The 56548-nt window shown below is 64.3% G+C and carries 53 protein-coding genes (1 of these 53 only partly in view); 20 read left to right on the top strand and 33 right to left on the bottom strand.

What is annotated here, in order from left to right:
* Positions 1 to 228 precede the first annotated feature (228 nt).
* The 5 genes from WN72_RS11770 to WN72_RS11750 form a co-directional block, all read right to left on the bottom strand.
* Positions 229 to 852: a flavin reductase family protein gene (locus WN72_RS11770; protein WP_027564298.1), complete on the bottom strand. Its 624-nt coding sequence runs from the start codon at positions 850 to 852 to the stop codon at positions 229 to 231.
* 120 nt (positions 853 to 972) lie between these two features.
* A complete protein-coding gene (locus WN72_RS11765) occupies positions 973 to 1572 on the bottom strand; it encodes a TetR/AcrR family transcriptional regulator (protein WP_092218136.1) in 600 nt (199 codons plus the stop codon).
* A 35-nt stretch (positions 1573 to 1607) separates the two neighbouring features.
* Positions 1608 to 4745 carry an efflux RND transporter permease subunit gene (locus WN72_RS11760; RefSeq protein WP_027564296.1) on the bottom strand — a complete coding sequence of 1046 codons (3138 nt, stop codon included), beginning with the start codon at positions 4743 to 4745 and terminating at the stop codon, positions 1608 to 1610.
* Positions 4746 to 4915: 170 nt separating this feature from the next.
* On the bottom strand, positions 4916 to 6022 hold the full coding sequence (locus WN72_RS11755; RefSeq protein WP_027564295.1) for an efflux RND transporter periplasmic adaptor subunit: 1107 nt from the start codon (positions 6020 to 6022) through the stop codon (positions 4916 to 4918).
* Between the two features lie 253 nt (positions 6023 to 6275).
* Positions 6276 to 7607 carry an MFS transporter gene (locus tag WN72_RS11750; protein WP_027564294.1) on the bottom strand — a complete coding sequence of 444 codons (1332 nt, stop codon included), beginning with the start codon at positions 7605 to 7607 and terminating at the stop codon, positions 6276 to 6278.
* A 170-nt stretch (positions 7608 to 7777) separates the two neighbouring features.
* Between WN72_RS11750 and WN72_RS11745 the strand changes: the two genes are divergently transcribed.
* Positions 7778 to 8224, top strand: coding sequence for a ribosomal maturation YjgA family protein (locus WN72_RS11745; protein ID WP_167381035.1), 447 nt, complete (start codon positions 7778 to 7780; stop codon positions 8222 to 8224).
* 95 nt (positions 8225 to 8319) lie between these two features.
* On the opposite strand, the gene WN72_RS11740 is transcribed toward WN72_RS11745, so the two are convergent.
* The 4 genes from WN72_RS11740 to WN72_RS11725 all read right to left on the bottom strand — a co-directional run bounded on the left by WN72_RS11740 (position 8320) and on the right by WN72_RS11725 (position 11909).
* On the bottom strand, positions 8320 to 9483 hold the full coding sequence (locus WN72_RS11740) for a winged helix-turn-helix domain-containing protein (protein ID WP_092218138.1): 1164 nt from the start codon (positions 9481 to 9483) through the stop codon (positions 8320 to 8322).
* Positions 9484 to 9611: 128 nt separating this feature from the next.
* Positions 9612 to 9866 carry a hypothetical protein gene (locus WN72_RS11735; RefSeq protein ID WP_027564289.1) on the bottom strand — a complete coding sequence of 85 codons (255 nt, stop codon included), beginning with the start codon at positions 9864 to 9866 and terminating at the stop codon, positions 9612 to 9614.
* 121 nt (positions 9867 to 9987) lie between these two features.
* On the bottom strand, positions 9988 to 10233 hold the full coding sequence (locus tag WN72_RS11730; protein WP_092218139.1) for a hypothetical protein: 246 nt from the start codon (positions 10231 to 10233) through the stop codon (positions 9988 to 9990).
* 260 nt (positions 10234 to 10493) lie between these two features.
* On the bottom strand, positions 10494 to 11909 hold the full coding sequence (locus tag WN72_RS11725) for a caspase family protein (RefSeq protein WP_167381036.1): 1416 nt from the start codon (positions 11907 to 11909) through the stop codon (positions 10494 to 10496).
* Positions 11910 to 12401: 492 nt separating this feature from the next.
* Here WN72_RS11725 and WN72_RS11720 point away from each other — a divergent pair, with 492 nt between their 5' ends.
* Entirely contained in the window at positions 12402 to 13043 is a 642-nt protein-coding gene (locus WN72_RS11720; RefSeq protein ID WP_092218141.1) for an OmpA family protein, read from the top strand.
* Between the two features lie 53 nt (positions 13044 to 13096).
* Here the strand turns inward: WN72_RS11720 and WN72_RS11715 are convergent, their stop codons facing one another.
* Positions 13097 to 14377, bottom strand: coding sequence for a phospholipid carrier-dependent glycosyltransferase (locus WN72_RS11715; protein WP_092218142.1), 1281 nt, complete (start codon positions 14375 to 14377; stop codon positions 13097 to 13099).
* Positions 14378 to 14577: 200 nt separating this feature from the next.
* On the opposite strand from WN72_RS11715, the gene WN72_RS11710 reads away from it, so the two are divergent.
* Both WN72_RS11710 and WN72_RS11705 read left to right on the top strand, forming a co-directional pair.
* Complete coding sequence (locus WN72_RS11710; RefSeq protein ID WP_027564284.1) at positions 14578 to 15279, top strand: FecR family protein; 702 nt, start codon at positions 14578 to 14580, stop codon at positions 15277 to 15279.
* Between the two features lie 2 nt (positions 15280 to 15281).
* Complete coding sequence (locus tag WN72_RS11705) at positions 15282 to 16427, top strand: hypothetical protein (protein WP_167381037.1); 1146 nt, start codon at positions 15282 to 15284, stop codon at positions 16425 to 16427.
* 124 nt (positions 16428 to 16551) lie between these two features.
* Here WN72_RS11705 and WN72_RS11700 read toward each other — a convergent pair whose 3' ends face one another.
* The 3 genes from WN72_RS11700 to WN72_RS11690 all read right to left on the bottom strand — a co-directional run bounded on the left by WN72_RS11700 (position 16552) and on the right by WN72_RS11690 (position 18146).
* The gene (locus WN72_RS11700) at positions 16552 to 17040 is read right to left on the bottom strand and encodes a VOC family protein (RefSeq protein ID WP_092218145.1); all 489 of its coding nucleotides are present in this window, start codon (positions 17038 to 17040) and stop codon (positions 16552 to 16554) included.
* 37 nt (positions 17041 to 17077) lie between these two features.
* On the bottom strand, positions 17078 to 17506 hold the full coding sequence (locus tag WN72_RS11695) for a VOC family protein (protein ID WP_027564281.1): 429 nt from the start codon (positions 17504 to 17506) through the stop codon (positions 17078 to 17080).
* A 127-nt stretch (positions 17507 to 17633) separates the two neighbouring features.
* The gene (locus WN72_RS11690) at positions 17634 to 18146 is read right to left on the bottom strand and encodes a cupin domain-containing protein (RefSeq protein ID WP_008568982.1); all 513 of its coding nucleotides are present in this window, start codon (positions 18144 to 18146) and stop codon (positions 17634 to 17636) included.
* Positions 18147 to 18273: 127 nt separating this feature from the next.
* Between WN72_RS11690 and WN72_RS11685 the strand changes: the two genes are divergently transcribed.
* Complete coding sequence (locus WN72_RS11685) at positions 18274 to 18492, top strand: CsbD family protein (protein WP_027564280.1); 219 nt, start codon at positions 18274 to 18276, stop codon at positions 18490 to 18492.
* 148 nt (positions 18493 to 18640) lie between these two features.
* Here the strand turns inward: WN72_RS11685 and WN72_RS11680 are convergent, their stop codons facing one another.
* The 5 genes from WN72_RS11680 to ggt form a co-directional block, all read right to left on the bottom strand.
* The gene (locus WN72_RS11680) at positions 18641 to 19105 is read right to left on the bottom strand and encodes an FKBP-type peptidyl-prolyl cis-trans isomerase (RefSeq protein ID WP_027564279.1); all 465 of its coding nucleotides are present in this window, start codon (positions 19103 to 19105) and stop codon (positions 18641 to 18643) included.
* A gap of 61 nt (positions 19106 to 19166) precedes the next feature.
* Positions 19167 to 21458: a xanthine dehydrogenase family protein molybdopterin-binding subunit gene (locus tag WN72_RS11675; protein WP_092218146.1), complete on the bottom strand. Its 2292-nt coding sequence runs from the start codon at positions 21456 to 21458 to the stop codon at positions 19167 to 19169.
* Positions 21459 to 21460: 2 nt separating this feature from the next.
* Positions 21461 to 22477: an FAD binding domain-containing protein gene (locus WN72_RS11670; protein ID WP_092218147.1), complete on the bottom strand. Its 1017-nt coding sequence runs from the start codon at positions 22475 to 22477 to the stop codon at positions 21461 to 21463.
* A gap of 4 nt (positions 22478 to 22481) precedes the next feature.
* A complete protein-coding gene (locus WN72_RS11665; RefSeq protein WP_430640382.1) occupies positions 22482 to 23042 on the bottom strand; it encodes a (2Fe-2S)-binding protein in 561 nt (186 codons plus the stop codon).
* Positions 23043 to 23258: 216 nt separating this feature from the next.
* Positions 23259 to 24845, bottom strand: coding sequence for a gamma-glutamyltransferase (gene ggt, locus WN72_RS11660; protein ID WP_092218149.1), 1587 nt, complete (start codon positions 24843 to 24845; stop codon positions 23259 to 23261).
* A 198-nt stretch (positions 24846 to 25043) separates the two neighbouring features.
* Here ggt and trhO point away from each other — a divergent pair, with 198 nt between their 5' ends.
* Both trhO and WN72_RS11650 read left to right on the top strand, forming a co-directional pair.
* Positions 25044 to 25811: an oxygen-dependent tRNA uridine(34) hydroxylase TrhO gene (gene trhO, locus WN72_RS11655; RefSeq protein ID WP_092218150.1), complete on the top strand. Its 768-nt coding sequence runs from the start codon at positions 25044 to 25046 to the stop codon at positions 25809 to 25811.
* A gap of 37 nt (positions 25812 to 25848) precedes the next feature.
* The gene (locus WN72_RS11650; RefSeq protein WP_231164371.1) at positions 25849 to 26019 is read left to right on the top strand and encodes a SlyX family protein; all 171 of its coding nucleotides are present in this window, start codon (positions 25849 to 25851) and stop codon (positions 26017 to 26019) included.
* A 6-nt stretch (positions 26020 to 26025) separates the two neighbouring features.
* Here WN72_RS11650 and WN72_RS11645 read toward each other — a convergent pair whose 3' ends face one another.
* A complete protein-coding gene (locus tag WN72_RS11645; protein ID WP_027564272.1) occupies positions 26026 to 27927 on the bottom strand; it encodes a sensor domain-containing diguanylate cyclase in 1902 nt (633 codons plus the stop codon).
* A 173-nt stretch (positions 27928 to 28100) separates the two neighbouring features.
* The gene (locus tag WN72_RS11640; protein ID WP_027564271.1) at positions 28101 to 28316 is read right to left on the bottom strand and encodes a hypothetical protein; all 216 of its coding nucleotides are present in this window, start codon (positions 28314 to 28316) and stop codon (positions 28101 to 28103) included.
* A 106-nt stretch (positions 28317 to 28422) separates the two neighbouring features.
* On the opposite strand from WN72_RS11640, the gene hemE reads away from it, so the two are divergent.
* The gene (gene hemE / locus WN72_RS11635; RefSeq protein WP_092218151.1) at positions 28423 to 29457 is read left to right on the top strand and encodes a uroporphyrinogen decarboxylase; all 1035 of its coding nucleotides are present in this window, start codon (positions 28423 to 28425) and stop codon (positions 29455 to 29457) included.
* Between the two features lie 276 nt (positions 29458 to 29733).
* Here the strand turns inward: hemE and hemC are convergent, their stop codons facing one another.
* From hemC to WN72_RS11620, 3 genes are read right to left on the bottom strand one after another with little or no spacing between them, the layout of a single operon-like run.
* On the bottom strand, positions 29734 to 30714 hold the full coding sequence (gene hemC / locus WN72_RS11630) for a hydroxymethylbilane synthase (RefSeq protein ID WP_027564269.1): 981 nt from the start codon (positions 30712 to 30714) through the stop codon (positions 29734 to 29736).
* A gap of 25 nt (positions 30715 to 30739) precedes the next feature.
* Positions 30740 to 32365, bottom strand: a complete 1626-nt coding sequence (locus WN72_RS11625; RefSeq protein WP_092218152.1) for a GMC family oxidoreductase — start codon at positions 32363 to 32365, stop codon at positions 30740 to 30742.
* A 53-nt stretch (positions 32366 to 32418) separates the two neighbouring features.
* The gene (locus WN72_RS11620) at positions 32419 to 33009 is read right to left on the bottom strand and encodes a TetR/AcrR family transcriptional regulator (protein WP_027564267.1); all 591 of its coding nucleotides are present in this window, start codon (positions 33007 to 33009) and stop codon (positions 32419 to 32421) included.
* A gap of 347 nt (positions 33010 to 33356) precedes the next feature.
* Here WN72_RS11620 and WN72_RS11615 point away from each other — a divergent pair, with 347 nt between their 5' ends.
* The 3 genes from WN72_RS11615 (at position 33357) to WN72_RS11600 (ending at position 37056) form a co-directional block, all read left to right on the top strand.
* The gene (locus tag WN72_RS11615) at positions 33357 to 33722 is read left to right on the top strand and encodes a nuclear transport factor 2 family protein (RefSeq protein ID WP_092218153.1); all 366 of its coding nucleotides are present in this window, start codon (positions 33357 to 33359) and stop codon (positions 33720 to 33722) included.
* Positions 33723 to 34185: 463 nt separating this feature from the next.
* Entirely contained in the window at positions 34186 to 36147 is a 1962-nt protein-coding gene (locus tag WN72_RS11605; RefSeq protein ID WP_092218154.1) for a putative bifunctional diguanylate cyclase/phosphodiesterase, read from the top strand.
* A gap of 168 nt (positions 36148 to 36315) precedes the next feature.
* Positions 36316 to 37056, top strand: a complete 741-nt coding sequence (locus WN72_RS11600; RefSeq protein ID WP_244553880.1) for a cupin domain-containing protein — start codon at positions 36316 to 36318, stop codon at positions 37054 to 37056.
* 64 nt (positions 37057 to 37120) lie between these two features.
* Here the strand turns inward: WN72_RS11600 and WN72_RS11595 are convergent, their stop codons facing one another.
* From WN72_RS11595 to pgm, 4 genes are all read right to left on the bottom strand, one after another.
* On the bottom strand, positions 37121 to 38101 hold the full coding sequence (locus WN72_RS11595; protein ID WP_092218156.1) for a PDR/VanB family oxidoreductase: 981 nt from the start codon (positions 38099 to 38101) through the stop codon (positions 37121 to 37123).
* A gap of 11 nt (positions 38102 to 38112) precedes the next feature.
* Complete coding sequence (locus tag WN72_RS11590; RefSeq protein WP_027564262.1) at positions 38113 to 38865, bottom strand: GntR family transcriptional regulator; 753 nt, start codon at positions 38863 to 38865, stop codon at positions 38113 to 38115.
* A 3-nt stretch (positions 38866 to 38868) separates the two neighbouring features.
* A complete protein-coding gene (locus tag WN72_RS11585) occupies positions 38869 to 39918 on the bottom strand; it encodes an aromatic ring-hydroxylating dioxygenase subunit alpha (RefSeq protein ID WP_027564261.1) in 1050 nt (349 codons plus the stop codon).
* 296 nt (positions 39919 to 40214) lie between these two features.
* Positions 40215 to 41861, bottom strand: a complete 1647-nt coding sequence (gene pgm / locus WN72_RS11580) for a phosphoglucomutase (alpha-D-glucose-1,6-bisphosphate-dependent) (protein ID WP_092218157.1) — start codon at positions 41859 to 41861, stop codon at positions 40215 to 40217.
* 306 nt (positions 41862 to 42167) lie between these two features.
* Between pgm and WN72_RS11575 the strand changes: the two genes are divergently transcribed.
* Positions 42168 to 43286: an alpha/beta hydrolase family protein gene (locus tag WN72_RS11575; RefSeq protein WP_092218158.1), complete on the top strand. Its 1119-nt coding sequence runs from the start codon at positions 42168 to 42170 to the stop codon at positions 43284 to 43286.
* Between the two features lie 53 nt (positions 43287 to 43339).
* A complete protein-coding gene (locus WN72_RS11570) occupies positions 43340 to 44152 on the top strand; it encodes a lytic transglycosylase domain-containing protein (protein ID WP_092218159.1) in 813 nt (270 codons plus the stop codon).
* Between the two features lie 83 nt (positions 44153 to 44235).
* On the opposite strand, the gene WN72_RS11565 is transcribed toward WN72_RS11570, so the two are convergent.
* A complete protein-coding gene (locus WN72_RS11565; RefSeq protein ID WP_027564257.1) occupies positions 44236 to 45051 on the bottom strand; it encodes a response regulator transcription factor in 816 nt (271 codons plus the stop codon).
* Between the two features lie 293 nt (positions 45052 to 45344).
* On the opposite strand from WN72_RS11565, the gene WN72_RS11560 reads away from it, so the two are divergent.
* Both WN72_RS11560 and WN72_RS11555 read left to right on the top strand, forming a co-directional pair.
* On the top strand, positions 45345 to 46505 hold the full coding sequence (locus WN72_RS11560) for an acyltransferase family protein (protein WP_027564256.1): 1161 nt from the start codon (positions 45345 to 45347) through the stop codon (positions 46503 to 46505).
* An 88-nt stretch (positions 46506 to 46593) separates the two neighbouring features.
* Entirely contained in the window at positions 46594 to 47442 is an 849-nt protein-coding gene (locus tag WN72_RS11555) for an MBL fold metallo-hydrolase (protein WP_092218160.1), read from the top strand.
* Between the two features lie 13 nt (positions 47443 to 47455).
* Here the strand turns inward: WN72_RS11555 and WN72_RS11550 are convergent, their stop codons facing one another.
* Positions 47456 to 48346, bottom strand: coding sequence for an aldose 1-epimerase family protein (locus WN72_RS11550; protein WP_092218161.1), 891 nt, complete (start codon positions 48344 to 48346; stop codon positions 47456 to 47458).
* Positions 48347 to 49346: 1000 nt separating this feature from the next.
* Here WN72_RS11550 and WN72_RS11545 point away from each other — a divergent pair.
* Positions 49347 to 49874, top strand: coding sequence for a transglutaminase-like cysteine peptidase (locus WN72_RS11545; protein ID WP_092218162.1), 528 nt, complete (start codon positions 49347 to 49349; stop codon positions 49872 to 49874).
* Positions 49875 to 50262: 388 nt separating this feature from the next.
* A complete protein-coding gene (locus WN72_RS11540; protein ID WP_143130736.1) occupies positions 50263 to 50457 on the top strand; it encodes a hypothetical protein in 195 nt (64 codons plus the stop codon).
* Between the two features lie 322 nt (positions 50458 to 50779).
* Here the strand turns inward: WN72_RS11540 and WN72_RS11535 are convergent, their stop codons facing one another.
* Both WN72_RS11535 and WN72_RS11530 read right to left on the bottom strand, forming a co-directional pair.
* The gene (locus WN72_RS11535) at positions 50780 to 51022 is read right to left on the bottom strand and encodes a hypothetical protein (protein WP_092218163.1); all 243 of its coding nucleotides are present in this window, start codon (positions 51020 to 51022) and stop codon (positions 50780 to 50782) included.
* 133 nt (positions 51023 to 51155) lie between these two features.
* Positions 51156 to 52466 carry a UDP-glucose dehydrogenase family protein gene (locus WN72_RS11530; protein WP_194483019.1) on the bottom strand — a complete coding sequence of 437 codons (1311 nt, stop codon included), beginning with the start codon at positions 52464 to 52466 and terminating at the stop codon, positions 51156 to 51158.
* A gap of 213 nt (positions 52467 to 52679) precedes the next feature.
* Between WN72_RS11530 and WN72_RS11525 the strand changes: the two genes are divergently transcribed.
* On the top strand, positions 52680 to 53390 hold the full coding sequence (locus WN72_RS11525; RefSeq protein WP_143130688.1) for a hypothetical protein: 711 nt from the start codon (positions 52680 to 52682) through the stop codon (positions 53388 to 53390).
* Positions 53391 to 54313: 923 nt separating this feature from the next.
* On the opposite strand, the gene WN72_RS11520 is transcribed toward WN72_RS11525, so the two are convergent.
* Positions 54314 to 54730: an Ig-like domain-containing protein gene (locus WN72_RS11520; protein ID WP_143130687.1), complete on the bottom strand. Its 417-nt coding sequence runs from the start codon at positions 54728 to 54730 to the stop codon at positions 54314 to 54316.
* 198 nt (positions 54731 to 54928) lie between these two features.
* Between WN72_RS11520 and WN72_RS11515 the strand changes: the two genes are divergently transcribed.
* Positions 54929 to 55174, top strand: coding sequence for a hypothetical protein (locus tag WN72_RS11515; protein WP_244553835.1), 246 nt, complete (start codon positions 54929 to 54931; stop codon positions 55172 to 55174).
* A 59-nt stretch (positions 55175 to 55233) separates the two neighbouring features.
* On the opposite strand, the gene WN72_RS11510 is transcribed toward WN72_RS11515, so the two are convergent.
* Positions 55234 to 55467 carry a hypothetical protein gene (locus WN72_RS11510; RefSeq protein ID WP_092217593.1) on the bottom strand — a complete coding sequence of 78 codons (234 nt, stop codon included), beginning with the start codon at positions 55465 to 55467 and terminating at the stop codon, positions 55234 to 55236.
* Between the two features lie 194 nt (positions 55468 to 55661).
* Between WN72_RS11510 and WN72_RS11505 the strand changes: the two genes are divergently transcribed.
* On the top strand, positions 55662 to 56548 hold the 5' portion of the coding sequence (locus WN72_RS11505; protein ID WP_092217583.1) for a hypothetical protein. It continues 265 nt past the right edge of the window; only the first 887 of its 1152 coding nucleotides appear in the window; its start codon is at positions 55662 to 55664; the stop codon falls past the right edge of the window.

Genomic DNA, 56548 nt, shown 5'->3' with positions numbered 1-56548 from the left:
GCGTGAACACTTCGCCTGCAAAAAGACGCGAATTGACGCGGCCGGGCGGCCGCCCCGGGGACCATAACGGCCGGAGCGTGGAGGCAGTTCCGGGAGGGGGTTGGGCTCAATGCCTCTCCGCGTCATTCCGGGGCGCGCCGTCAGGCGCGAGCCCGGAATCCATACTCACGATGGTGGTTATGGATTCCGGGCTCGACGCTACGCGTCGCCCCGGAATGACGGATTGGCCTAATCCGGCCGGATCATCTCGAACATGTTTTCCGGCTTGATCTCGAAATAATCGCCACGGCGGCCGGCGCGGACGATGGGGCGGGCGGCGGCGGTCTGGTAGACGCCGTCCTTGATCATGGCCTTGTCGATGTGGACGGCGACGACCTCGCCCAGCGTCAGCCAGGCGTCGGCCTCCTTGCCGTCGGCGCCCTTGAGGCGGACGATGTCGGATACCTTGCACTCGAAGGCGACCGGGCTCTCGCCGACGCGCGGCACGTTGACGAGCTTGCCGGGCACGGCGGTCAGCCCCGCGATCTCGAACTCGTCGACCTCAGGGGCGACATGCGCGGCGGTCGCATTCATGTGCTTGGCCAAATCCATCGTGGCGAGATTCCAGACGAACTCGCCGGTCTGCTGGATGTTCTCGACCGAGTCCTTCCAGTTGGTGGAGGAGAAGCCGATGATCGGCGGCACGTAACAGAAGGCGTTGAAGAAGCTGTAGGGCGCGAGGTTGACGTGGCCCTTGGTGTCGCGCGAGGAGATCCAGCCGATCGGCCGCGGCGCGATGATGGCATTGAAGGGATCGTGCTTGAGGCCGTGGCCCTTGGAGGGCTCGTAGAAGTAAAGGTCTTTATCGGTCACGCCGCTGTTTCTCCGTTTTCCGTCATTCCGGGGCGGTCCGCAGGACCGAACCCGGAATCTCGAGATTCCGGGTTCGATGCTTCGCATCGCCCCGGAATGACGGTCAACTCAAAACATTGGTCAGTGGCGCGGGGACAGACCCGCGATGACGAAATCGATCATCTGGTCGATGGTCGGGCCCGGCTTGGTGGCGCACTGGGCGATCATCTGGGGGTGGAAGAAACGCATCATCGCGGTGCAGGCGCACAGCGAGGCCAATGGCAGGTCCGGCGCCTCGAACTCGCCTGTGGCGGCGCCTTGGGCGATCATCTGGCCGATGACGCCGGCAATGCACTCCATATGGGCGACGCAGACGTCCCAGTCCTCCTCCATCGCGATCGCGACCATCTCGTGCAGCTTGTTATCGCCGACATAGCGCTCGGTGTTCATGCGGTGGATGGTGGTGAGCAGCTCGCGGAAGCGCGGCAGCACCGGACCGGGACGGGTCACGATCCGCTGCGCCTCCAGCTCGACCTCGCCCATCAGGCCCCGCGCCACCGCCTGGTGGATCGCCTTCTTCGATTCGAAGAAGCGATAGACGTTGGCGGGGCTCATCCTGAGCTCCTTGGCGATGTCGCCGACCGTGGTCTTCTGATAGCCGATCTGGCGGAACAGCCGCTCGGCCACCTCGAGGATACGATCCCGGGTGTCGCCTTCGATATGTTCCGCAACCAGTGTCATTTTGTCAGGACTCGTTCGTCAGTACTTCATCTCACTTATTCAGCCGCTTCAGCAAGCGGAATAGCGGGATGGTCATCGCTCCCATGCTGCGACGCGGTAGGCGGTTCGGCCGAACCGGCCTCGTCCAGGCTCTTCCTGAACCACAGGGCGTAGAGGCCCGGCAGGTACAGAAGCGTCAGGAAGGTCGCGACGAACAGGCCTCCCATGATCGTGATCGCCATCGGGCCCCAGAACGCCGAGCGCGACAGCGGGATCATGGCGAGGATGGCGGCCAGCGCCGTCAGCACCACCGGACGGGCACGACGGACGGTCGCCTCCACGATCGCCTCGCGCCGGGTCAGGCCGTGGCTGACGTCGGTCTCGATCTGGTCCACCAGGATGACGGCGTTGCGCATGATCATGCCGGCGAGCGCGATCAGGCCGAGCAGCGCCACGAAGCCGAACGGAGCGTTGGCGACGTTGAGGCCGAGGGAGGCGCCGACGATGCCGAGCGGCGCGGTCAGGAACACCAGGATCAGGCGCGAGAAGCTCTGCAGCTGGATCATCAGCAGCGTCAGCATCACCATGACCATCACCGGGAAGAGGATGAAGATCGAGGCATTGCCCTTGGCGGATTCCTCGAACGCGCCGCCCGCTTCGATGCGGTAGGCCGGCTCGAGGTGATCCTTGATCGCCTTCAGCTTCGGCGTGATCTGGTTGGTGATGTCGGGCGCCTGCACGCCGTCGACGACGTCGGAGCGCACGGTGATCGCCATGTCGCGGTTACGCCGCCACATGATCGGCTCCTCATGGGAGTACTCGATCTTGGCGATCTGCTGCAGCGGCACGGCAACGCCGTTGCGCGAGGTAATGGTGAGATCGCCGACACCGCCGAGGTCGAGCCGCTCGGACGGGATCGCGCGGGCGACCACGCCGACCTTCTCGATGCCGTCGCGCACGGTCGTGACCTGCGAGCCCGAGATCAGCATCGCGAGCGCCTGCGAGACCTCCTGCGGGGTCAGGCCCATGGCGCGCGCGCGATCCTGGTCGACGACGAGCTTGAGGTAAGGCGACTGCTCGTTCCAGTCGAGCTGGACGTCCTTGACGCTCTTGTTCTGCCGCATGACGTCGCGGACCTGGTAGGCGATCTCGCGCACTTTGTTGGCGTCGGGGCCGATCACGCGGAACTGCACGGGGAAGCCGACCGGCGGACCGAAATTGAAGCGGTCGACGCGCACGCGTGCCTCGGTCAGCATGCCGTCGGCGACCGCGCCCTCGATCTTGGCCTTGACGCGCTCGCGCGCCTCGACGCCCTTGGCGACGATCACGATCTCGGCGAAGGCCTCGTTCGGCAGCTGCGGGTTGAGGCCGAGCCAGAAGCGCGGCGAGCCCTGGCCGACATAGGCCGTGTAGGTCTCGATGTCCTTGTCGTCCTTCAGCAGCGTCTCGGCCTGCTTCACGGCCTTCTCGGTGACGTTGAAGGCGGTGCCCTCAGGCAGGCGCAGCTGGAGGAACAGCTCGGGCCGCTCAGACAGCGGGAAGAACTGCTGCTGGACATGACCGAAACCGACGATCGAGGCGACGAAGACGCCGACGGTCGCAACGACCACGGTGATGCGGTGATTGACGCACCACTGCACGATGGCGCGCAAGCCGCGATACATGCGTGTCTCGTAGACCGCGTGCGGATCGTGGTTGTGATGGGCCTTCATCTCCGGCAGCAGCTTGACGCCGATATAGGGCGTGAAGATCACCGCCACGAACCAGGAGGCGACCAGCGCGATCGCCACGATCCAGAAGATGCTGCCGGCATATTCGCCGACCGCCGAATTGGCAAAGCCGATGGGGAGGAAGCCAGCGGCCGTGACCAGCGTTCCCGTGAGCATCGGAAACGCAGTGGATTCCCAGGCAAAGGACGCCGCGCGCATGCGGTCCCAGCCCTGCTCCATCTTCACCACCATCATCTCGACCGCGATGATGGCGTCGTCGACGAGCAGGCCGAGCGCGATGATCAGCGCGCCGAGCGTGATGCGATGCAGATCGAGCGACATCGTGTTCATGACAATGAAGACAATGCCAAGCACCAGCGGCACCGACAGCGCGACCACGATGCCGGTGCGCCAGCCGAGCGCCAGGAACGAGACAAACAGCACGATGACGAGCGCTTCCATGAAGGAGTGCACGAACTCGCCGACGGCGTGCTCGACCACCTTGGGCTGGTCGGCGATCAGCTTGACGTCGACGCCCTGCGGCACGGCCTTCATGAACTCGGCGGTCGCCTTCTCAACTTCCTTGCCGAGCTCGAGGATGTTGGCGCCCTTGGCGGTGACGACACCGATGCCGATCGCGGCCTTGCCTTCCTGGCGCACCACGAAGCTCGGCGGATCGACATAGCCATGGGTGACGGTGGCAATGTCGCCGAGGCGGAACACGCGGCCGTTGCTCTCGACCGGGGTCTCCGCGACAGCCTTCGCGCCGTCGAGCGCGCCGGTGACGCGCAGCGGCACGCGCTGCGAGGAGGTCTCGACCGTGCCGGCCGGCGTCACGTTGTTCTGCTTGGCGAGCGAATCGAACAGCGCCTGCGGCGTGATGCCGAGGGTGGCGAGCTTGGCATGGCTGAACTCGACGAAGATGCGTTCGTCCTGGTTGCCGTAGACGTCGACCTTGGTGACGCCAGGCACCTTCAGCAGGCGCTGGCGGAAACCTTCGGAGACCTTCTTGAGCTGGGCATAGTCGGCGCCGTCGCCGGTCATCATGTAGAGGATGGAATCGACGTCGGAGAACTCGTCGTTGACGACGGGTCCGAGAATACCGGACGGCAGCTGGCCCTGCACGTCGACCAGCTTCTTGCGCAGGAGATAGAAGAGATAGGGCACGTCCTTCGGCGGCGTGTTGTCGCGGAAGGTGACCTGGAGTGCGGTGAAGGCGGGCTTGGAGTAGGTTTGCACCTTCTCGAAGTAGGGCAGCTCCTGGATCTTCTTCTCGATGGGGTCCGCGACCTGGGTCTGCATCTCCTGCGCGGTCGCGCCCGGCCAGATCACGGAGACGTTGACCACCTTCACCGTGAAGAACGGGTCCTCAGCGCGGCCGAGCTTCTGATAGGAGAAATAGCCGGCGACGCCGAGCACGAGCATCAGGAAGAGAACCAGCGTCGGATGGCTGACGGCCCAGGCCGAAAGGTTGAAGCGCTTCATCGCTCTCTCCGAAAGACGATCCAGTTGCAAAAACGACAGCCGCTCTGTTCAAACCGTCGTCGCGAGGCAGCGAAGCAATCCAGGGGGCTGGGCAGGTTCTGGATCGCTTCGCCGCTTCAGCCTTTGCTTAGGGACACAGGCCGAAACTCACCTCACACGACGTAACTCGCTTAGAAAGAAAGTGACGAGACGACCCGCACCTTCTGGCTCGGATCGAGCTTCTGCACACCGAGCGCGACGATCTTGGCGCCTTCCGGCACGCCGCCGGTGATGACGACGTCGTTGCTCTCATAGGACTTCACCACGACCGGCTGCAGCGTGACCGCGCCGTTGTCGTCGACGACGTAGAACGAGGGCTTGCCGCCTTCGTTGAACAGCGCCGACAGCGGCAGCCGCGCGACGCGCTCGGTGGCGGCGTCCGACAGCGTCAGCGTCGCGGTCATTCCGAGCGCGACCCTGTCGTCGGCCTCGGGCAGCGAGAACTTTGCGAGATAGGTGCGCGTGGCGGGATCAGCCGCCGGCGCGATCTCGCGCAGCTTCGCCGTGTATTTCTTGTTCGGCTCGGACCAAAGAGTGACGCTGGCGGCGCCCGATTTGGCACGTCCGACCAGCGTCTCAGGGATCGCGACGACCGCTTCCTTCTCGGCAAAGCGGGCGACACGGATCGAGGCCTGGCCTGCGGCAACCACCTGGCCGGGCTCGATCAGCGTTGCGGTGACGACGCCACGGGCGTCGGCGTTGAGCGTCGCGTAGGAAAGGGAATTCTTGGTCAGCTCGACCGAGCGGACGGCGCGGTCGAGGCGCGCGCGGGCCTCGTCGGCGGATGCACGGCTCGAATCGAGCTGCGCGTCCGTGGTCCAGCCCTTGGCCTTCAGATCCTTGGCGCGCTGCTCGGCGGCAGCGGCCTGAGCCAGCACGCCGGTCGCAGCGGTCTGCTCGGCGACAGCCTGCTCGGCCTGGAGCTTCAGATCGACCTCGTCGAGGGTGGCGAGCGGCTGGCCGATCTCGACGGTCTGGCCGACCTCGACCAGGCGTTTTGCAACTTTACCAGCGACGCGGAAACCCAAGTCGCTCTCGATCCGGGGACGGACGGTGCCGACAAAGCTCCGCTCTGGGGTCTCGGCGTCATAATGGGCGGTCGCGACCAGAACCGGGCGCGACGGCTCGGCCTTCTCGGCGACGGTGTCATTGCAGCCGGCCAGTGCAGCGGCCATCAGGGCCAGCGACACACCCGCCAAAAGCCTGGAATAGCTCGACAAAACCGACCGGACGAACATCGGAGGACACTCCTCAATCTTGAATGAGAGGAATGTCGACTAATCACTGATAAAAGTCAATAATCGTCAGTCATCAGGAAAGCGTGATCGTTAAGGGCTGGTAAGGATTGGCGGGATGGTTGCCAGGAAGGGGCGATCGTAGGGTGGGCAACGCGAAGCGTGCCCACCAGATCGGCGTATCAGGGAAAGATCGTGGGCACGGCGCTTTGCGCCTTTGCCCACCCTACGAAGCTGCGGGACCGTTCACTCGGCGTTACCGCCCCTGCCCGGCGAACTCGTGCTTGCTCTCGTGGCCGCCGACGAAGACCAGAATGCCGGCGATCAGCGGGAGCACGGCAAGCACCAGGAGACCGGTCGAGGTCTGCCCCGTGGCTTCCTTGACCCAGCCGATCAGATACGGTCCGCCAAAGCCGGCGAGGTTGCCGATCGAGTTGATCAGCGCGATGGCACCAGCCGCCGCCGTACCGGAGAGCCAGGCGGTCGGCAGGGTCCAGAACACGCCGAAGACGCAGAACACGCCGATGGCGGCGAAGGTCAGCGCCACCATCGTCATGGTGGGATCAGTGAGATAGGAGGAGACGCCGAGCGCAATGGCGATCAGGATCATGGGTGCGCCGACATGCATCACGCGCTCGCGCGTGGCATCCGAGTGCCGCGCCCACAGGATCATCGCGATCGTGCCGAACACATAGGGAATCGCGGTCACGAAGCCGGTCTGCGCATTGGTGAGACCGAACGCCTTGACGATCTGCGGCAGCCAGAACTGCATGCCGTAGAGCGCACCGACGAAGCCGAAATAGATCAGGCTCAGCGTGATCACCTTGGGCGAGGACAGCGCTTCGCCGAGCGTCAGATGCTTCACGGCCTGCTTGGCCGCGATCTCGGCATCGAGCTTCGCCTTGAGCCAGGCCTTCTGCTCGGCCGAGAGCCAGTCCGCCTTCTCCGGCCTGTCGGTGAGATAGAACCAGGTGACGATGCCCAGCAGCACGGAGGGAATGCCTTCGAGAATAAACAGCCACTGCCAGCCCTTCAGGCCCATGATGCCGTCGAGACCAAGCAGCAGGCCGGAGATGGGCGCGCCGATCACGGTCGAGATCGGGACAGCGATGGCGAAGGCCGCGAGGAAGCGGGCGCGGTATTCGGCCGGGTACCAATAAGTGAGATAGAGGATGATGCCGGGGAAGAAGCCGGCTTCGGCGACACCGAGCAGGAAGCGCAGGACGTAGAAGCTGGTGACGCCGCTGACCATCGCCATCAGCGCCGAGATGATGCCCCAGGTCACCATGATCCGGGCGATCCAGCGGCTGGCGCCGAACTTCTCCAGCGCCAGATTGCTCGGCACCTCGAAGATGAAATAGCCGATGAAGAAGATGCCGGCGCCCCAGGAGAAGATCAGCGGCGTGAACTTCAGCTCGGCGTTCATGGTCAGCGCGGCGAAGCCGAGATTGACGCGGTCGAGATAGGAGAAGAAGTAGGCCAGCACCAGGAACGGAATCAGGCGCCAGGAGATGGCGCGGATCGTCGAGGTCTCGACTTCGCTCTTGGCAGTGCCGGTGGAACCGGCATAGGTCGTGGTCTGGCTCATCGCTTCCCCCCCGGGGTTGTTGCTTTTATGGGCTAAAGCCGTTTCGAATCGAAACGGCTTTAGATTCATGTTTTGACGCGTTTTCTTGACGCGAACCGGTATCCACTTCGCTCGAAAACGCTCTGTTCGCGGTTTTGAGCATCGCCGCGAAAGAGTCAATGGAGCAAGCAATGCACGGGGCGCAGCCAAATCATTCTGCTGCGCTGCTACGGACATCGCTGACCCGGGCCGCTCTCGCATTGGTCGTGATCGCCTTCGGCCTGTCCCTGCGCTGGTACGGCTTTCCGCTCGGCCTGTCCGCCTTCGTGGTGAAGTATGGCGGCTCGCTGCTCTGGGCGACCATGGTGTTCTTGCTGGTCGGGGTCTTGCTGCCGCAGTTGTCACGGGCGCAGATCGCGGCCATCGCAGTGGCGATCGCCGTCGTCGTCGAATTCTCCCGGCTGGTGCATACGCCGTGGCTCGACGGGTTCCGGCTCACCACCGCGGGCGCGCTGCTGCTCGGCCGCATCTTCTCGCTGTGGAATCTGGTGGCTTATGCGATCGGAATTGCGTTCGGCGTGTGGATCGATCGGCTCGCCGAGAAGCGTGGTCTCGTAGGGTGGGCAAAGGCGCCTTAGCGCCGTGCCCACCATCTCGCTTCGCATCCAATGATGGTGGGCACGCTACGCTTTGCCCACCCTACGAGACTACGGCACCGACGCCGTGGCAGCACTCACTCCTCCAGTTGAAACCGCTCGAACCGATCAAGCTCCTCCTCGATGCCCCGCTTCAGCTCCTTGCGTCCCGCCGTCTTCTTGCCCTGCCCGACCCAGGTCCATTTCTGCATCAGCAGCTTCTTGGCCTGCCGGTCGGCCTTGAGATCGAGCGCAGCGACGATCTCGTCGCCGACCAGCACGGGAAGCGCGAAATAGCCGAGCTTGCGCTTGGCCTTCGGCACATAGGCTTCGAACAGATGGTTGTAGCCGAAGATGAGATTGGTGCGCTTGCGCTGGATGATCAGCGGGTCGAACGGCGAGAGGATGTGGACGAGATCGGGCGATACGCCCTCGCCCGGCTCCAACGACGCCGGCGTCGCCCAATGCTCCTGCTTGCCGGCGCCATCGATCGCAACGGGCACGAGCTCGCCGCGGCGGACGCGCGAGGCGATCAGCCCGGCGACCGCCTTCTTGCGCGGCGCGTCGAGATGGCAGATCGAATCCAGGCTCACCACGCCCTGCGAGCGTAGCGCGCGGTCGAGCAGATAGGCCGTGATCTCCTTCGCGGAGGCCGGCTTCGGCAGCTTGTCCCAGCCGAAATGGCGCGTCATCAGGTCATAGGTCTTGAGCATGCCGAGGCGCGCGCTGATGGTCGCAACGCCGGTATAGAAAGCGAGCTGGAGCGCCCGCTTCGAGGGCTTTCGGCTCTGCCAAAGGTGCTCCTTCTCGGTGAGCACGTCGTCCTCGATGTCGCGGATCGTCAGCGGGCCCGCGCGCAGCAGCCGCATCACCTTGCGCGTGTCGGCCGGCTTCACCGAGGCGTACCATTTGTGTCCCTCGCGCTTGTGCTCGCGCATCGCCGGCAGGAAGAAGCGAAAGTCGGCGGACGGCACGTAGGAGAGCGCATGCGTCCAGTATTCGAACACGCTTCGGTCGACGCTCTGGGCCTGGCGCAGATCGGCGCGGCGATAGGAGGGAATGCGGCTGAACAGGATGTGATGGTGGCTGCGCTCGATGACGTTGATGGTGTCGATCTGCACATAGCCGAGATGAGTGACCGCATCCGCCACCGCCTGCGCCCCCTCGCCGAACGGCGCGCGCTCGTCCAGCCGCTGGGCATGCAGCCAGATCTGCCGGGCCTGTGTGGTGGTGAGCGGGAGCGGTTTGGGCGCGCGAGACATTGCGGGAAGCAATGTAGCGAGATTCGCGCCAAGAGAAAGAAGGCAGCGGACAAGGAAAAGCGGCAGTTAAAGTAAAAGCCACGCTGCCATCTGCTGACAGCGCGGCCAAACAAGGCGCGCCTTGCGCCTTACTTCATCGACATCGCCTTTTGCGACTTCATGTAGTGCATGCAGGCGCTCTTCATCTTGCCATTGCTCATGTCCGCGTTGGCCATGGCCATTTCCTTGTTCGCCGCCATCTTCGCCGGCGTGTCGGGGGTGCCGCCCATCATGGCGGCGGTCTTCATCATGTTGTCCGTGGTGCACGCCATCATCGCGGCGGAGGCGGGGGACAGCGAAAGAGCAAACGCGACAAAGGCTATGGCCGTGAGCAAGGTCTTCATCGAAAAATCTCCTCGAGCAAAACGAAACCGGCGTCATGCCGGCCTTCGCAATTACGTATTCTCTCGTGCAGACGTTTCGTGGAGAAGACAATTTTCTTGCTGCCGTGCGATGGCAGAAGGCTCAGTGGCCCTCTTTCGGAGCCCTGGACCGGCCGCCGATGCTGCCTGTGGCGACATCGGGCTCGCAGGACGCCCTGCCGCGCCCTTCCGACTGGCAGCGGTAGACGCTGCCGGTGAGACGGTCGACCAGCCACATGTTCTCGTCGGTCGGTGCCTCCAGGCCGACATAGCGGGAGGTCAGCCCCGTGATCAGCGTCGACAGCAGGATCGCCACCGCGATCATCGCCGCGCCGATATAGATGGGCATGGAATTCAGGGAGACGGTCCGATCCGGCGGGCCACTGCGATAGAATTGGGAGTCACGCTGATAGTCACTTGGCCTCGGCACAGGATGGAACTCGGCTCCCTTCGCAGATGAGTGGTTGTCGGATCGTGCTAGGCGCGCAACTGGCCGAATTCTTGTTCGCACGCAGGCCATCCCGCGACGGCTTTGCGACGATCGATGAGCAAGGGTTTCCGAAACACAGAGGCGGCCCGAACCGGGCCGCCTCCAGCTCCGCCTTCGCCTCAACGGCGGCCGAACAACCCGCCCATCATACCGCCGAACAGGCCGCCTGGGCCGCCGGTCGGACCGCCACCACCGCCGCTATAATAATGGCGCCGGCCGCCACCGCCGGAGGAACGGCGACGCGCCGGCTCATCATCGGCCTGCTCGGAGGAGGCCGCTCGGGTCGAGACGATCTCCGACAGCAGGGCCTTGTGCTGGAGCTTGTTGAGATAACCGGTCGCGGGATAGCCGCGTGCCGCCTGCCACCGCCTCATCACGGAACGGGTCTCCTCGTCGAACTTGCCCGTCGCCTTGACATCGAAGCCGAGCCCGGTGAGGCGGCGCTGCACGTCGCGGCGCTGGCTCTTGTCGAGACCAATCTGGTCTTCGGACACCTGGTTGGCCTCATCCGTAAAGGTCGCGGGATCGATCCCGGCCGACAGGTTGCGGGTGGTGTTGGAGGGACCATCCTGCAACGCCGCGATGCGGGCGAGTGCGATCGATTTGAACGTGCCATTGGGATAGCTGGTGAGATAGGCGTTGAGCTCCTCGACCTTGTTCGAGTCCTTGATCGAGCGCCAGAACTCGAGCTCGACGTCGGAGCCTTGCTTGCCGGCGGCCAGCGCCGGCGCGTTCGACGCATCGGTCGTGGCCGCGGCCGGCACGCCAACCGGATTGAGATACACATTGCCCGTGAGGTTGGTGTGACCCCAGGGCAATTGCCCTTTGCTGGTCTCGTCGCTGACCTGGGCGCGGACCTTCGTCATCGCCTGCTGGATCTCGATCCCGGGCTGGGCGATATTGGCGACGAGCGCGCGGGTGAACGGGCTGTTGGTGCCGGCCTCGCCGTCGAGCGCGGTCTGGCCGGGGCCGGTGGCAAAGGCTATCAGCGTGCCCTCTCCCGACTTCATCTCGGCAAGACCAGTCTGCACATTGACGGAGCGGGTGGCCCTGGCCGCGCGGATCTTCGCCGCGAACGGATTGTCACGGCAGGCATCCAGGAACACGAGCTTCACCTTCGCGTCCGACATCGTCTGATCGAGCGTGAGGTCGACATTGATCGCCGCGCCCAGCTTGACGTCCATCTCGGATTTCAGGTCTGCGTCGATCGGCAACAGGTAGTTGACGCCGTTCACGGCGATCCCGTGGCCGGCATAGAAGAATACCGCGACATCGGCACCTTCGCTCTTCTTGCCGAACTCCAGAAGCTTTGCAGTCATGGCGTCGCGGGTGAGGTTGGCGCCCTCGACGACATCGAAGCCGACATTGCGCAGCACCCTGGCCATCGCCTTGGAATCGATTGCGGGGTTGGGAAGCTGCGGGACATTCTTGTAGGTGGCGTTGCCGACGACGAAGGCGACGCGCTTGTCCGCGAAAGCTGCGTTGCCGCTGACAATGAATGCTGCGATCGAAATTGCTGCGATCAAGAAGCGCATGATCATTCTCCCCTGATCCAAACTTCTTCGCTGCTCTCGGGTCGGCCTTAGCCGATCCGATGAGAGCAATCTGATCCAGCTCACAAGGACGCACTGTGATCTGGATCACTCGGGGATTTCCGCTGCCCGAACCGAACTGGGAGTCGCTGCGACGGTAGCTTTTCGGGCTGCTGACGCAGCGGGCAATACAGGCTGGTGACGAGCAATGACGAAAAGATTGTACCTGCCGGGGCCGCGAGTCCAGCAGGTATCGAACACTCTTCCGAGAAAGCGAGAGGGGTCAGCATTCTGCTTCTGCGGCCGAATGAGACAGCGCTTCTTCCCGGTGGCAGGGCGCTGCCACTCACCCGACACGCAATGGATGCCAATTGGCTCCGGCGCGCAGGACATTTTGGCCATTTGGAATGTGACCCGCATCACATCGGGGCCTTTGAACCTGTCCTAGGCTCCCAGCATCAAATCGCTATCAGGCGTCACACCGAGGATACGACAATGACCCGTTTCGATAAGTTTTTTGCACTGAAGGCGATCACTCTGACGGCCGCGCTGTCGATGACAGCGAGCCTTGCTCTCGCCGGCGACAACAACTTCTCCGCCGACCAGATCGTGAATGCGTTGAAGCCGAAGCCGGCGACCCGCGGCCTGTCCGTCGGACCGCAAGCCGATCCGACCGCGCAGGCCAAGGAAGCGACCTTCCTGAACACCGTGCGCAACCGCTCGACCCGATCGCTCTCGATGGGCGAACGCGAGCAGATCGCCGAGTTAGCTGCGACCAAGCCGAAGATCGATCTGGAGATCCAGTTCGACTACAACTCGGCCGACATCGCCAAGACCTCGGTGTCGTCGGTGCAGGCGCTCGGCAAGGCCCTATCCGACCCGGCGCTGAAGGGCTCGACCTTCGTGGTCGCCGGCCACACCGATGCGATCGGCGGCGAAGAGTACAATCAGGGGCTCTCCGAACGTCGCGCCGACACCATCAAGAAGTACCTGGTGCAGAACTACGGCCTCAACAGCACCGATCTCGTCACCGTTGGCTACGGCAAGACCAAGCTGAAGGACACCGCCAACGGCGCCGACCCGATCAACCGCCGCGTCCAGGTCGTGAACATGGACACCAAGACCGCGTCGAAATAATCGCGACGATCAATGAGCCGCCTGCCGCATCGCTGGCAGGCGGCTTTCTGCTGTCAGATCCAGCTCTGGAACAACATCAGGCGGTTGAAATTCTGCATCGTCGTGCCGATGAACGCCGCCGAAATCGGCAGCATTACTGCAAAGCCGATCGCGGCGATGCCGACATAGGCCCATAGCAGCCAGCGCGGCTGCCCCTCTCTTCGCAGCACATAGACCAGCGCGAGTGACGCAATCGTTGCGGCCGGCATATAGTAGTAGATGAAGCCGAGCGTGCGCGGCAGCAGCGCCCAGGCGAGCCAGCAGCCGAAATAGAACGCCGCGATCAGGAACGCATCCCAGCGACGCGCCGCGATGAAGTCGCGCAGCACGATTGCGAGCGCAAGCAGCGCCGGCCACATCACCAGGGGATTGCCGAGGAAGACGACCGCGGAGACGCTATTCTCCGAAGTCTTGTCGAACAGGAACCACACCGGTCGCGCCAGCAGCGGCCAGGACGGCCACGCGCTCATATAGGTGTGACCGGCGATCGCGGTCGTGGTGTTGTCGGCAAAGATCCGGCGCTGCGCTTCGATCAGATCCGATAGCGAGAAGCCGTAGAGCGGAACGAATGCGGCCAGATACGTGATCGCCGGCAAGACCGCGAAGCAGAGTGCAACGTGATGCACGCGAAAGTCGGGCCAGAGGTCGGGCCGATACCAGTCGCCCGGCTTGGCGTCGGCAAACAGCGTGCGCCAGCCCTGCATCAGGCGGATCACCGCAACGATGACGATGCAGACCCCGAGCGGAAACAGGCCGCTCCATTTGCAGGCCGCAGCAAAGCCGAGCAGAGCGCCTGCGAGCGCGAACAGCGCATGCGGGCGCTCTCTTCGAAACCCATGCATGAAGGCGGCGATCGCGAGCAGGCCGAAGCCTAACGCGAAGATGTCGAGCATCGCGATGCGCGCCTGCACGTACAGCATCTGGTTGAACGTCGCGATCAGCGCGGCGGCGATCGCAGGCCCTTGCGCGGAAAACAGCGCAAGGGCGCTCAGATAGATCGCGACGATCGCGAGCGCGCCGAACAATGTCGCGAGATAGCGCCAGCCGAATGCGTTGTCGCCGAACGTGGCAATCGAGGCCGCGATCAGCTCCTTGGCTAGCGGCGGGTGCATCGGATTGAGCATCGGCTGCGACATTGCAGGCGCCAGCATCTGCCGCGCCGCCGGCACGTAATGCACCTCGTCGAAGACGAATTTCTCCGGGGTCGTCAGGCCAATCAGCAGCGCCAGATGCGCAACCAGGAAGATCGCGACAGCGATCACTGCGCTCTGCGACAGCTTCGGAACCGCTGACACTTCGATCGGCTGTTGTGGGGATATCTTGCGTGGCAAATCTGCTTCACCGGGAGAATAATCTGGACGGCGGTTTTCATTGAACGCATTCCGCCGCAACTGTCACTAAGCATAGCGCAGGTCCCGCGCCGCTTGTGATAATTTCGCCACATCAGAAGCGCGCGCGATCCGGTACGATCAGGGACACATCGATCGGTTGCGAAATGAATTTGCGTTTCTCGTTTTTCTCCACACTGCTGACGGCCGTGCTGTGCGCGGCGTCTGGCGCGCAAGCGCAGACGCGCGTCGGCGAAGCCGTCGTGATCCAGAACGAAGTGGTGCGCGTCGCCGCGACCGCGACTCCGATCAATGTCGGCGACAGCATGCTGCGCGACGAGACCGTGCGCACCGGCGCCGACAGCGCCGCGCGCTTCGTCATGGCCGACAGCACCAATCTCTCGCTCGGCCCGAGCGCCACGCTCAAGCTCGATCGTACCGTCTTCAACGACGAGCACAGCTATCGCGATGTCGCGATCCGCATGACCACGGGCGCGTTCCGCTTCGTCACCGGCCATTCCGAGAAGACCGCCTACAAGATCACGACGCCGCTCGCGACCATCGGCGTACGCGGCACCACGCTCGACATCCTGTCGCAGCGCGGCCGCTCCGTCGTCGTGCTTCAGGACGGCGCGGCCAGCGTCTGCACGCTGAGCTTCCAATGCGTGCAGCTCGCCCAGCCGGGCGACACCGCAGTGATCACCTCCACTGGCGGCAAGGTCTCGATCACCAAGACCAATACACCGCCCTGGACGTTTGCCGCCAACTGCGCCGCAAGCGCGGGGCTGTGCTCCGTCAACCAATATGCCGACGCCACGCCAACCATCACGCCCGCCGTCCATGACGACGGCATGCTGTGCGGGCGCTGATGATGGCGAAACACCGCTTGAGGCGTTTCCTGCCTGCCGCGGTGCTGGCCGCAGCCGCCACGTTCGCGCTGGCGGCGCTCCATGCGCGTCCGGCCATGGCGCAGGCCTCCTGCGAGTCGAATTGCTACGGGCCCACGCCAACGCCCAGCTACGCGCCGACGTCGACGCCCACGAGTACGCCCACGACGACCCAGACATCCGGCGGGCCGTCCCCCTATCCGTCACCTTATCCGAGCCCGAGCCCCAGCCCGACCGGCGCGGATTCCAGCGGCAATTCGATCGGCGGTCTCGCGGGTCAGCGCTTCAACCAGATGATCACCAACCGGGTGCTCGGCACGGTGCTGCTCGGCGTCAACGAGCAGGTCAATTGCAGTGATTGCATCAGCGCGTTCGGGTCGGCCGGCTCATTCTCGGCCGGCATTCACGGCCGCAAGGAGCTCACCAACAATTTGTCGCTCCTCGCCGGCATCGCCTACACGCAATACAACGAGGGCGGGTACAAGATCACCAGCGCGCCGATCGGCGCCTTCGCGCTGCGCTACGACTTCACCGACTGGGGCTCGTCGCGCCCGTTCTTCGACGTCGGCACCATCCTGACGCCGTGGGAGAAGGCCCGCTACACCCGCAGCTACGACACCAGCCTCGGCCCGGTGAGCGTGACGAGCTCGACCAATGCGGCGAACTATGCCGTCTACGGCCGCGCCGGCTGGATGAGCCGCGTCTCGCCGCGCGACGAGGTCGCGGCCTCGATCGAGGTCTGGCAGCTCTGGCAGCGCGTGTCCGGCTATAGCGACAACGCAGTCGCTTTCAACCCGTTCGACGTCAGCATCGTGACCGGCACCGACCGCACCAACCTGGTCAAGATCGGTGGCCAGTGGACGCATCTCTACGGCGGCAACATCGAGACCAACATCAACGGTGGCTGGGTGCAGTCGTTCGCCAGCCATAGCGGCATCGTTGCGACGGTCACTGGCAACGGCACGGTGGTGCCGACCATGGGCAACCAGGGCTGGTTCGAATATGGCGGCCGACTCGGCTTCCGGGTGCAAAAGGGCTGGATCGTGGACCTGTTCGCGAACGGCACGCTGGGCCCGCAGCCGGTGGGCAACACCATCCATGGCGGCGTGGGGCTGCGGATCAATTATTAGAGCGCCCAGAGACGGTCCCGTAGGGTGGGCAAAGCGAAAGCGTGCCCACCACTTCTCGCAATCAGGGACGGATGGTGGCACGGCGCTTCGCGCCTTTGCCCACCCCACGGCACCTGTGTCGACGTCACGCCGCGGACTTGCCCTCGAACGCGCGCCGCAGCGCCTCCACGTCCAGCTTGACCATCTTCATCATGGCCTGCATCGCGCGCGCGGCAGCCGCCTTGTCGGGGCTCGACAGGAATTCGAACATCACCTTCGGCACCACCTGCCAGGCCACGCCCCAGCGGTCCCTGAGCCAGCCGCACTGCTCTTCCCTGCCGCCATGGGCCAGGAACGCGTTCCAGACGCTATCGACCTGGGCCTGGTCGTCGCAATGGATCATCAGCGAGATGGCGTGGGTGTATTCCATCGTCATGCCGCCGTTGAGCGCGACCAGGGGCTGCCCGGCGACAGTGAACTCGACGACCAGCGCCGAGCCCGTCTTGCCGGACGGGCCGTCCGAAACGTTCTGCTGAACGTGCGTGATCTCCGAATTCGGCACGAGCGAGGTGTAGAACTCCGCAGCTTCCTCGGCATCGCCGTTGAACCACATGCAGGGCACGAGCTTGGACATGAGCGCACTCCTCTTTGGTTGTTCGATCGGGCTTCGATCAGGCGTTCGCCATCTCGGACTGCGCGGCGAAGGCTGCCATGTCCATCCAGTTCACACCCCACATATGGCCATCTGGATCCTCGAAGCTGCGGCCGTACATGAAGCTGTATTCGTCCTTCGGGCTGGGATCGGCGACCCCGCCTGCAGCCTCGGCCCTGGCAACGATCTCGTCGACCTCGCTCCGGCTCTCGGCGGACAGGCAGAACAGCGCCTGGTTCGAGGTCTTCGCATCCGCGATCGGCTTCGGCGTGAACTGGCGGAATTTGTCGTGAGTCGTCAGCATCGCGTAGATGGTCTCGGAGAAGACCATGCAGCTCGCGGTGTCATCGCAGAATTGCGGGTTCCTGGTCGCGCCGACCGCCTCGTAAAAGGCCGTGGCGCGCTTGAGGTCGGTCACCGGCAGATTGATGAAAATCATCCTGGGCATCGGAAGCTCCTTGGGCGGGGTTCTGCCCAAGGACGGATGGCCCGACGGCCATCCGACATCGCTTCCGGATATTTTTTGCCGCCTCCCTGGAGGCGACCGCACTGCCCCGCGGCGGTCTCGGGAGGTCTTACTTCTTCTCGTTGGGATCCCGGTGCACCGGGTCGATCCACAGCACGGTCTCGGGCTTCTCGACCGGCTCGATGTCGAGATTGATCGCGACCGCCTCGCCGTCGCTGCGCACCAGCACGCATTCCAGCACCTCATCCGGGCTGGCGTTGATCTCCTGGTGCGGCACGTAGGGCGGCACGAAAATGAAATCACCGGGGCCAGCCTCGGCGGTGAATTGCAGCTTCTCGCCCCAGCGCATCCGCGCCTTGCCCTTCACCACGTAGATGACGCTTTCGAGATGGCCGTGGTGATGCGCGCCGGTCTTGGCATCCGGCTTGATGCTGACCGTGCCCGCCCACAATTTCTGCGCGCCGACGCGCGCGAAATTGATCGCGGCCGCACGGTCCATGCCGGCCGTCGAGGGCACGTTGGTGTCGAGCTGGTTGCCGGGAATGACGCGCACGCCGTCATGTTTCCAGCGATCATCGTGATCGTGGTCATGGTGGGAATGCGAATGGTCATGGCCGGTCATGGGACTTCTTTCTGTTGGTTCCGTGCGCGGCAAACTACCCCAAAGCCGCATCCGCAAGCCATACCAAAATCGGAACTCTCGTAGCTACGGGACGTTGCCCTCATGAGCAAATTGGATGGAGAGTTTCATGGGTAGCACCACCGACAAGATCAAAGGCACCGCCAACGAGACGATCGGCAAGGCCAAGCAGGGCATCGGCGAAGCCACCGGTTCCGAGCGCCTGCAGGGCGAAGGCGCGGTCCAGGAAGTGAAGGGCAAGGGCCAGAAGGCCATGGGCGATGCCAAGGACGCAGCAAAGGACGCGGCGGATCGCGCCGCTGCGGCGGCTCGTCGCGCGGCAGAGTAGCGCGACTAGCGTTGAAAGCGAAAAGACCGGCCGCAAGGCCGGTCATTTTGTTGGTCCATTCACGCCGTCATTCCGGGGCGCGAAGCGAACCCGGAATCTCGAGATTCCGGGTTCGGCTCTTCGAGCCGCCCCGGAATGACGCTTCGCGTCACTTCACCGCGAGCAATTCCACGTCGAACATCAGCGTCGCGTTCGGCGGGATCACGCCGCCGGCGCCGCGGGCGCCGTAGCCGAGCTGCGGCGGAATGATCAGCGTGCGCTTACCGCCGACCTTCATCGTGGCAACGCCCTCGTCCCAGCCGGCGATGACGCGGCCCTTGCCGATCGGGAATTCGAACGGCTCGTTGCGGTCGACGGACGAGTCGAATTTCTTGCCCTTCTGGCCGTTCTCGTAGAGCCAGCCGGTGTAATGCATCACGCAGATCTGGCCGGGTTTTGGCGAAGCGCCGGTGCCGACGACGCTGTCGGTGACTTGCAAGCCTGAAGCTGTGGTCATGGTCTTTCCTGCGGTCTGGGCCGAGGCCGTGGTGGAAACGAATGTCGACACGCCGGCGATCACGGTGATCGCGAGTGCCGACATGATGGCGAGGAGTGCGCGTTGAAAACGCTGCATAAGGCACCTTCGGTTTGAGGCGGAAGGTGTCTAGCGCAAGGCGCGTGGGGATTCCACCCCTTTAGACCTCGATATTTTCCAGCCGCACCGGCAGCTTGCGGATGCGCTGGCCGGTGGCGTGATAGATCGCGTTGCAGATCGCGGCGTTGGTACCGACATTGGCGAGCTCGCCGAGCCCCTTGGCGCCCGCGGGATTGATGTGATCGTCCTGCTCGGAGAGCAGGATCACCTCGACGCTTGGTGTGTCCGCATTCACGGGCACAAGATAATCGGCGAGATTGTCGTTGACGTAGCGCGCATAGCGCTTGTCGATCTCCGTGGCCTCCAGCAGGGCCGAGGACATGCCCCAGATCAGGCCGCCCATCAGCTGGCTGCGCGCCGTGCGCGGATTCATGATGCGGCCGGCCGCGAAGGCGCCGACCAGGCGGGGGCTGCGGATCTCGTGCGTGAAGCGGTTGACGCGGACCTCGACGAACTCCGCACCGAAGGCGTAGGCAATCTTGTCCTTCATCTGGTGGCCGCCGACGAGCCGCGCGTGCCCGCTATGCATGGCCTTGAAGGAATCCAGCGGCGCGCCTTCCGGCTTCCACTCGCCATATTCCTCGACGACGCCGACACCGAGCGCGTCGAATGCCTTGTCCAGATCGAGCGGACGATCGCTCTTTGCGGCTTGCGTCGTCGGCGTCTGTCCCATGCCGATGGTTTCCTTGGCCTTGTCGGTCAGGCTCGCATTCGGCATCACCGCCTTGAACAGCCGCTGGCGGATCTGGTCGCACACCATCATCACCGCCGAGCAGGTGCTGGCGGTCGAGTTCGAGCCGCCGGCCACCGGCGCTGGCGGCAGATCGCTATCGCCGATGAAGACGGCGACCTTCTCCAGCGGCACGCCGAGCCGCTCGGACGCGGTCTGGGCGATGATCGTGTAGGCGCCGGTGCCGATCTCGTGGCCGGCAATCTCCACCCTGGTACGGCCATCGCGCTGGAGGCGCACGCGTGCGGCCGACGGCGCCATCTGCGTCGGATAGCAGGTAGCGGCGCAGCCATAGCCGATCAGCCAGTCGCCCTCCGCCATCGATTTCGGCTCCGGCGATCGCTGCGACCAGCCGAACGCCTTGGCGGCTTCGTCGAAGCACGCCATCAGCGAGCGCGACGTGTAGGGCTTGCCGTCGATCGGCTCGTTGGTCGTGTCGTTGATGCGGCGGAGCTCGACCGGATCCATGTTGAGCTTGACCGCGAGCTCGTCCATCGCGCTCTCCAGCGCGAACAGATACGGCACCTCCGGCGGCGAGCGCATGAAGCCCGGCGTGTTGCGGTCGGCGCGCACGATCGACACCAGGCTGTCGACGTTCGGACAGGCATAGAGCCGCGTCGTGGTCTTGGTGCCGCCGACGCAATAGGGATCCGGACGCGAGGACACCTCGGCGCCCTCGTGCCTGAGCGCGGTCAGCTTGCCGTCACGGCTGGCGCCAAGCTTGATCTCGTGCCGCGTCTCGGCGCGGTAGGTCGCGATGGTAAAGCCCTGGTCGCGGGTGGCGACGAGCTTGATGGGCCGGTTCAGGCGCTTCGCAATGCCGGCGATGATGGCGGTACGCGGCGTCATCGAGCCGCGCGAGCCGAAGCCGCCGCCGACATAGGGATTGACCACGCGCACCTTGTCGGCATCGATGCCGAGCTGCTCGGCGACGCCGTTCTTCAGGCCGTAGACGTATTGACTGCCCTCATAGATGACGAGGTCCTCGCCCATCCAGGCGCAGCTCGTCGTGAACAGCTCCATCGGATTGTGGTGCTGGGTCGGCGTGTCGTAGGAGGCGGTGAGCTTGACCTCGGCCTCGTCGAACGCCTTGGCAAAATCGCCGACCTTCGGGTCTTCCTTGAACTGCGAGTTCTGCCCCTTCGCGGCGGCTGTCGTCGTACCCGGGGAATCGAAGGTCGCGGTGGGCGCAGCGGCCGTATAGCTGACCTTGATGCGGTTGGCCGCCTCGCGCGCGGCCTCATAGGTGTCCGCGATCACGACAGCGATGATCTGGCCGTCATGCGCGATCTCAGCCGATTTCAGCGGCTGGATCGTCGTGCCGGCATAGCCGCCATTGCTGAAAAGTTTCGACTCCTTCAGCTTCGGGGCGTTCTCGTGCGTGACGATGTCGATCACACCGGGGACGCGCCTGGCATTATCGAGGTCGAAGCTGTCGATGCGGCCCTTGGCGATGGCGCTGGTGACCAGGTAGGCATGGGCCGGATTGTCCAGCGGCATGTCGGACGCATAGGTCGCGCGCCCCGTGACTTTTGCGGTCGCATCGTAGCGCGGCACGGGCTGGCCCATATTGGCCTTCGGCTCGGGAGCAGCAGCGGTCATGGTCAGATCTCCATCGTTACGGCCTGCTGGAGCGCACGCGCCACCACGCGCTTTCCGAGCGCGATCTTGAAATTGTTGTGCTGACGTCCTCTGGCATCGGCGAAAGCGGCATCCGCAACACGCTGCGCCAGCCCATCGTCGAACTTCTGGCCCTTGAGCAGCGCCTCCGCCTCGCGTGCCCTCCAGGGCACGGTCGCGACGCCGCCGAGCGCGACGCGCGCATCCTTGATCGTGCCGTCCTGCACGTCGAGCGCGACGGCCGCCGAGGACAGCGCGAATTCATAGGATTGCCGGTCGCGCGCCTTGAGGTACACCGAACGCGGCCAGCGGCCGGTGATGACAAAGGCCGAGATCAGCTCGCCGGGCTGAAGCGTGGTCTCGATATCGGGCGTGCTGCCGGGCGCCTTGTGCAACTCCGCGAACGGCACGTTGCGCGTGCCGGACCTGCCGGTGATCTCGACCGTGGCATCCAGCGCGATTAGCGCCTGGGCGAAATCGCCAGGATAGGTGGCGATGCAGTGATCGGAGGTGCCGAGCACGGCATGCATGCGGTTGACGCCGTCCATTGCGGCACAGCCGGAACCGGGATTGCGCTTGTTGCAATTCTCGTAGGAAACATCGCGGAAATAGCTGCACCGCGTCCGCTGCATCACGTTGCCGCCGAGCGTTGCCATGTTGCGCAGCTGGGCGCTGGCAGCGAGCTTCAGCGAGTTCGCGATCACCGGATAGTCCCGCTGGATCCCGTCATGCGCGGCGACATCAGACATCTTTGCGAGCGCGCCGAGCCGCAGCTTGTCGCCGCCCGGCTCGATCGCCGACCAGCCGCGCGCGAGCGGATTGATGTCGACGATCGCGGCGGGCCGCATCACGTCGAGCTTCATCAGATCGATCAACGTGGTGCCGCCGGCGAGCGGCTGCGCAGCGGCCTGCGTCAGCGGATTGTTGGCGGCCGCGGCGGCGCTGAGCGCCTGCACGGCCATGTCGGGGTCGCTCGCCCTCTGATACGAGAAAGGTCGCATGTGCCTAGCCTTTCATGATTTCAGGCGCGGCCTGCTTCACGGCAGCGACGATGTTGGGATAGGCGGCGCAGCGGCAGATGTTGCCGCTCATATATTCGCGGATATCGGCGTCGCTTCCGGCATGTCCCTCCTTCACGCAGGCGATCGCCGACATGATCTGCCCCGGCGTGCAATAGCCGCACTGGAAGGCGTCGTTATCGACGAAGGCCTGCTGCATCGGATGCAGGTGATCGTCGGTGGCAAGGCCCTCGATCGTGGTGATCTCCTGTCCTTCGGCGAGCGCGAGCGTCAGGCACGACACCACGCGGCGGTCGTTGATCAGCACGGTGCAGGCGCCGCACTGGCCGTGATCGCAGCCTTTCTTGCTGCCGGTGAGCTTGAGATGTTCGCGCAGGGCATCGAGCACGGTGGTGCGGGCGTCGATGTGCAGGCGCTTGTCCTTGCCGTTAACGTGCAGCGTGACATCGACGGGAAGCCCCGGATCCTGCGCGGACGGCGCGCCCGCCTCCTGCGCAGCCGCGCGCGCGGTGATCGGAACGAGGGCACTGCCGGCAGCGCCCGCCATGAAGGCGCGGCGATCGAATCCGGATGATCGGGAACTTGAATTGTCGGACATTGACGGCCTCCGCCGCTTCAAAACAAAGCAGCGCACGCCTGCACCGCTCACCGCCAACCAACTTGGGGCCATGAGCTCCGTTCCGAACGGGAAAGGGCGGCACAGCCAATGCCGCGCCGCCCTTCGTCAATTTTTCCTGATGTCTTCGCGAGGAACCGCGCGCGATCAATAGCCCAGCGCGCAGCCGTCCTTGCGCGGATCGGAACCGCCGGTGAGCGTGCCCTTGTCCCAGTCGATCCAGATCGCCTGGGCGCCGCCGAGCGGCCCGACCACGCTGGTGGTCTTGTGGCCGAGCTTCTTCAGGCCCTCGACGATATCGGCCGGCACGCTGTCCTCGAGCTGATACTGGCCCTCGTAATGCAGGCCGCGCGGCATGTCGATCGCCTCCTGCACGTCGCAGCAGTAGTCGAGGATGTTGGTCAGAAGATGAGTCTGACCGGTCGGCTGGTACTGGCCGCCCATCACCGCGAACGACATCGTGGAACGGCCGCCCTTGGTGAGCAGCCCCGGCATGATCGTGTGCAGCGGGCGCTTGCCGCCTTCGATGCAGTTGGGATGGCCGGGCTGGATGCGGAAGCCGCCGGCGCGGTTCTGGAACAGCACGCCGGTCTTGTTGGAGACGATCGCCGAGCCGAACGAATGCGCGACCGAGTTGATGAACGAGCAGACGTTGCGGTCCTTGTCCACCACGGTGATGTAGATGGTCGAGGGGTTCATCGGCGGCGCGACATTCGGCAGGTCGAGCATGCCGTCCATACGGATCTTGCTGATATACTCGTCGGCAAAGCCCTTCTCGAGCATCTCGGCGACGTTGATCTTCATATGCTCGGGCGAGGCGACATGCATCTCGCGGTTCATGTAGGCGATGCGCGCCGCTTCCGCCTCGAGATGGAAGCGCTCGACGCTGACGGGGGCGTATTTGGTCAGGTCGAAACGCGACAGGATGTTGAGCATTAACAGCGCGGTGACGCCCGGGCCGTTCGGCGGGCACTGCCAGACGTCGTGGCCCTTGTACATGGCGCCGATCGGCTTCGTCGTCTCGGTGGTGTGCGCGGCGAAATCGTCGAGTGTGTGGAGACCGCCGATCGAGCGCAGGGTCTCGACCATGTCTTCCGCGACCTCGCCCTTGTAGAAGGCGTCGCGGCCGTCCTTGGCGATCGCGCGCAGGGTCTTGCCGAGCTCGGCCTGGCGGATGACGTCGCCGGCCACCGGCGGCTTGCCGCCCGGCAGCAGGTAGCGAACGGTGTTGGTGCCGGCCTTGAGCTTCTCGAACTGGTTCTTCCAGTCGAAGGCGATGCGGGGCGCGACGACGTAACCTTCCTCGGCGGCCTTGATCGCGGGCTGGAGCAGGCGGTCGAAGCCGAACTTGCCGTGATCGCGCAGCACGGTCGCGAAGCAGTCGATCACGCCGGGGATCGAGACCGCATGGGCCGAGGTCAGCGGCACGGAATTGATCTTGCGCTCGAGATACCAGTCGGCGTTGGCCGCTTTCGGGGCGCGGCCGGAGCCGTTATAGGCGATGATCTTGCCCTCGCCGCGCGGCTGGATCAGCGCGAAGCAGTCGCCGCCGATGCCGGTCGATTGCGGCTCGATCACGGCGAGAATGGCCGAGCCCGCGACCGCCGCGTCCACCGCCGTGCCGCCCTCGCGCAGCACCTCGATCGCGGCCAGCGAGGCCTGCGGATGCGAGGTCGCCACCATCGCGTTGGTGGCGTGAACCGTGGACCTGCCGGGGAAATGGAAGTTTCTCATTGAATTTTTGCTCTCTCAGACCGTCGGCGCGGATGGCGCGCCGTCTCGGAAAAACCGGGCCTACATGACACATTCCGGCCCATCCGGGCAATCCTGGCATACCAGGGAAATGGCAGCCATCCGCTGGGCGTATAGACCGTTTGTGCCCCGCAGCCATGCGGGTTTTCTGGGCGGCGGCCGCCTGCTAAACGAGCCGCCATGATCCACAAGGTCGCCGCCTTCTACCAATTCGCCGCCCTGCCCGATTACCGCGAGCTGCGCGAGCCGCTGCGCACGTTCTGCGCCGGCCTTGCGCTGAAGGGCAGCGTGCTGCTGGCGGAGGAGGGCATCAACGGCACGATCGCCGGCACACCCGGGGCGATCGACGCCTTCGTCCGTGAGCTCGCCCATGGCGCCATGTTCGGCGGCCGGCTGGACAATCTCGAACTGAAGTTCTCGACTGCGGACGCGATGCCGTTCGGCCGGCTCAAGGTGCGGCTGAAGAAGGAGATCGTCACGCTTGGCGATGCGGCCGCCGATCCGACCCGGCAGGTCGGTATCTATGTCGATGCGAACCAATGGAACGCGCTGATCGCGGCGCCCGACACGCTGGTGCTCGACACCCGCAATGCGTTCGAGGTGGCGATGGGCACGTTCGAGGGCGCGGTCGATCCTGATATCAAGAGCTTTGGCCAGTTCAAGGATTTTGCCGCGCAAAAACTCGATCCCGCAAAGCACCGGCGCATCGCGATGTTCTGCACCGGCGGCATCCCCTGCGAGAAGGCGAGCGCGCATCTGCTCGCGCGCGGCTTTGCCGAGGTCTATCACCTCAAGGGCGGCATCTTGAAATATCTGGAAGAGGTGCCGGAGGCGCAGAGCCGGTGGCGCGGCGAGTGCTTCGTGTTCGACGAGCGCGTCGCGCTCGGCCATGGCTTGAAAGAATTGGATCTGCGCGAACGGGACAAGGACGCCGCACGTGACGAATGAGATCAAGACGCTCGGCGAGCGCATCGACGCGCTGGAGATGCGCATCGCCTATCAGGACGACACGATCGAGACGCTGAACCAGACCATCACCGCGCAGTGGAAGCAAATCGATGCGCTGACGCGGAAAGTCGCGGAGCTCGGCGAGCGGCTTCAGGAGGCCGAAGCCAACGCGCCCGGCCCCGCCAACGAGCGCCCACCGCATTATTGAGCGATCCTACTCGCCGACGGCCTTGGGCAGGTTCGCAACCTGGACCGACATCATCAATCGGTCGCGACCGGCTTCCTTCGCGGCGTAGAGCGCCTGGTCGGCCGCCTCGACGAGGGTGCCGACGCCGGCGGTCCGCTCCAGCGCCGGGCGGCAGGCGGCGCCGCCGAGCGAAGCGGTGACGCGACCAGAGCTGCGATTGGCACTGTGAACGAGGCCCGCCTCGCGGATGGCCTTCCGGATCCGCTCGCCGATGCGGGCGCAGCCGTCTGCATCGGTGTTCGGCAGCAGCATGGCGAATTCCTCGCCGCCGTAGCGCGCAGCGAGATCGCCGGGACGTTTCATCTCGGCGGCGATGACCTGCGCCACCACGCGCAGGCAGGCGTCCCCGGCGGGATGGCCGTATTCGTCGTTGTAGGCCTTGAAGTGGTCGACATCGATCATCAGCAGGGCGAGGCTGGAGCGGTCGCGATAGGCGCGCGCCCATTCATCGCTGAGCCGCTCGTCGAAGCGGCGGCGGTTGGCGAGCCCGGTCAGGCTGTCCTCGATCGCAAGGGTCTCGAGCCTGGTCTCCAGCTTCTTCTGCTCGGTGATGTCGCGCGAGATCGCGACCACGCCGTCGACGCGGCCGTTGTCCTTGCGCGTCACTCGCATGGTCGATTCGAGCCAGACCTCCTCCTTCTGCCGGTGCGAGTTCCGATAGGTGACCCGCGCCTCCTCCTTCTCGCCGCGCTTCATGGCATCGACGAGGGCCTGGACCTGCTGCAGGTCGTCGGCATGGATGCCCGCGAGCGCCGGCGTGCCGATCAGCTGGTTGGCGCGCCAGCCGACGACACGGATCGAGGACGGAGAGACGTAGCGCAGCCGCTCGTCGAGCCCGATGCTGGTGACCATGTCGCTGGAGCCTTCGGCGAGCAGGCGGAAATGGGCTTCCTTCTCGACCAGGGCAGCGGCCATGCTCTGGCCCCGCTGCAACTGCCGCACCAGCACCGCGCCGATGATCGCGATCAGCATGACCAGCGCGAGCACGTAGAGCATGCGGGAGATCGCCGCCGCGCGCCAGGGCGCCAGCAGCTCGTCCTTGTCGACGGTCGCGAGCAGGACGAGCGGATAGCGGCCGCTGCGCTTGAAGAAGCTGACGCGGTCGGCGCCGTCCAGCGGCGACTTGAAATGATAGGCGCCAGCCGGCCGTTGCAGGCTGGCGTCGCGGAATAGCGGGGTATCGGCCACGCTGCGGCCGACGAATTTTTCGTTGTGCGGGTTGCGCGCGATGATCGTGCCCTCGCCGTGCATCAATGCCACGGAGCTGTTGCGGCCGATCTCGAACTGCTCGTAGAAGTGCGAGAGATAGCGCGAGCTGATGGTCGCGAGCACGACGCCGCCAAAGCTGCCGTCCGGCTTGTTGAAGCGGCGCGACAGGGTGACGACCCATTCACCGTCGAGCTGGCTCTTCACGGGGTGGCCGACGAACGGCTCGCGCTTCGGCGAGAGCTGATGATGGCGGAAGAACGCATCGTCGCTGAGCGTCGAGGAGATCGTGCCGGGCGAGGTCAGCCAATTGCCCTGGTCGTCGATGATGGCGAGACTGTGGACGCGCTCCATCGCCTTCTTGCGCGCCTCCAGCAGGCTTCTGAGCTTGGCGATCGTGGCCGGCTCGGTGCCGTCCATCTCGAGCCGGCTGACGACGCCGACGACGCCGGAATCCAGCAGATCGAGGCTATCCTCGGCATGCTGGGTCAGCGAGCGCGCGACATTCGCCATCTCGGTCTCGGCGCCCTTGAGCACCGCATCGCGCGCGGCCCATTCGCGCCAGCCGCTGACGCCGAGGATGGTCGCGCAAGTGAGCACGACGAAAGCCGCCGCGCGCAGCGGCAGGCGGCTCCATCCGGCTCTTTGGGCAACGGCGTTCATGCGGCAGGGTTCTCCGATCGCCGGGAACCTCTGCCGCTTCTGTTATTGAACTCTGAAACGATTGGCGGAATACGCCGCCATACCCCCGGTTTCCCGTAGTCGTACGGACGCCGGGATCGATGCATCGCTAACAAGACATTAGCGAACCTATCGGAATCCGGCGCCCCTTACCGCTAGCTGAAGATCGCCTTAACCTTGTCCCAGAGCGAGGGATTGTCGGCGTCCGCGTCGGCCTTCGAAGGCGTCGGCTGGGCGGCGCTGACGGGATCGGATGCCGGGAAGGTACCCTCGAGCCCGGTGTCGAGCTTGGCGTGACGATCGGCGACGAGCGCCTCGCGCAGATCGTCGGCGTGCTTGTCGTGCGGCGCGGGATTGAATGTCTCAGCCATGATCTCCTCCGTTGGCTGGTCAACGCGGCCCGATTGCGCTGGTTCCCCTGTTCCGCTCGGGGCCGCCGCGGTGTATCAGGGGCGATAACCTGCTTCAGGACCATTCGTGCCCCAGCCTGCGACGAAACCTTTCATCGACGTCCTCTCCGGCCAGCGCCAAGCCATCCCGCCCATGTGGATGATGCGGCAGGCCGGCCGCTATCTGCCTGAGTATCGCGAGGTGCGCGCCAAGGCAGGCGGCTTCCTCGATCTCTGCTTCAACCCGGAGCTCGCCGCCGAAGTGACGCTGCAACCGATCCGCAGGTTCGGCTTTGATGCGGCAATCATCTTCTCCGACATCCTCGTGATCCCCTACGCGCTCGGCCGCTCGGTACGTTTCGAGGTCGGCGAAGGTCCGCGGCTGGAGCCGCTCGATGATCCGGCGAAAGTCGCAACGCTCGCCGCACAGGCGGACCTCGGGAAGCTCACGCCGGTGTTCGAGGCGCTCAAGCTCGTGCGCGGTGCGCTCGATCCCAAGACCGCGCTGATCGGCTTCTGCGGCGCGCCGTGGACGGTTGCGACCTACATGGTCGCCGGCCACGGCACGCCCGACCAGGCGCCGGCCCGGATGATGGCCTACCGGCATCCGGAAGCGTTTGCGAAGATCATCGACGTGCTCGTGGAGAGCTCGATCGAATATCTGCTGAAGCAGCTCGAGGCCGGCGCCAACGCGTTGCAGATCTTCGACACCTGGGCCGGCGTGCTGCCGCCGGCCGAGTTCGCGCGCTGGTCAACCGAGCCGACGCGGCGCATCGTCGCGGGCGTGCGCGCAAAGGTGCCGGATGCGAAGATCATCGGCTTTCCCCGCGGCGCTGCTGCGCAACTGCCCGGTTACGTCGAGGCCACCGGCGTCAACGCGGTCAGCATCGACTGGACCGCGGAGCCCGCCTTCATCCGCGAGCGCGTGCAGAGCCGTGTCGCCGTGCAGGGCAATCTCGATCCGCTGGTGCTGATATCAGGTGGCGCCCCGCTCGATCGTGCCGTCGACAACGTGCTGGCGAACTTTGCGCAAGGGCGGCTGATCTTCAATCTCGGCCACGGCATCCAGCCGGAGACGCCGATCGCCCATGTCGAGCAGATGATCAAGCGGGTGCGGGGGTAGAGGGACTCTTTCCACGCCGTCATGGCCGGGCTTGTCCCGGCCATCCACGCCTGACCACTCGGCACCAAGAACGTGGATGCCCGGCACAAGCCCGGGCATGACGCCCCCTTTGTGGTCGGCTCCGATAAAAAACCGCGAAAACAACCCCATGCACAGTAGGAATCATTGAAGAATTCCCCCCGCGCGGATATTCGTCCTTTCCGAATAAGATTTGACCCGTCGGGCAAAACAGGCGCATAATGCCATCATCACCCAAGCGACCGGTTAGCCGAGAGCCTAGCGCGGCCGGCTGCGCTCGATGATCTCGGCGGCGCCCTTCGCCAAGAGATCCAGACCCACCGCACGGCCGAGCTCACGCGGGCGATTGGCAGGGCCCGTGTGCGAAGCTTCGATGATGGTGTTGCCGGAGAGGTCGAGCACGGAGGCGGTGAGTGACATCTGATCGGCCGATATGGTCGAGAAGCCCGCAACAGGCGAATTGCAGTGGCCGTTGAGGACCCACAGCACCTCGCGCTCGGCATCGGCAGAGGCGTGCGCGGCGGGATCGTCGATCGATGACAGAATTTGCCGCGTCTGCCAGTCCTGCGCGGCGCATTCGACGGCGACGATGCCCTGCCCCGCCGCGGGCAACATCTCCGCCGCGGAGAATTCGTAGGCGATGCGATGCGCAAGACCGACGCGGTCGAGGCCCGAGCGTGCCATGATCAGCGCATCCGCGGGCCCTACCGCGCCGCCATCTGGCAGCTTCTGCTTCTCGCCATTGTCGAGTTTTCGCACGCGCGTGTCGGCAGCGCCGCGGAAGTGGATCACCTCGACATCCGGAAACAGCCGCCGCGCATAGGCGGCCCGGCGAACGGCATTGGTGCCGATCTTGAAACCCTTGCCGCGGGACTGACGCAGCGCTTCCAGCGTCACGCCCTCGCGCAGCACTAGCGCATCGCCGGGCGGATCGCGCGATAGCGTGGCGCCGATGACGAGACCGGGCGTGTCTTCATTGCCCGGCATGTCCTTCAGCGAATGCATCGCGGCCTGAAGTTCTCCCGACAGCACGGCGGCGCGGATCTGCGCCACGAAGGCGCCGCCCTTGCCGCCATGCGGCAGCAGCTTGCTGGTCTGGTCGAGATCGCCCGTGGTGTCGAACTTGACGATCTCGACCTCGAGATCGGGCATGGCCGCGCTCAGGCGACGCGCAATCTCCTCCGTCTGCGCCAGCGCCATCGCGCTCTTGCGGGTGCCGATCTTGAATCGCGTAGCCAAGTCCAAGTCCTTTCAATGCGCGAATTTAGCGCGCATCCTCCAATATCATGTCCGACGCCTTTTCGGCGATCATGATGATCGGCGCGTTGGTGTTCCCCGAGACGAGGTCCGGCATGACCGAGCCGTCAACGACGCGAAGGCCGTCGAGCCCCCTTACCTTCAGCCGTTGGTCCACCACCGCGAGCGCGTCGTTGCCCATACGACAGGTCGAGGTCGGATGGTAGATGGTGCTGCCGCGGTCGCGGCAATAATCCAGGATCTCGGCATCCGTGGATACCTTCGCGCCGGGATCGTACTCGTTCACCACGAACGGCTTCAGGGCCGGCGCATTCAAGATTTTGCGCAGGATCTTGATGCCTTCGACGTTGGTGGTGCGGTCGGTCTCGGTCGACATGTAGTTGATGCGGATCTCCGGCGGCACGGTCGGGTCCGCGCTTCGGATCCGCAGGGAGCCGCGGCTCTCGGGGCGGAGCTGGCACACCGACGCGGTGAAGCCGGAAAAATCATGCAGCCTCTCGCCCATCTTGTCGGTCGAGAACGGCAGGAAGTGGACCTGGATGTCCGGCGAGGCCAGCCGTGGATTGGTCTTGAAGAAGGCGCCGGCCGTGCCGGCCGCGATCGTCAGCCAGCCTTTCCGGAACAGCGCGTAGCGCGCGCCGGCCAGCGTGCGGCGGAGCGGATGATTGACGGTGTCGTTGAGCGTGATCTGCTGCGAGCAGCGCATCACGATGCGGACCTGCATGTGGTCCTGGAGGTCGTGGCCGACGCCAGCTGCGTCGAGCACGACATCGATGCCATGCTTGCGCAGGAGATCGGCGGGGCCGACGCCGGAGAGCTGCAAGAGCTGCGGCGAGTTGTAGGCGCCGCTCGACAACACGACCTCCTTCCGCGCCCGCGCGCGGCGGACGGTCGCGCCCTGGCGGTACGCGACGCCGACGGCGCGGCGGCCCTCGAACAGCACGCGCTGGCCGAGCGCTTCGGTCTCGATCTTGAGGTTGCTGCGGGTCTTCGCCGGACCGAGATAGGCCACCGCTGTGGACGCGCGCCGGCCGTTGCGCGTCGTGGTCTGAAACAGGCCGACGCCTTCCTGCGTCGCGCCGTTGAAGTCAGGGTTATAGGGCAGACCGGTCTCGACCGCGGCGTCGATGAAAGCCTTCGACAGCGGATCGGTCACGATCATGTTGGACACCGGCAGCGGCCCGCCCGTGCCGTGATACTGATCGGCGCCGCGCGTCTGGTTCTCGGCCTTCTTGAAATAGGGCAGCACGTCGTCATAGCCCCAGCCGGCATTGCCGTGCTGGCGCCAGCGGTCATAGTCCTCGTGCTGGCCGCGGACATAGAGCAGGCCGTTGATCGAGCTCGAGCCGCCCAGCGTTTTTCCACGCGGCTGAAACACTTGCCGTCCCTTCAGCTCGGGCTCCGGCTCGGTCTGGTACATCCAGTTGACGGTCTTCTCCTTGAACAGCTTTCCGTAGCCGAGCGGCACGTGGATCCAGATGTTGGAATCCTTCGGACCGGCCTCGAGCAGCAGCACGCTGTGCTTGCCGTTCGCCGACAGGCGGTTGGCGAGCACGCAGCCGGCCGAGCCGGCGCCGACGATGATGTAATCGAACTCAGTATCGGACCGTGTGAGGGCGGAATTTGCGTTCATGCGCTACTGTTCTTTTTGTTGGTGTGGGCGTTTCCGTTTCGTCACTAGCACAATCATGCGCGCAGACGCAGCGCCTCGACCAGCGATCTGAACGCACGGGCATATTCCGCGCCGGCCCTTGCGATGTCGGCGCGTCCGGCGCAGGCGACCGCGGCCTCCGTCACCGCGCCGAGCAGCAGCCGCGCCAGCGGCTCGACCGGCTGGCGTCCGATCAGGCCGGCCTCCATCGCGGCCGAGAGTGCGCGCGGCATCTTGCCGCCAAAATGCTGCGCGTCGATCTCGCGCCAGCGCTCCCAGCCGAGCACGGCCGGGCCGTCGCGCAGGATGATCTGGCCGGTCGCTCCCTTGGCGGTCGCGGCAAAATAATGCTGGGTGCCAGCGACCATCGCGGCGAGCACGTCCTTCTCCGCCCGCGCGGCCCTGTCGATCTCGGCAACGAGATCGCGCGAGACAAGATCAAACACGGCTTCGAACACCGCTTCCTTGGTCTTGAAGTGATGATAGACCGCGCCCTTGGCGATGCCGGCAGCCTCCGCAATCTCGTCCATGGTGGTGGCGGCAAAGCCGTGCGTTCCGAACAGCCGGCGCGCCGCCGTCAGGATCGCCTCCGTCGTCGCCGCCCGCCGCTCCGCCTGTTTTGCCATGGGTCTCGTTTATCGCGTGATGGGTTGAAGTCGAAGAGAGTTCGGCGATCGGCGGCGGTCTCTCCGTTCCCTCCCCCTTGCGGGGAGGGGCAGGGAGAGGGGTACCACACGGGGATTCCATCGAGGGCGCACCCGCCTCGTGCATCTTCGACAATTGGCGCTCTTTGCTGGGCTACCCCTCTCCCTAGCCCTCCCCCGCAATGGGGGAGGGAACGCACCGTCGCTTGAGCGCTAGCTGCGTCTCACTCATCTGGCTGTAATCGAATTCTCCGCGGGTCACCAGTTGACTTTTCGACTATCGGTCGGTATTTACCGACTGCCAGTCGGTTTCATTCGTGAGGTGTGCCATGCCAAGCCGTGACGTCGTCGAAGCCTTTGCGCAGCGTCTGGAGGATGGGGATTTCGTCGGGGCGATCGAGCAATTCTACACGCCCGATGTCGCCACTTACGAGAACAACGCGGCCCCGACGGTCGGCCGGGACAAGCTGGCGGCGAAGGAGCGCGGCGTGCTGGCCGCTTTCAAGGAGGTCAAGGCCGTGCGGGTCGGCCCGAGCCTGATCGAAGGCGACAACGTCGCCTCACGCTGGATCTTCAGCTTCACCAATGCCGAAGGCATCACGCGCACACTGGAAGAGATCGCGTGGCAGACCTGGCGGGGCGACGAGCTGATCGAAGAGCGGTTCTATTACGACCCGAAGCAGTTGGGGCGGTGACGCCCCCCTCCTAGTCGTTTTCAGCCCGGTTCGCCCGGCGCGGTCATCGCGTCGGCGAGCTTGCGCATCAGGCGCACAAGATGCTCGATCTCCCGGTCGTCCCAGCTCGCAAACATTCCCCCGACAATCCGTCTCCGGACTAAACACTTGACCGGGCGATCCAGTACACCGGGACGGTCGTGATTGAACCGGCAGACCGCGGCGTACTGGATGCTCCGCCCCCGTGCGCAATTGCGCACTAGGCGGGGCATGGCAGTGGAGATGGTGGCGAAGATTGCCCTTCCGTTACAGCCGTAACGCGCGGGCCCGCATTTGTATCGATTTGTTATCGATATGCGATCTTTGCCACCTAGAAGTGATCACGCCGGACCTCGCAAGCGTGGATAATTCATAGTTCGTCAAATCTTTACGGCGAATTCTCCGGATCGAGCCGGACAATCGGCTCATGCTGCTAGGCTCTGGAATGCGGACTCAAACGACCAGCTATTTCGCGCGGCTGTTTGCCGGCGATCTGTCGGCCTTTGGCGGTCCTGCAACCGACGAAGCCGTGGCCGGCCATATCCGCGCCGAACAAATGTCGCTGGTGCTCGGCTATTCCGTCGGCATCATGCTAGCCAATGCCTGCAACGCCGTCGTGCTAGCGATCGCGCTGTGGCAGTCGCCGGACCGTATCCCTGCCCTGATCTGGGCGGTCGCTGTCGCCGGCGCCGCGATCGCATTCGGCCTGCAATCCCGCGCCGCGCGCCGGATCACGAAACCGCAATTCGTCTCGCGCCGGGCGATCCATCGGCTGGTGCGCAACGCCTTCGTGCTCGGAACCGCCTGGGGCATCGTCCCGGTCGCCTTCTTCGCCAATGCCTCGACCGGCGGCCAGCTCGTCATCACCTGTCTCTGCTCGGGCATGCTGGCCGGCGGCGCGCTGGCCTTCGCCACCATTCCGATCGCGGCCATTGCTTTCACCGCGCCTATCTTCATCGGGATCGCCATTTGCCTGGGACGAAACGGCGACCTCGCCTTCCTGCTGATCGCCTTTCTCGTCGTGGTCTATGGCAGCGTGCTGCTGCGCGGCGTGTTCGTGAATTCGTTCGCCTTCGCGCGGCGCGTGATGCGGCAGATCGAGGCCGAGCGCACGGTGCGGCAGGACCCGCTGACCCAGCTGCCCAACCGCGTCGCCTTCAACGAGACGCTCGATGCCGCCCTGAAGCGCCTCGCTTTGTCCGGCGAGGAGTTCGCGGTGCTGCTGCTCGACCTCGACCGCTTCAAGGAGGTCAACGACCAGTTCGGCCATCCCGCCGGCGACGAATTCCTGGTCCAGGTCGCAAGCCGCCTGCAACGCTGCACCCGCGCGGCCGAGCACGTCGCGCGCATCGGCGGCGACGAGTTCGCGCTGCTGATGGCCAATCTGGCGCGCCCCGAAGACGCGCTCGAGATCGCCGAGCGCTTCGTTGCCGCCTTCACCGAGCCGTTCCAGATCGAGGGCCGCCAGTTCGTCGGCGCGACCAGCGTCGGCATCGTGCTGGCGCCGCGCGACGGCAGCGCTGCGCTCGACATCATGAAGAATGCCGACACTGCGCTCTACCGCGCCAAGAAGGCCGGCCCGGGCACCGTGTGCTTCTTCGAGGCCAGCGACGACCGCTCATCGCGCGAGCGCAAGGCGCTGCAATCGGACCTCGCAGGCGCCGTCGGACGGAACGAGCTGTTCCTCGCCTTCCAGCCGTTCCTCGATCTCGACGAGAACCGCATCACCGGCTTCGAGGCGCTACTGCGCTGGCAGCATCCCTCGCGCGGCCTCGTGCCGCCGAGCGAGTTCATCCCGATCGCCGAGGAGACCGGGCTGATCCACGAGATCGGCGAATGGGTGATCCGCCGCGCCTGTGCAACGCTGGCGGACTGGCCCGAGGACATCCGCGTCGCCGTGAATTTTTCGGCGGCGCAGTTTCACAACACGAGCATTCTCCAGACCATCGTGCAGGCGCTGGCGGATGCCAAGGTCGCCCCTGACCGGCTCGAGATCGAGATCACGGAATCGATGCTGCTGTCGAAATACGGCTCGGCGGCGTCGATCCTGAATGCGCTGCTCGAGCTCGGCATCACTGTGGCGCTCGACGATTTCGGCACCGGCTTCTCCTCGCTGACTTACCTGCGCAAGCTGCCGTTCAGCCGGATCAAGATCGACCAGTCCTTCATCCGCGACATGCTGGTGCAGCCCGACTGCGCCGCGATCGTGAAGTCGGTGATCTCGCTGGCGCGCGATCTGCGCATCGGCGTGGTCGCGGAGGGCGTCGAGACCGCGGACCAGCTCGAATATCTCAGGCAGATCAGTTGCGACGAGGTGCAGGGCTATCTGATCAGCCGGCCGGTGCAGGCCGATGGCGTAATGGCGCTGCTGGAGACCAAGAAGCTTCGGGCGACGTTTGCGGCGTAAGAGCGCTTGCTCACGAACGTCAGCTTCCGAGCGTAAGGCCAGCATCGCCCCGCCTGGTCGTCATCAACACGCGCGCATCCCCGACCAAAGCCGAATAGCATTGCAATGCCTACGCGCCTAGATTGTGGCCGTGAAGGCAGGTTGTCGGCGGCCAACGGGGGATACCGCATGGTGAGCAGCTTCCTTTGGCGCTTGTGGCAACGGCACAAGAAAAGCTCGCGGGATGACGCGGAGCCAGCTTCCGAACAATTCGAAGGCAGCCATCGGCGACACATGTTGCAGGCGCTGTCCGTCCTGGTGACCGGCAGCGCGCTGGGCGGAATGTCACACCCGGCCGAAGCAAGGGATTCGAGTGATTTGCCGCCTCCAAGACGTGCGCTGACCGGCCGCGACCAGACCGGCAAGTCGGTGCTGAAGTCTTTCGACGTGACGCCGAAGGTGGTTGAGATCGATGCAAATCCGGGACTGACTTTCTACGAACTCTATATGACCGAGGGCGTGCCAGACCTCACCGGCCGAGAGCCGGATCCGATGTTGAAGGGAACGAAAGCCTTCCCGGGCCCCGGCGGCACGATGTTTCGTCTCATCTCGTATCCGCCGAAGCGTCCCGAAGGCTGGAAGCCGCCACCTGGAGTGACTTTCGAGAGCGGGCTCAGGGAAATGTCGGAGAAGATCCCCAGCATGGGAGACCATTTCGAGCGCGGCACGCCAGGAATGCACACGTCGGACACCATCGACTACGGGGTCGTGGTTCGTGGCGAGATGACGCTGGAACTGGACGACGGGCAGAAGGTCCATTTGCGCCAAGGTGACTGCATCGTCCAGAACGGAACGCGCCATCGCTGGCGCAACCCGTTGCCGGAACCCTGCCTCATGGCGTTTATCTCGGTCGGCGGGAAGCGCGCCTGATAGCTGAAGGATCGTGGGGCGGCTCCGCTTTCAGGCGCGGCGTATGGATGGCCGAACGCCCTGCTTAGACCGCATCCGTCCGCAGCAGCGTGTCCACGGTGATGGTGCCCCGCGCGCGGGAGACGCAGGCGCAGATCTTCTGGTTGCTCTGTTTCTGATGGTCGCTGAAGAAGACGTCGCGGTGGTCGATCTCGCCGTCGACAGCGACGACGTCGATGGCGCAGAGGCCGCATTCGCCGCGCTTGCAATCGTACATGACGTCGTGTCCGCTGGCGTTGAGCACGTCGAGCATCGAGCGCTCGCGCGGGATTTCGAGCTCGACGTTGGAGTCCTTCAATCGCACGCGAAAGGTTTCGGTCGGCAGCGTGCCGCTGGAGCCGAAGGTCTCGTAGCGCAGATCGGGCAGCGGATGGCCGGCGCCGATCCAGGCATGGCGCGCGGCATCCAGCATCCGCATCGGGCCGCAGAACAGCGCGAGCGAGCCTTGCGACAAGGACGCGAACAGCGCGTCGAGATCGAGCCGCTGGCCCTCGTCGCTCGCATGCACGACCAGGCGATCGCCGAGCATCGCGCCGAGATCGTCGAGATAGGCGGCCTCGCCGCGCGAGCGCATGGCATAATGCAGCGTGACATTTGCGTCGCGCCGGGCCAGTGCCTGGGCGGCGCCGAGGATCGGGGTGATGCCGATGCCGCCGGCGATCAGGCAGTAGTTTTGGCGGGCCCAGTCGACTGCGAGCAACGAGGCGGGCTGAGTGATGTCGAGCCGCGCGCCCGGCGCGAGCTGCCACATGTAGCGCGAGCCGCCGCGGGAATCCTCGGCGCGGCGCACCGCGATGCGCAGGCCGCGCGAGGTGGCTTCGCCGACCAGCGAATACGACCGCGTCTCCGGCGAGCCGTCGATGGTGACGCTGACATTGATATGGCTGCCGACCGGATAGGCCGCGCCGTCGAACTGATCGGGGCGGATCAGGAATTCGCGGATGCCGGGGGCGAGATCGCGCGTCTCGACGAGCGTTGCCGGAATCCAGGTCTCAACGAAGCGCATGGTGACTGCCCTCAGTCGGTTGCGGTCTTGATCAGCGCGAGCGCCGGCAAGAGATCGAGATGGGTGCGGTTGCGCAGTGCAAGCCGTAAGTTGCGGACGGCGAGCCGGGCGTGCTCGCGCATCACGGCTTCGGCGCGAGCGCCCTCGCGGTTCTCGATGGCGTCGATCACGACGCGGTGGTGCTCCTGCCCGATGATCAGGATCTGCTGCGCTTCGGGCAATGCCGACTGCGCCATCACGAAGCCGCTTGGCGAAGCGAACGGCAGCGCCGAGGCGCGATCGATCTGCCGGATCAGCGGCGGGCTGCGCGACAATTCGGTGAGCAGGGCGTGGAAGCGCGCATTGAGCGTGACATAGGACGAGAAGGCCTCGATCGAGATCGGCACTTGCCGCAGCAGCTCGTCGATCGCAGCAAGACATTCCTTCAGCGGCTCGAGCTCGCGCGCGGAGACGCCGCGCTCGGCGGCGAAGCGCGCGGCAAGGCCTTCCAGCGTGCCGCGCAGCTCGATGGAATCGGAGATGTCCCGCTCCGAAAACGCCTTCACCATGAAGCCGCCGGACGGGATCGCTTCCAGCAGCCCCTCCTCCTCCAGCCGTACCAGCGCCATGCGCACCGGCGTGCGCGAGGCGCCGGTCGTCTCCACCGCCTGGAGCTCGGAGATGCGCTCGCCGGGACGCAAGGACCCCGACAGGATCTGGTCGCGCAGCGCGAGCTGCGCCTTCACGGTCTGCGAGACGGAGCGGTCGACCTCACGCTCGGCCATCGTTTACTCCGCGGCCTGGAGGTGCTGCGGCGCGTTCTCTTTCGCCACCATGCGGTCGATTAGCTTGCGCGACCACATCGCGCCGGCGTCGATGTTGAGGTTGTAGAAGATGCGGTCGGGGTTCTCGTCCATGGCGCGCTGCTGCGCCTCGAGGATCAACTCGTCCTCGCGGAAGATGCCGGAGACGCCTTCGCGGATCTCGGTGGTGATGCGCTGCTCATCGAGACGATAGTTGCGCACGAAGGCCCAGAAGTAGTGGCAGGTCTTCTCGGTCTCGGGCGTGATGGTGTTGAGCACGAAGCCGTTGACGCCCTGCGAGCGGTCGCCTTCCGGCGCGCCGGTGCCCGTTGGCGCCACGCCGACGTCGATGGCGATGGTGCACGGCGCCTCGAAGCGGATGATCTGCCAGCGGTCGACGAGGCCGGACTTGCCGAGCTGTTTCGCCCAGAACGGCGGCGCCTCGATGCCGCGCATCCAGCGCGTCACCGTGACCGTCTTCTCGCCATGGGTGACGTCGAACGGCGCTTCGGCCACCGCGTCATTGCCGATGGAGGAGCCGTGCACAAACGTCTCGTGGGTGAGGTCCATGAGATTGTCGAGCACGAGGCGGTAGTCGCAATTGACGCGGATGGTCTTGCCGTCGCCGGCCCAGGCCGGATCGTGATTCCAGTGCATGTCGGGCACGAGCGCGGGATCGGCGAGCGCCGGATCGCCCATCCAGAGCCAGATGTAGCGGTGGCGCTCGACCACGGGATAGGCGCGCACGCAGGCCGACGGGTTGATGGTCTCCTGCGAGGGCATGAAGGTGCAGCGGCCCTGCGCGTTGTATTTCAGACCGTGATAGCCGCAGACGACGGTGTCGCCTTCGAGCCGGCCCTTGGACAGCGGCACCAGCCGGTGCCAGCAGGCATCCTCCAGCGCAGCCACCGAGCCGTCGGCCTTGCGGTACATCACGACATGCTTGCCGCAGATCGTCCGCGGCAACAGCGCCGGCTTCACCTCGGCGTCCCAGGCCGCGGCGTACCAGGCGTTCATGGGGAAGGGTTTTGTCATGGGCCGTGCTCCCGGGCTTATGTATGCGTTATGTATACAATAGCGGGAGCGCGGAATCGTTCAAGGCCAAAAATTGTGTATCTAATTACCTCTTCTGCGGATTATGTATACATATATAGCCACAAGTCATTCCCCGCGAAGGCGGGGAATCCAGTACTCCGCGGCGGTCATTGGTTCAGACAATTTCCGCCGCGGAGTACTGGATCGCCCGCCTTCGCGGGCGATGACGCCGCGTGGTGTGGCGAGGCCTACCTTTGGCCGGGAAAGGCGACACGCGGCGCTCCGCGTCGGCGCGCTTACGCCCCGAACACCTTCGCTAGCCCCGCCTGGGCTTCTTCCTGAATACGCTTCAGGTGCTCGGTGCTGCGGAAGCTCTCGGCGTAGATCTTGTAGACGTCCTCGGTGCCCGAGGGCCTTGCCGCGAACCAGCCGAAATCGGTCTCGACCTTGATGCCGCCGAAGGGCTGGCCGTTGCCGGGCGCCTTGCTCAGCGTCGAGCGGACCGGATCGCCGGCGAGGTCCTTCAGGCCGAGCTGCTCGGGCGTGACGGATTTGAGGATGTTCTTCTGCGGCACGGTGGCGGCGACGTCGATGCGCGCGTAGTGCGGCACCCCTAACTCGGCGGTGAGGTCGCCGAACAGCTGGCTCGGATCGCGGCCGGTTTTCGCCATGATCTCGGCGGCGAGCAGGCCGAGGATGACGCCGTCCTTGTCGGTGGTCCACACCGTGCCGTCGCGGCGCAGGAACGAGGCCCCTGCACTCTCCTCGCCGCCGAAGCCGAAGCTGCCGCCGACAAGACCATCGACGAACCATTTGAAGCCGACCGGCGTCTCCACCAGCTTGCGGCCGAGTTTCTTGGCGACACGATCGATGATCGAGCTCGACACCACGGTCTTGCCGATCGCGGCATCCTTGCCCCAGTTCGGCCGGTGCGCGAACAGGTAGGAGATCGCGGTCGCGAGATAATGGTTGGGATTCATCAGGCCGCCGCTGCGCGTGACGATGCCATGGCGATCGGCGTCGGTGTCGTTGGCAAAGGCAACGTCGAAGCGGTCGCGCATCGCGATCAGGCTCGCCATCGCGTAAGGCGAGGAGCAGTCCATGCGGATCTTGCCGTCCCAGTCCACCGTCATGAAGCGGAAGGTCGGGTCGATCGCCTCGTTCACGACCGTCGCCTTGAGGCCATAGCGCTCGATGATCGGATGCCAGTAATGCACGGCGGCGCCGCCGAGCGGATCGATGCCGATATTGATGCCGGCGGATTTGATGAGATCGAGATCGACGACATTGCCGAGATCGGCGACGTAAGGCGTGATGAAGTCGTAGGCGTGTACGTTCGCCGACTTCTTCGCCTTCGCGTAGTCGATGCGCTTCACTCCCTTGAGACCATCGGCGAGATAGGCATTGGCGCGCTTCTCGATCACGGAGGTCGCGTCGGTGTCGGCCGGGCCGCCATGCGGCGGATTGTATTTGTAGCCGCCGTCTTCGGGCGGATTGTGCGAGGGCGTGACGACGACGCCGTCGGCAAGACCCGATGTGCGGCCCTTGTTGTACGTGAGGATCGCGTGCGAGATCACGGGCGTCGGCGTGTAGCCGCCGTCCTTGTCGATCATGATCTCGACGCCGTTGGCCGCGAACACCTCCACCGCGCTTGCCAGCGCTGGTTCGGCCAGCGCGTGGGTGTCGATGCCGATGAAGAGTGGGCCTGTCAGCCCCTTTTCTTTCCTATAGTCGCAGATCGCCTGCGTGGTCGCGAGGATGTGGCCCTCGTTAAAACTGTTCTTGAACGAGGTGCCGCGATGGCCTGAGGTGCCGAACGCGACCCGCTGCGCGGGATCGGCGGCATCGGGCTTGCCGGCGAAATAGGCCGTCACCAGCCGCGGAATGTTGGTGAGCGCGTCCGGCGAGACCAGCTTGCCCGCCGCGGGATTGACATCAGCCACTGAAATATCCTCGTCCTGTCGTCACAGAGATAGCGGGATACCATAGCATCGGCCCGGTGTCCGCCAAACCACAACACACGCGACGGGTGAGGCGTTCCTGAGGCGGGACGCCAGACTCAGTCCGTCATCCGTCATTCCGGGGCGCGCGAAGCGCGAGCCCGGAATCCATCGTGCCGCAATTGACGCGGACAAATGGATTCCGGGTTCGCGCCAAGTGGCGCGCCCCGGAATGACGGGCGGAGGGCCGCCTGCACATCCGCTGGATCATGCTATGGTCCATTCCACCGAGGCTCTTCGAATCGTCCCATGGCTGTTTCGCGCAAGCTGCTCCTGTTGATCGCCGGCCTGCTCTTGGCCGGCGCGCCGGCGCATGCCGCGGAGTTTTATACGGAAGACCTGCGCATCCCGATGGCCGAGACCGGATCGCAGGGGCTGGAGGCTTTCCTGGTCCGCCCGGCGGGGACCAAGCGCTATCCGCTCGCGCTGCTTAGCCACGGCTCGCCGCGCAGCTTCGACGACCGCGCCACGATGTCGGCGCACAAATATTACGGCATCGCGCTCGAATATGCCCGGCGCGGCTATGCCGCGCTGATCGTGATGCGGCGCGGCTACGGCACCTCGCCCGGCGGGCGCGTCGACAGCGTCGGCGCTTGCGCCAACGCGGCCTACCTGCCGGCAGCGGCGGTCGCGGTAGCGGATTTGCGCGCCGCGATCGATGCGGTGGCGCGCCGGAGCGACGTCACGACGTCAGGCATGATCGCGGCCGGTCATTCCGCCGGCGGGCTCGCCACCGTCGCGCTGACCGCGCAGGCGCCGCCCGGCCTCGTCGCCGCGATCAGCTTTGCTGGCGGCCGCGGCTCGCGCGACGACGACGACGTCTGCAATCCCGATGGACTGGTGCAGGCTTTTGCGACGTTCGGCAAAACCTCGCGCGTGCCGATGCTGTGGGTTTACGCGACCAATGATTCCTTCTTCGGTCCCGATCTCGCGCGCCGCCTCTATGACGGGTTTCGCGCGGGTGGCGGCAACGCAAAATTCATTGCGGCACCGCCCTATGGCGACGACGGCCATTATCTCTATTCGGTGGTCGGCCGCCCGCAATGGACGCCGTATCTCGACGCCTTCCTGCGCGAGCGCGGGCTCGGCCATGACGTCCTGAGCCTGCCCGATCCGCTGCCGCCGCCGAGCCGGCTCAACGAGGCCGCGCGCGCCGAGTTCGCGCGCTATCTCGCCTCGACGATGCCGCACAAGGCGTTTGCGGTGTCGCCGAACGGCGGTTACGGCTGGCGGGCGGGACGCGCGACCGTCGACGACGCCCAGCGCGATTCCCTCGCCGCCTGCATGAAATGGTCGCCCACCTGCACGCTCTATGCGGTCGACGACCACCTGGCTCCGGCCACCGATCAGAGCGCCCGCGCGCGATAAGGGACCTTCCCGCCCGAAGCCCGTTGTTAACTTCGAAGCCCTATGACAGGCCCATGCGAGGTGATCGGACACGCTTCCAACGTGACGCGACGTGGAGATACGCCGCGGTCGCCCTGCTGTTGTCGGTTCCGATCTGCGCGCATGCCAAGGACGGCACGCCGGACGAGCCGCGCACGACACCGGCGGCTTCGGAGAGCATGACGGAGCTTGGCGCCGGCGAAACGCCGTCGTCCCGCGCCGAGATCCGCAAGATCATCGAGCGGGAAACCGCGAAGACCGGCCTGCCTGCCGACATCGCAGAGGCCGTCGTCTTCGTCGAAAGCGGATACAATTCGGCCGTGATCGGCAGCGTCGGCGAAATCGGCCTGATGCAGGTGCGGCCCGAGACCGCCGCCATGCTGGGGTTCCGCGGCAACAATACGGAGCTAGCCGAGCCTGACATCAACATCCATTACGGCGTGCTTTATCTCGCCCGCGCATGGCGCCTCGCCGGCGGCGATCTCTGCCGCGCCCTGATGAAATATCGGGCAGGTCATGGCGAGGAGGCGATGACGGCGCGCTCGCAAGTCTATTGCAATCGCGCCCGCAACCGTCTTGTCGCGATGAACTCGGCAGCTCTGGAGGGCGGCGCTACGGCTTCGGATCCGGCTCCCGCGGCGGCTACGCCCGCTCCGGCAGCATCGGCAGCAAAGGCAACAAAGATAGCGCAAGCGCCGAAGGTGCCGACACGTCCAAAGGACGTCTATGCACGCTACCGTCAGGGCTCGGCGGCCGCCAGCCGCGCCTATTGGGCCGCGCATGAAGCGAGGGTCAGCCTCATCAAGGCGCGGATCGAGGCGAAGTGGAAACGGGTCGCATCGCGCTGACCGCGATGCCTCCTGTGCGCTTCAGGTTATTGTTTGAGCATGATCTTGTCGGAAAACCGCTGCGCACTTTTCCGGATGATGCCCTACAGCCGCTCGCTGAGCGCGAGCTTGTAGCCGACGCCGGTGACCGTCGCGATCACGGGCGTGCCGCTGCCGACCAGCTTGCGGCGCAGCCGCGCCACCAGCGCATCGACGGTGCGGATATCGACCTCGGCCTGGCGGTTGCTGACGACCTCGATCAGGTAGTCGCGGCTGAGCGGCCGTCCGTCGGCGCCGACCAGCGCGGCGAGCAGGTCGAATTCGGCGCGCGTCAGCGCCACCGGCTTGCCGTCACTGCCGAGCAGCTCGCGCCGCGTCAGGTCGATGATCCAGTCGCCGAAGGCGATCGAATTGTGGTTGCGCGCGGCCTTGCGATCGATCGAGCGCCGCCGCAGCACGCTGCGCGCACGCGCAAGCAGGTCGCGCAGATTGATCGGCTTGGTGACATAGTGATCCCCGGCGATCTCGAGGCCGAGGATGCGATCGACGTCGGTATCGCGGCGGGTGACGAAGATGATGCCGGCGTTGCTGGTCGCCTGGATCTCTTTGGCGAGCTCGAAGCCGTCGCCGTCGGGCAGCTGCACGTCGAGGAAGACGAGATCAGTGCGCGCGCGCAGCGCCTGGCGGCACTCCGCGCAGGAGCCGGCGCCGACCACGTCGAAATTGTTCTCGCTGAAATAACCGACCAGCATCGTCCGCGTCACCGGATCGTCTTCCACGACGATCAGCCGCTCCCGGCCAGCCGGACGCAATTCCTGAAGTGCGGAATCAGTACCGGTCCTGGATGTCCTGTGTGCTTGCGGCCCGGCCTGAAAATCCAAGTCGTCGCGCAGCGCGCCGTCCTGTGAACGTACATTCACAACTGGTTCGAGCCCCCGAATTGCCTGCTGGAATACTAAGCGTGTTGTCGTGCCCAAACAATATTGGTCATGGTCTTGAAGCATTAAGTATGAATTGGCCCACAATTCTCATCCCGCGCACCATCCCGACACTTGGCTCGCGCGAGGCGGCGTCGAGCCGGCCAGGCAGCGAGCCCGAACATTCGGCTCCAGATTCAACCACCGGTTAACGTAAAGACGGCCTTCAGCTTCGGAAAAGCCGGCCGCGCCTCTATTGTCTCCGCTCGCAGATGCGAAACCACGGAGCAGGCGTTATGCAGGGGCAGGCCCGGTTGGCCGCCGGTCGAAGCGAACGAGGCGCAACGCCCTTCAGTCGTTCGCACACGCTCGACTTCCTGCGCGGGCTCGCCATCCTCGGCGTGATAGCGATCCACGTCTCGCAATCATTTCCATCGAACATCCACGCAATCGACTACGCGTTCATGTGCGGCTGGACCGGCGTCAACGTGTTCTATTTCGTCAGCGCGATGACGATGTGCCTGATGTGGACGCAGCGCGCCGGCGAAACGAGCCCGACGCGCAAATTCTACATCCGGCGTGCCTTGCGCATCGCGCCGCTGTTCTGGCTCGCGATCCCGGTCTATCTCGTCCTCAACGGCACGGGGCCGAGCTACAACGCGCCCAACGGAATCGGGCCGCTCCAGGTGATCCTGACCGCGACGTTCCTGCACGGCTTCTGGCCCGACAGCGTCAACAGCGTCGTGCCGGGCGACTGGTCGATTGCGGCGGAGATGACGTTCTATCTCGTCTTCCCGCTTCTGATCACCGCATTCGGATCGCGCCGCAGTCTCTATCTCGCGCTCGCGCTTCTGCTGCACCTCGTCAATGTCTGCCTGTTCAAGCCGTGGGCCTTCGAACTGTTCTCGGCCTATTACGGCCCCGCCCACGCCTCCTTCGTCTGGAGCACACTCCACATCAGCTTCCTCAATCAGTTGCCCGTCTTCCTGATCGGCTGTGCGCTGTTCTTCTCACTGCGCGACGGCTTCACCAGATCCGACGGCGCGATCTTCATCGTCTTCGTCGTGCTGTCCTTCTTCGCCAATCGCGCGACCGGCGCGCACGAATTCAACTATCTGATCATCAACCTCGTGCTCGGCGCGATGGTGGCCGGCTGCATCCGCTTCGCGGTCCACTGGTCGCCGATCGAGGCGCTCGGCCGCAACTCCTATTCGATGTATCTGTCGCACTTCGCGGTGACCTACGCTCTGCACCGGGTCTGGCCGCTCGCGGACGGGCTGGCCTCGCTGCTGATGACCTACGTCGTCACCATCGCGCTCAGCTATCTCCTCGCGCGCGCGACCTGGCATCTGGTCGAGCGCCACACGCAGGACTTGGCCCAGCGCCTGACCTCATCGGCCTCCACCCGCCCGGCGATCCGCCCTGTCGTCGCCGCCACCGCGACCGGCGTGCACTGAACGCACGCCCGCCGCAGCTTGATGCGGCTTGCTTCGCCGCAGCCTTCGTATCTACTGTGCGTTCCCGGCTTCACATCGGAGTAGGCGCATGGAGGTCATCCTGCTCGGCACCGGCGGCCCGCGCCCGGACCCGCGCCGCATGGCGACGACCACGCTGATCAAGCTCGGCGAGGAGAACATCCTGTTCGACGCCGGCCGCGGCGTGATGGTGCAGCTCAGCAAGGCCGGCGTGCCGCTCGGCGCCATCAACACGGTCTTTCTCACCCACCACCATTTCGACCATATCGGCGACCTCTACGATGTGATGCTCAATTCATGGATGCAGGGGCGCAAGGACGAGCTGCGCATCTTCGGGCCGCCGGATACCGAACGGCTCGTCAACACGCTCGTCACGCAGGTCTATGACAAGGACATCGCCTGGCGCGATCAGGGCGAGCCGAGCTTCGGCGGATGGAAACCGGTCGTCGCAACCGACATCGTTCCAGGTCCCGTCCTCGACACCGGCCGCTGGAAGATCAGCGCCGAGCTGGTCTCGCATGGCGATGGCCTCGACATGTCGCCGGCCTTCCTCGCGCGCTGGATGTGCCTCGGCTACCGCTTCGAGGCGGAGGGCAAGATCATTGCGATTTCCGGCGACACCGTCCCCTGCCCCGGCCTCGAACGGCTGGCCGAAGGTGCCGACCTGCTCGTCCAGGTCTGCTTTCTCGCAACGCCCGAGATCAACAACGAGCATTTCCGCCGGCTTGCGAAATACACGATCGCCTGCGGCGACACCGTCGGCAAGGTCGCGGCCAAGGCCGGCGTCAAGAAGCTCGCGCTGACCCATCACCGGCCGCGCACCGACGACACCATGCTGAGCGCGCTGCTCGCGGATGTGCAAAAGGACTATTCGGGCCCGGTCGTGCTCGGCGAGGACCTGACGCGGATCGAGGTCTGAGAGGTCATCGATCTCAGGCCGATCCGACCTCGATCCGGTACGACAAGCTCTGCTCCGCTCCAGGTGCGATATGCATCAGGCCGGGCTTGTCACCGAACTCGCCATCGAAGCCTGCGGGACTGGCGTAGCCGCGCCAGGGCTCGATGCAGAGGAACGGCGCGCCTGAAGGTTTCGACCAGACGCCGAGCTCGCTAAAGCCGCGCCAGGACATCTTCAGCCACGGCCCGGCGGATGCGCCCTTCGCGGCGGCATAGCGGACCGAGCTGCTCTCGATCCGGTCGAAGATGATGGCGTCGTCGATGAACAGGGATTGGGACAAGGGCAGCACCGCGCCGTTGACCGGGCTCGGCTCCGTCGCCGGGCGCAGCAATCCACCATCGAGACGGCGGACGGGAGATGCCTCTGCCGTCGCGAAGGTCAGCGCATAGCTTTCCTTGGGCACGCCCGCCTGGAGCGGCCAGTTGAAGGCGGGATGTCCGCCGAGCGAGGCCGGCAGGATCTCTTTGCCGGTGTTGACGATCGTGAGCGCCAGCTCGAGGCCGGCGTCGTCGATCGTATAGATGGCCGTCAGGCGGAAGGCGAACGGATAAAGCGCGCGCGTCGCCTCGCTGTCTTCGAGCACCATCGTGCAACTGGTCTCATCACGCCTCGCCCAGGCAAAGCGGCTGTCGCGCGCAAAGCCGTGCTGGGTCATCCGGTAGGTCTTGCCCTGGTGCCGCAATTCGTCGCCCGCAAGACGTCCGACGATCGGGAACAGCAGCGGCGCATGGCGCGGCCACTCCGGCCCCGCCTGCCAGATGAACTCGGTGCCGCTGCGGTCCTTCAGCGAGCACAGTTCGGCGCCGTGAGCCTTCATGGCCGCGGTGAGAGGGCCGGTGTGGATCGTGTGCGTGTCGTTGTTCATGTGCACGCTCCTGCGAGCAAGTCATATGTCTCGAAATTGTGTTCGCCGCATTCGGGAGTTGGACCGAACAGTGCAGACTTGCCGATGCTGCAAGTGGAAATCGGGAACATCAAGGTCGTCCATAATCGAGTTATGTCCACAGCAGGTACAGGTTACCAAGATACTTGCCGTTCCTTGCGGGTCGCAGCTTGCCGGCGGAGTGAACCGTTAATCGGCGAGAGCGTTAACCGCGCTACATGCCTTACGAAGAGTCCCAGCATTCAGCCATTGATTGTGCGCCGCAACTCCTGATAGGCCCTGATGATTGTCATGGGGCTGACACAATGTTTTTCTTACGACGATGGTTCGGGGGCCGAAATGGCCAGCCGGATGATGAATATCAATGGCGACCGTGTGAACCTCCTATCTTCCCGAGGCGAACGGTTGATGGCGGCAAGACGCTGCTTAAGTGCCCGACCTGGCGTCGGCGCGGCAAAGACGGGAAATGGCAATACATTCAAAAGCCGCAGACCTTTGAAGAATGGGAGACGGACCAATGGTGAGCGGCATGTGACCGAGCGCGAGAGGATCGCCTCGTTGTCGCACCTTGGCGATCGTCTCCTGAGTTCACGCCGGATCTGGTCCTGGCGGATCGGAGGATGCGAGTCGCATGACGCTAGAAGCACATCTCCATCACTCCCCGTGCCCCGATCCTTATCGACGACTATGCAGGTCGCACTACGAAACGATTCAGCCATTTGCGGATCTGATCGGCATGCATGGCAGACTTTCGAAGCAATCCGCGTTTGATCGGAGCGCATGCGAAGCTCGCCTCAGTTCGCTATCGCGATTTGGAGTAGCTCACTTTCCAGCTCCGCGACACATATTTGGAGGCCGCACTTGTTCCGCTACGGCCTCATCAATCGCACGCAAAGTTCCCCAGGGCACATCGCCGCCGTAGCCAAACGTTCGACTCAATCCGGAGCCACGTTTCATCGCTTGCTTCAACGCGAGCAAATGAATGCGAAAGCTCCTCCTATACGCATCGCTCACGATCATTTTTGTGCAGTCGTGCACCTTGCATGTGCACGCGGAGCCTACGCTTCCGCCAGTTCAATACACGGCGTTCTGCGCGAAGTATCCCTCCGATTGTGACACTCATCGCGCTCAAAGCGGAACGGGATTGGAACTTCGTAATATCCAATTCGCAAATTCGACCGTGAACGCGCAAATTGCGCCAAGCGAGCGGTCGAAGAATGGATGGGACCTATATCCATCCGAGGGCGACTGTGGCGATTATGCAGTTTCCAAGCGTCACCTGCTCTTGTCTTTGGGCGGCAGCTCCTCGCAATTGCTGCTCGCGGAGGTTCGCCATCGAAACTCCGGCGAACACCACCTCATTCTGATTGTTCTTTACGAAGGCAGCGTGCTCGCACTGGACAATCTGTACGAATATGTATTGCCCTTTGGGGATGCCGTTCGGCAGTACCAGTTCCTCAGAATTGCTTCGCCAGACAATCCAAATGTTTGGCGCACGTCACTGCCCTGAGGGATTGGGGCACATGCGATCGCCCGCACTGGCAACACGAGCACGTTACCAGCAGACGTCTCCTTGGTGCCGCAGATCGCGCCATGACACGCGTCGCTGTACCCGAGCAATTTCTGAAGATGCTTCGGCGGAACTCTGGTGCAGCGGCGGAGTCAGCGACGGCGAGATCGTCGTCAGGAAGTAGACGCCATCAGAAAGCGCAAACTTGGCACGACAACTGCACCGGGTAAACCTGCAGGAATGCTCCTTCGCGAGGCAGGCGACGGACGAGGCGTCGGACGACTTGTTGCGCGTCTCGCTTTTGCCTCTCTGCCGCCGCGTGCTTTCCACGTTGCTGTCGAGTGGGCGCAATATTCCTGCGACATACTTCATGCGTCGGAGGTGAGACATGTCGGATGCAGCTAATCGAACGAGTCTGAGCGCGGACATGGCCGCCGAAGACTTCGGTCTCAACAAAAACCCGATCGGCGACCGCGCCTTCGCAGCCGCCTATCTGACCACGATCGCCGTCGCAATGATCGGCTGGCTATATGTCATCACCCGCGCCGGGCTTGCCGCTATTAGTTGGATGATCTTTGGCTAGGGCACGGTCATAAGCTGCCTATTCCGTCGCCGCCCGGACGAGCGCACCTCAACACGCGAAATTGATCTGCAACACGTCTGCCCCGTGTTGAGCGGCGCAACATGATGCCGCTCTACGAGCCATGATCGAGTTCCCTTTCACATCGAATGTGGGTGAGATTGACGGTCCGGAAGCGCCGAATGGCTGCGGGCGGGACTAGGTCCTCTTCCCCTCTCAAATATGCAAGTGCACCCCGTCCAATGAACGGGGCGAAGCTCTGTGCGCAGCGTTGCCTATTTATCGACCAGACCTTGGTCGATTGGACGGGTGCCGACCGCAAATGCTACAATGCATGCCTTTGCAGCGTACGAGGATTTTCAGCCATGCGTATCTTGTTGATCTCGGCCGTGGCGTGCATCGCCATCTCATCGAACTCCGCGCAAGCCGGCCCAAACTGCATGCTCATGACATCGGACCAGGCCATGCGGGATTGCTTTGACCGGACGTTTTCGACGACGCCGAAACCAGAGCCGACGACAACAACGCAAAATACCAAGGCTGCACCGAAGCTGGCATCGCCGCCCAAAACACAGAACGTGTCGGACGCACCGTCAAGATAGCGAGCGCGGGGTGCGCCGGCGCGATGCTCTCCTGGCGCGCCGGCGACAGCCTCCCTCGAGGCCCGCGCTTAGGGGCAAATCGAGAGCGTCAAGCCTCGCTCAGCCGAGCGGGCGCCCGACGCTCTCGTAGGTGAAGCCCGCGGCCTCCATCTCTTCCGGGCGATAGATATTGCGGAGGTCGACGACGATGGGCTGGGCCATGGCGCTCTTCAGCCGGTCGAGATCGAGCGCGCGGAACTGCACCCATTCGGTGACGATGACGACCGCGTCGGCGCCTTGCGCGCACGAATAGGCGTCCTCGCAATAGGTGATGCTGGGCAGCTCACCCTTGGCCTGCTCCATGCCGACCGGGTCGAACGCCTTGACCGTCGCGCCCATGTCGATCAGGCCGGTCACCAGCGGGATCGACGGCGCATCGCGCATGTCGTCGGTGTCGGGCTTGAAGGTGAGGCCGAGCACCGCGATGGTCTTGCCGCGCAACGAACCGCCGAGCGCCTGGCTGACTTTGCGCGCCATCGCGCGCTTGCGGTTCTCGTTGACCGCCAGCACGGACTCGACGATGCGCAGCTGCACGTCATGGTCCTGCGCGATCTTGATCAGCGCCTTGGTGTCCTTCGGGAAGCACGAGCCGCCGAAGCCGGGACCGGCATGCAGGAACTTGGTGCCGATGCGGTTGTCCAGGCCAATGCCGCGCGCGACCTCCTGGACGTTGGCGCCGGCCTTTTCGGACAGGTCTGCGATCTCGTTGATGAAGGTGATCTTGGTCGCGAGGAACGCGTTCGCGGCGTATTTGATCATCTCGGCGGTGCGGCGCGCGGTGAACATCAGCGGCGCCTGGTTCAGCGACAGCGGGCGATAGATGTCGCCCATCACCTTGCGGCCGCGCTCGTCGTTGGTGCCGACCACGATGCGGTCGGGGAACTTGAAGTCGCGGATCGCCGCGCCCTCGCGCAGGAATTCGGGGTTGGAGGCGACGACGACGTCAGCGTTCGGATTGGCCGCGCGGATGATGCGCTCGACCTCGTCGCCGGTGCCGACCGGCACGGTCGACTTGGTCACCACCACGGTGAAGCCGGACAGCGCCTGCGCGATCTCCTTCGCGGCGGCATAGACATAGGAGAGATCGGCGTGGCCGTCGCCGCGGCGCGAGGGCGTGCCGACCGCGATGAACACGGCGTCGGCCTCGGCGACCGGCTTCGACAGATCGGTGGTGAAGTCCAGCCGCTTGGCCTTGACGTTGTTCGCAACGAGCTCGTCCAGCCCGGGCTCGTAGATCGGGATCTCGCCGCGATGAAGGCTAGCGATCTTCTTCTCGTCCTTGTCGACGCAAGTGACGTCGTGACCGAAATCCGCAAAGCAGGCCCCGGATACCAGTCCCACATAACCCGTGCCGATCATCGCGATTCGCATGAAAAACCCTAGCTCCTTTGGGGATAGATGTTCCGCTGAACATCCTAGTACACTTCTTTATCTGCTCGCACGCCCAACAATGGGGCAGGTTCTGGAGTAGTCCGAATAAACCTTAACCGCTCGCCATAGAGATCATCTGTCTCGCGACAGGCCCTGCCTTTTGAAGCACCAGCGCGCGTCCAAGTTTCGACATAGAGAGTCGCAGAATAACGCATGGGGCTTGATACCGCGGCGCAGGAACTCAAAGGAGTTCGAACGGTGACTTCGATGACCCCATCCCTCGCTCGATCCCGATACTATTTTCATTCCGCAAAGTTTGTCGCGCGAAAGCATTTGCGGGGTTACGTCATAAACTCAGCTCCCACACTCGATCCTGATGGACTCTCCTGCTTTCAAACCGCCATTCAATCCAGTCGCGTGTATCTCGAATACGGTTGCGGCGGAACCACGCTCGTGGCCGCGAGACATGTTTCGAAACTTATCAGCGTCGAGACAGATCGAGTCTTTGCCAAGGCCGTCGCGGCTTCCTTGCCGCGCTCCGAGGCCAATATTACGATCTTGACGCCGAACCTTGGCCCGACACGAGAATGGGGATACCCCATCTTCGATCGCCCAACTCCGTCGCATATCGCGAGATGGCAGCGTTTTCCGAAGGCTCCGTGGGCTGTCATCGACGAGCCTCCTGACCTCGTCTTGATTGACAGCAGGATGCGGGTCGCATGTGCTCTTGAAAGCCTGCTCCACGTAAGTGTCGATACTCGCATCCTCGTCGACGACTATTCCGGTCGAGATTATTCGCTCATTGAGCGCTTCGCCGACTTGATTGCCATGCACGGACGGATGGCTGAGTTCCGTCCGCGTCGCACTTTCGACCAGGATGGTTGTCGGCTTGCACTGCAGGAACGCTACTCCGACCTCAACTGAAAAACGCGCCTGAATATCACGCGCCCTCACCGGCATGGGCGCCGAGCAGCTCGTTGAGAGCCCGAATGTCATCGAGTATCCCGCCGCACTTGCCCTTGAGCATTCGAGAGTGGACTGGATGTAGACATCGACTTTCTGCTCTGTGAGTCGATCGACGGTCTTTCGATAGTTGAGCGCGAAGTCGTTAGATCTCACCATGACAAAGGCACCGCGCTCCAACGGCGAGGATAGCGTTCATGCGTCGGAGAAATCCGTGCGATCGTCGCTGATACCGCGGTTCGCAATGCTCACACCGGGAAACATAAGGTGAGCAATGCCGGCAATGCGGCCTTCTCCATCAAGGGCCAGGACGCTTGGTCTGAGATTCGAGGCGGAGAGACAGGCCGAGCTCACGGGCTTTACGATGGACTTCACCGGTTGACCGCCCGAGTTCAATTGCGATCTGAGATGCACGCCGCTTCTGCGCCAGCATCCTCAACCGCGAGATCTCTTCCTCGGTCCAACGGCGCATTTTCGCCACCGCATTGCTATGCAATTGCACAACTCGGTCGAGACGGGCCCGTTCCTTGCGCGTCGCCTGCGCTGTTCGTCGAATTGTTACAACAATTCTCGACCAGGACAGCCGCGAACGGGCTCATCGCTCCAGAGAGCAACTCTGCCACAATGAGATGAAGTTTGTTCGAGTTCCGAAGCCGAAAAACTAGGCAGGCTCGCAAGCTGCTTTTTATTGCCTGTGTGACCGCGTTCGACGCTGGCCAGCGCCCAGTTCGAGCACTTCGCTACGTTTGCTTTGCTTGGAATGGTCTTCATGCGAGGCTATCAGCGCCGGATCTGGCTCGTATTCGCTCGCGTCAACGGGAGCTCCTTAGGCCTAGGAGCACTCTCACCGCTAACGCCAGGTCGACGGGCCGGCAAGCCTCAGTTCAATAGCCCGTCAGATTGGCGACGAGCCCCTCGTTTGAGGCGCTGACCTTGATGTGAATGACCGACCGCCCCTCGTCGTGGCGATTCTTTCCCACCACCACCAGCGCAAAACTGTCGCTACCCTTGAAGTCCGAGTTGGCGAAATAGCGAAATCCGGGACCGACCAATGTGAGTTCGCCCCCCTTCGGCTGCTCCGCGACGGACACGCTGAAGATTTGCATGGTCGACCAGCGAAGTCCCTGAATGCAGTTGGCGCCGGGCTTGATCGTCATCGACCAGTCGATACTGTCGCCGGCGAGCTTGTAAGCCTGATGATCTCGCAGGCAATTTGGCGTTGCGTTGGCTTGGCCGATCAGAAGAGCGCTGATCATCGGCACAACGAGAGCGGGAGAAGTGAACGTTTTCATTGGCGCCATCCTTTTCGAGGACGATGCGCCAACTCGGGCTAACGTTCTGTAAGTCCCGGCCGCAAAGGGCGCGCGTTGGTAAATGTGAAGCTAAAATCCCGTTAGCAGGTTGCAAGACGACACTGGCAAGACCGAAAACCGAACGGTTATATAGTTGCGTCGGCTGTTTCGTCCGAACCACCTGTCCTCCCACGAGGCGAGACGAACTTGAAGATCACAATCAACCTCGTCATGCTGGCCTGTACGCTCGTTCCGACCGCGGCGGCCGCCGCTCCAAGCGCCGAGGTGGCCCGCAAGTGCATGCATTATTCCTACATCGCTTATCCGTATCAGCGCCCCGGGTCGGTGCGGATGAGCGGCGATCGCCAAGCCTTTTTCAGGAACTGTATGGACAAGGAAGGCAATATTCCTGCTCCAGAGACACCGTCCTCATCCGCACAACGCCAGTCCTAACGTGCTTGCGATAGGCCCAACTGCGGAATCAGTTGGGCGGCGTTCACTTTGGACGGTGCTCACTTGGGCGGCTTTTGAGCATCCACATTGCCGTTGTTGGCGACACATTTGTTGAAATAGTCGTGCTGAACACGCCCTGACCCTTTTGCACTGCCCGCCGCCGGGTTGCCGAGCTCGCGCGGCGGAAACTGCTTGGCCGTCAACGCGCTGCATTTTCGTGCAAGCTCGGCCGTGAGCGCGGATGCCTGCCCTGGAACGGCACCGACCGCAAGACACGTCACGGCCAGCAGCATCAAGGGCGATTTCCAGTTTACGAACATGGCGATTTTCCTGCACGACAGCTTGTCTCGCGACCGGACCACCTGATCCGCCGCATCCAGCCATTCTAGTCGAGAGGCGTGGCGCCGATACAGCCGAAAATGCCGTATTCGTCGCAGGCGGATTGGTTTAATGTGACTGTCATGCACTCAAGAATGCCACCCAGGCGATGACCGCCGGCGATCTGATACCAAGCGATCTCGAGCGGCCGGACCAGGCTCCTACTGAGATCCAATTCGCGCTCGTCATCGCCCGCATGATCGAGACGGTGGACAAAAACCCCGAGCATTTGCGTCAGGCCATCTACGACCTTGCCCGCTACAAACTGCTGGAGCAGTTCACTCACGCGGATGCCAAGGATATCAAGCGCGCGCAGCAGGCGCTCGAGACCGCAATCCGGGGCGTTGAACACTTCTCGCAGCAGCAGCCGCTCATTGCGCCCTCCCCGACCAAGGTACGGCCCGAAGAGGCTCTGGCCCGGCCGGATCAGCTGCCAGGCCCTATTGCCGCTCAGGCCGCGGCAGCGCAGCCGACGCCGCCGGAGCCAGCCTGGCGCGTCGGACCACAACACGCGGCAGGTCGCGGCCGAAACCCGCAGTTTGCGCTGATGCGGCGAACTGCCGCGATGCTTCTCATCCTCGGCGGCGTTGTGCTCGCCGTCCAGCAACGTGAGCGGCTGTGGCACCTCGCACAAAACTTCGGCCGAGTTCTCCCTCCTCAGGAAACAGCAACAGCCTCGCCCCCGGTCCAGCCCGTGAGCGCACCTGCGCCGACGCCTCCCCCGGCGAAGCCCGATCCATTGCGGCCGACGGACTACGGCATCTACGCGGTCGCCGACAATCGTCTCGTGGAGCTGCCGCTCCTCCCCGGCAAGGCACCAGATATTCGCGTTGCGGTCTCGGCCGCGCTCAAGGCACCGAGCCCGACGGTGTTACCGAATGGACACCCGAAATTCGTCGTGTTCCGCCGCGATTCCTCGGCCAATGCAGCCGATCGGGCCGAGGTTCGCATCCTGGCCAGGGTCTCCCGGGAATTTTCCGCCGAGGCCGCCGGAAA

Origin of the sequence: Bradyrhizobium arachidis, from assembly GCF_015291705.1 — a bacterium.
Taxonomy (GTDB): Bacteria; Pseudomonadota; Alphaproteobacteria; order Rhizobiales; family Xanthobacteraceae; genus Bradyrhizobium; species Bradyrhizobium arachidis.
This window is presented reverse-complemented; position numbering and strand designations above follow the sequence as displayed.

Bases quoted from the DNA above. Each gene is read 5' to 3' on its own strand.
- WN72_RS11765 (WP_092218136.1), bottom strand. From the start codon at position 1,572: ATGACACTGGTTGCGGAACATATCGAAGGCGACACCCGGGATCGTATC.
- WN72_RS11760 (WP_027564296.1), bottom strand. From the start codon at position 4,745: ATGAAGCGCTTCAACCTTTCGGCCTGGGCCGTCAGCCATCCGACGCTG.
- WN72_RS11755 (WP_027564295.1), bottom strand. From the start codon at position 6,022: ATGTTCGTCCGGTCGGTTTTGTCGAGCTATTCCAGGCTTTTGGCGGGT.
- WN72_RS11750 (WP_027564294.1), bottom strand. From the start codon at position 7,607: ATGAGCCAGACCACGACCTATGCCGGTTCCACCGGCACTGCCAAGAGC.
- WN72_RS11745 (WP_167381035.1), top strand. From the start codon at position 7,778: ATGCACGGGGCGCAGCCAAATCATTCTGCTGCGCTGCTACGGACATCG.
- WN72_RS11740 (WP_092218138.1), bottom strand. From the start codon at position 9,483: ATGTCTCGCGCGCCCAAACCGCTCCCGCTCACCACCACACAGGCCCGG.
- WN72_RS11735 (WP_027564289.1), bottom strand. From the start codon at position 9,866: ATGAAGACCTTGCTCACGGCCATAGCCTTTGTCGCGTTTGCTCTTTCG.
- WN72_RS11730 (WP_092218139.1), bottom strand. From the start codon at position 10,233: ATGCCCATCTATATCGGCGCGGCGATGATCGCGGTGGCGATCCTGCTG.
- WN72_RS11725 (WP_167381036.1), bottom strand. From the start codon at position 11,909: ATGCGCTTCTTGATCGCAGCAATTTCGATCGCAGCATTCATTGTCAGC.
- WN72_RS11720 (WP_092218141.1), top strand. From the start codon at position 12,402: ATGACCCGTTTCGATAAGTTTTTTGCACTGAAGGCGATCACTCTGACG.
- WN72_RS11710 (WP_027564284.1), top strand. From the start codon at position 14,578: ATGAATTTGCGTTTCTCGTTTTTCTCCACACTGCTGACGGCCGTGCTG.
- WN72_RS11705 (WP_167381037.1), top strand. From the start codon at position 15,282: ATGGCGAAACACCGCTTGAGGCGTTTCCTGCCTGCCGCGGTGCTGGCC.
- WN72_RS11700 (WP_092218145.1), bottom strand. From the start codon at position 17,040: ATGTCCAAGCTCGTGCCCTGCATGTGGTTCAACGGCGATGCCGAGGAA.
- WN72_RS11695 (WP_027564281.1), bottom strand. From the start codon at position 17,506: ATGCCCAGGATGATTTTCATCAATCTGCCGGTGACCGACCTCAAGCGC.
- WN72_RS11690 (WP_008568982.1), bottom strand. From the start codon at position 18,146: ATGACCGGCCATGACCATTCGCATTCCCACCATGACCACGATCACGAT.
- WN72_RS11685 (WP_027564280.1), top strand. From the start codon at position 18,274: ATGGGTAGCACCACCGACAAGATCAAAGGCACCGCCAACGAGACGATC.
- WN72_RS11680 (WP_027564279.1), bottom strand. From the start codon at position 19,105: ATGCAGCGTTTTCAACGCGCACTCCTCGCCATCATGTCGGCACTCGCG.
- WN72_RS11675 (WP_092218146.1), bottom strand. From the start codon at position 21,458: ATGACCGCTGCTGCTCCCGAGCCGAAGGCCAATATGGGCCAGCCCGTG.
- WN72_RS11670 (WP_092218147.1), bottom strand. From the start codon at position 22,477: ATGCGACCTTTCTCGTATCAGAGGGCGAGCGACCCCGACATGGCCGTG.
- WN72_RS11665 (WP_430640382.1), bottom strand. From the start codon at position 23,042: ATGGCGGGCGCTGCCGGCAGTGCCCTCGTTCCGATCACCGCGCGCGCG.
- ggt (WP_092218149.1), bottom strand. From the start codon at position 24,845: ATGAGAAACTTCCATTTCCCCGGCAGGTCCACGGTTCACGCCACCAAC.
- trhO (WP_092218150.1), top strand. From the start codon at position 25,044: ATGATCCACAAGGTCGCCGCCTTCTACCAATTCGCCGCCCTGCCCGAT.
- WN72_RS11650 (WP_231164371.1), top strand. From the start codon at position 25,849: ATGCGCATCGCCTATCAGGACGACACGATCGAGACGCTGAACCAGACC.
- WN72_RS11645 (WP_027564272.1), bottom strand. From the start codon at position 27,927: ATGAACGCCGTTGCCCAAAGAGCCGGATGGAGCCGCCTGCCGCTGCGC.
- WN72_RS11640 (WP_027564271.1), bottom strand. From the start codon at position 28,316: ATGGCTGAGACATTCAATCCCGCGCCGCACGACAAGCACGCCGACGAT.
- WN72_RS11625 (WP_092218152.1), bottom strand. From the start codon at position 32,365: ATGAACGCAAATTCCGCCCTCACACGGTCCGATACTGAGTTCGATTAC.
- WN72_RS11620 (WP_027564267.1), bottom strand. From the start codon at position 33,009: ATGGCAAAACAGGCGGAGCGGCGGGCGGCGACGACGGAGGCGATCCTG.
- WN72_RS11615 (WP_092218153.1), top strand. From the start codon at position 33,357: ATGCCAAGCCGTGACGTCGTCGAAGCCTTTGCGCAGCGTCTGGAGGAT.
- WN72_RS11605 (WP_092218154.1), top strand. From the start codon at position 34,186: ATGCGGACTCAAACGACCAGCTATTTCGCGCGGCTGTTTGCCGGCGAT.
- WN72_RS11600 (WP_244553880.1), top strand. From the start codon at position 36,316: ATGGTGAGCAGCTTCCTTTGGCGCTTGTGGCAACGGCACAAGAAAAGC.
- WN72_RS11595 (WP_092218156.1), bottom strand. From the start codon at position 38,101: ATGCGCTTCGTTGAGACCTGGATTCCGGCAACGCTCGTCGAGACGCGC.
- WN72_RS11590 (WP_027564262.1), bottom strand. From the start codon at position 38,865: ATGGCCGAGCGTGAGGTCGACCGCTCCGTCTCGCAGACCGTGAAGGCG.
- WN72_RS11585 (WP_027564261.1), bottom strand. From the start codon at position 39,918: ATGACAAAACCCTTCCCCATGAACGCCTGGTACGCCGCGGCCTGGGAC.
- WN72_RS11575 (WP_092218158.1), top strand. From the start codon at position 42,168: ATGGCTGTTTCGCGCAAGCTGCTCCTGTTGATCGCCGGCCTGCTCTTG.
- WN72_RS11570 (WP_092218159.1), top strand. From the start codon at position 43,340: ATGCGAGGTGATCGGACACGCTTCCAACGTGACGCGACGTGGAGATAC.
- WN72_RS11560 (WP_027564256.1), top strand. From the start codon at position 45,345: ATGCAGGGGCAGGCCCGGTTGGCCGCCGGTCGAAGCGAACGAGGCGCA.
- WN72_RS11555 (WP_092218160.1), top strand. From the start codon at position 46,594: ATGGAGGTCATCCTGCTCGGCACCGGCGGCCCGCGCCCGGACCCGCGC.
- WN72_RS11550 (WP_092218161.1), bottom strand. From the start codon at position 48,346: ATGAACAACGACACGCACACGATCCACACCGGCCCTCTCACCGCGGCC.
- WN72_RS11545 (WP_092218162.1), top strand. From the start codon at position 49,347: ATGCGAAAGCTCCTCCTATACGCATCGCTCACGATCATTTTTGTGCAG.
- WN72_RS11540 (WP_143130736.1), top strand. From the start codon at position 50,263: ATGTCGGATGCAGCTAATCGAACGAGTCTGAGCGCGGACATGGCCGCC.
- WN72_RS11530 (WP_194483019.1), bottom strand. From the start codon at position 52,466: ATGCGAATCGCGATGATCGGCACGGGTTATGTGGGACTGGTATCCGGG.
- WN72_RS11525 (WP_143130688.1), top strand. From the start codon at position 52,680: ATGGGGCTTGATACCGCGGCGCAGGAACTCAAAGGAGTTCGAACGGTG.
- WN72_RS11520 (WP_143130687.1), bottom strand. From the start codon at position 54,730: ATGGCGCCAATGAAAACGTTCACTTCTCCCGCTCTCGTTGTGCCGATG.
- WN72_RS11510 (WP_092217593.1), bottom strand. From the start codon at position 55,467: ATGCTGCTGGCCGTGACGTGTCTTGCGGTCGGTGCCGTTCCAGGGCAG.